The organism is Kaistella sp. CFF1-2 (genome assembly GCF_059509915.1).
On sequence record NZ_JCAKLF010000004.1, the window covers coordinates 1 to 57,671 of the forward strand.

The 57,671-nt window shown below is 36.2% G+C and carries 56 protein-coding genes (1 of these 56 running past the window's edge); 28 read left to right on the forward strand and 28 right to left on the reverse strand.

Translation table 11 applies throughout. The features are described from left to right. Positions 1 to 108 precede the first annotated feature (108 nt). A complete protein-coding gene (locus AC5XHR_RS11165; RefSeq protein ID WP_034979496.1) occupies positions 109 to 390 on the forward strand; it encodes a helix-turn-helix domain-containing protein in 282 nt (93 codons plus the stop codon). Positions 391 to 504: 114 nt separating this feature from the next. On the opposite strand, the gene mcrC is transcribed toward AC5XHR_RS11165, so the two are convergent. The 6 genes from mcrC to dnaK all read right to left on the reverse strand — a co-directional run bounded on the left by mcrC (position 505) and on the right by dnaK (position 8,282). Beyond that, entirely contained in the window at positions 505 to 1,542 is a 1,038-nt protein-coding gene (gene mcrC, locus AC5XHR_RS11170) for a 5-methylcytosine-specific restriction endonuclease system specificity protein McrC (protein WP_219241758.1), read from the reverse strand. A 3-nt stretch (positions 1,543 to 1,545) separates the two neighbouring features. Continuing rightward, the gene (locus tag AC5XHR_RS11175; RefSeq protein ID WP_495950876.1) at positions 1,546 to 3,438 is read right to left on the reverse strand and encodes an AAA family ATPase; all 1,893 of its coding nucleotides are present in this window, start codon (positions 3,436 to 3,438) and stop codon (positions 1,546 to 1,548) included. Positions 3,439 to 3,614: 176 nt separating this feature from the next. After that, the gene (locus tag AC5XHR_RS11180) at positions 3,615 to 4,865 is read right to left on the reverse strand and encodes a site-specific integrase (RefSeq protein WP_219241760.1); all 1,251 of its coding nucleotides are present in this window, start codon (positions 4,863 to 4,865) and stop codon (positions 3,615 to 3,617) included. Between the two features lie 294 nt (positions 4,866 to 5,159). After that, positions 5,160 to 5,606, reverse strand: a complete 447-nt coding sequence (locus tag AC5XHR_RS11185) for a KTSC domain-containing protein (protein ID WP_495950877.1) — start codon at positions 5,604 to 5,606, stop codon at positions 5,160 to 5,162. Positions 5,607 to 5,720: 114 nt separating this feature from the next. Next, complete coding sequence (locus AC5XHR_RS11190) at positions 5,721 to 6,287, reverse strand: hypothetical protein (RefSeq protein ID WP_495950878.1); 567 nt, start codon at positions 6,285 to 6,287, stop codon at positions 5,721 to 5,723. A gap of 99 nt (positions 6,288 to 6,386) precedes the next feature. After that, on the reverse strand, positions 6,387 to 8,282 hold the full coding sequence (gene dnaK, locus AC5XHR_RS11195; RefSeq protein WP_495950879.1) for a molecular chaperone DnaK: 1,896 nt from the start codon (positions 8,280 to 8,282) through the stop codon (positions 6,387 to 6,389). A gap of 253 nt (positions 8,283 to 8,535) precedes the next feature. Here dnaK and ppk1 point away from each other — a divergent pair, with 253 nt between their 5' ends. The 3 genes from ppk1 (at position 8,536) to AC5XHR_RS11210 (ending at position 13,170) form a co-directional block, all read left to right on the forward strand. Next, complete coding sequence (ppk1, locus tag AC5XHR_RS11200; RefSeq protein WP_495950880.1) at positions 8,536 to 10,596, forward strand: polyphosphate kinase 1; 2,061 nt, start codon at positions 8,536 to 8,538, stop codon at positions 10,594 to 10,596. A 121-nt stretch (positions 10,597 to 10,717) separates the two neighbouring features. Beyond that, positions 10,718 to 11,611 (forward strand): Ppx/GppA phosphatase family protein, encoded by an 894-nt coding sequence (locus AC5XHR_RS11205; RefSeq protein ID WP_495950881.1) that lies wholly within the window; start codon positions 10,718 to 10,720, stop codon positions 11,609 to 11,611. Between the two features lie 50 nt (positions 11,612 to 11,661). Next, the gene (locus AC5XHR_RS11210; protein ID WP_495950882.1) at positions 11,662 to 13,170 is read left to right on the forward strand and encodes a nitrilase-related carbon-nitrogen hydrolase; all 1,509 of its coding nucleotides are present in this window, start codon (positions 11,662 to 11,664) and stop codon (positions 13,168 to 13,170) included. Positions 13,171 to 13,519: 349 nt separating this feature from the next. On the opposite strand, the gene AC5XHR_RS11215 is transcribed toward AC5XHR_RS11210, so the two are convergent. Together AC5XHR_RS11215 and AC5XHR_RS11220 are read right to left on the reverse strand one after the other, a co-directional pair. Further along, positions 13,520 to 13,771: a NifU family protein gene (locus AC5XHR_RS11215; RefSeq protein WP_495950883.1), complete on the reverse strand. Its 252-nt coding sequence runs from the start codon at positions 13,769 to 13,771 to the stop codon at positions 13,520 to 13,522. Between the two features lie 17 nt (positions 13,772 to 13,788). Continuing rightward, complete coding sequence (locus AC5XHR_RS11220; RefSeq protein ID WP_495950884.1) at positions 13,789 to 14,892, reverse strand: Mrp/NBP35 family ATP-binding protein; 1,104 nt, start codon at positions 14,890 to 14,892, stop codon at positions 13,789 to 13,791. 155 nt (positions 14,893 to 15,047) lie between these two features. Between AC5XHR_RS11220 and AC5XHR_RS11225 the strand changes: the two genes are divergently transcribed. Beyond that, positions 15,048 to 17,828: a GH92 family glycosyl hydrolase gene (locus tag AC5XHR_RS11225; protein ID WP_495950885.1), complete on the forward strand. Its 2,781-nt coding sequence runs from the start codon at positions 15,048 to 15,050 to the stop codon at positions 17,826 to 17,828. 72 nt (positions 17,829 to 17,900) lie between these two features. Here AC5XHR_RS11225 and AC5XHR_RS11230 read toward each other — a convergent pair whose 3' ends face one another. The 3 genes from AC5XHR_RS11230 to AC5XHR_RS11240 all read right to left on the reverse strand — a co-directional run bounded on the left by AC5XHR_RS11230 (position 17,901) and on the right by AC5XHR_RS11240 (position 20,469). After that, a complete protein-coding gene (locus AC5XHR_RS11230; RefSeq protein WP_495950886.1) occupies positions 17,901 to 19,442 on the reverse strand; it encodes a dicarboxylate/amino acid:cation symporter in 1,542 nt (513 codons plus the stop codon). 118 nt (positions 19,443 to 19,560) lie between these two features. Further along, positions 19,561 to 19,980, reverse strand: a complete 420-nt coding sequence (locus AC5XHR_RS11235; protein WP_495950887.1) for an SH3 domain-containing protein — start codon at positions 19,978 to 19,980, stop codon at positions 19,561 to 19,563. Positions 19,981 to 19,986: 6 nt separating this feature from the next. Further along, complete coding sequence (locus tag AC5XHR_RS11240) at positions 19,987 to 20,469, reverse strand: BON domain-containing protein (protein ID WP_495950888.1); 483 nt, start codon at positions 20,467 to 20,469, stop codon at positions 19,987 to 19,989. Between the two features lie 216 nt (positions 20,470 to 20,685). Between AC5XHR_RS11240 and AC5XHR_RS11245 the strand changes: the two genes are divergently transcribed. After that, positions 20,686 to 21,468: a HipA family kinase gene (locus AC5XHR_RS11245; protein ID WP_495951030.1), complete on the forward strand. Its 783-nt coding sequence runs from the start codon at positions 20,686 to 20,688 to the stop codon at positions 21,466 to 21,468. Continuing rightward, positions 21,455 to 21,838, forward strand: a complete 384-nt coding sequence (locus AC5XHR_RS11250) for a DUF3037 domain-containing protein (protein WP_495950889.1) — start codon at positions 21,455 to 21,457, stop codon at positions 21,836 to 21,838. Before AC5XHR_RS11245 ends, AC5XHR_RS11250 begins: the two co-directional genes overlap by 14 nt. 61 nt (positions 21,839 to 21,899) lie before the next feature. Here AC5XHR_RS11250 and AC5XHR_RS11255 read toward each other — a convergent pair whose 3' ends face one another. The 4 genes from AC5XHR_RS11255 to AC5XHR_RS11270 form a co-directional block, all read right to left on the reverse strand. Further along, the gene (locus AC5XHR_RS11255; RefSeq protein ID WP_495950890.1) at positions 21,900 to 22,535 is read right to left on the reverse strand and encodes a Crp/Fnr family transcriptional regulator; all 636 of its coding nucleotides are present in this window, start codon (positions 22,533 to 22,535) and stop codon (positions 21,900 to 21,902) included. Positions 22,536 to 22,541: 6 nt separating this feature from the next. Continuing rightward, on the reverse strand, positions 22,542 to 22,955 hold the full coding sequence (locus AC5XHR_RS11260) for a DUF6691 family protein (protein ID WP_495950891.1): 414 nt from the start codon (positions 22,953 to 22,955) through the stop codon (positions 22,542 to 22,544). A gap of 11 nt (positions 22,956 to 22,966) precedes the next feature. Then, positions 22,967 to 23,524 carry a YeeE/YedE family protein gene (locus tag AC5XHR_RS11265; RefSeq protein WP_495950892.1) on the reverse strand — a complete coding sequence of 186 codons (558 nt, stop codon included), beginning with the start codon at positions 23,522 to 23,524 and terminating at the stop codon, positions 22,967 to 22,969. 115 nt (positions 23,525 to 23,639) lie between these two features. Continuing rightward, positions 23,640 to 25,979 carry an ATP-dependent helicase gene (locus AC5XHR_RS11270; protein WP_495950893.1) on the reverse strand — a complete coding sequence of 780 codons (2,340 nt, stop codon included), beginning with the start codon at positions 25,977 to 25,979 and terminating at the stop codon, positions 23,640 to 23,642. Positions 25,980 to 26,142: 163 nt separating this feature from the next. On the opposite strand from AC5XHR_RS11270, the gene AC5XHR_RS11275 reads away from it, so the two are divergent. The 3 genes from AC5XHR_RS11275 to secG all read left to right on the forward strand — a co-directional run bounded on the left by AC5XHR_RS11275 (position 26,143) and on the right by secG (position 29,963). Next, a complete protein-coding gene (locus AC5XHR_RS11275; protein WP_495950894.1) occupies positions 26,143 to 27,456 on the forward strand; it encodes a M16 family metallopeptidase in 1,314 nt (437 codons plus the stop codon). 6 nt (positions 27,457 to 27,462) lie between these two features. Continuing rightward, on the forward strand, positions 27,463 to 29,496 hold the full coding sequence (locus AC5XHR_RS11280; RefSeq protein WP_495950895.1) for a M16 family metallopeptidase: 2,034 nt from the start codon (positions 27,463 to 27,465) through the stop codon (positions 29,494 to 29,496). 125 nt (positions 29,497 to 29,621) lie between these two features. Next, entirely contained in the window at positions 29,622 to 29,963 is a 342-nt protein-coding gene (secG, locus tag AC5XHR_RS11285; protein ID WP_495950896.1) for a preprotein translocase subunit SecG, read from the forward strand. 64 nt (positions 29,964 to 30,027) lie between these two features. Here secG and AC5XHR_RS11290 read toward each other — a convergent pair whose 3' ends face one another. Together AC5XHR_RS11290 and recR are read right to left on the reverse strand one after the other, a co-directional pair. Continuing rightward, positions 30,028 to 30,858, reverse strand: a complete 831-nt coding sequence (locus AC5XHR_RS11290) for a glycosyltransferase family 2 protein (protein ID WP_495950897.1) — start codon at positions 30,856 to 30,858, stop codon at positions 30,028 to 30,030. A 5-nt stretch (positions 30,859 to 30,863) separates the two neighbouring features. After that, complete coding sequence (recR, locus tag AC5XHR_RS11295) at positions 30,864 to 31,475, reverse strand: recombination mediator RecR (RefSeq protein ID WP_495950898.1); 612 nt, start codon at positions 31,473 to 31,475, stop codon at positions 30,864 to 30,866. Between the two features lie 145 nt (positions 31,476 to 31,620). Between recR and AC5XHR_RS11300 the strand changes: the two genes are divergently transcribed. Both AC5XHR_RS11300 and AC5XHR_RS11305 read left to right on the forward strand, forming a co-directional pair. Beyond that, positions 31,621 to 32,226: an LURP-one-related/scramblase family protein gene (locus AC5XHR_RS11300; protein WP_495950899.1), complete on the forward strand. Its 606-nt coding sequence runs from the start codon at positions 31,621 to 31,623 to the stop codon at positions 32,224 to 32,226. 95 nt (positions 32,227 to 32,321) lie between these two features. Continuing rightward, the gene (locus tag AC5XHR_RS11305; protein WP_495950900.1) at positions 32,322 to 33,767 is read left to right on the forward strand and encodes an aminoacyl-histidine dipeptidase; all 1,446 of its coding nucleotides are present in this window, start codon (positions 32,322 to 32,324) and stop codon (positions 33,765 to 33,767) included. A 35-nt stretch (positions 33,768 to 33,802) separates the two neighbouring features. Here AC5XHR_RS11305 and AC5XHR_RS11310 read toward each other — a convergent pair whose 3' ends face one another. Both AC5XHR_RS11310 and dinB read right to left on the reverse strand, forming a co-directional pair. After that, positions 33,803 to 36,736, reverse strand: coding sequence for a DNA polymerase III subunit alpha (locus tag AC5XHR_RS11310; protein WP_495950901.1), 2,934 nt, complete (start codon positions 36,734 to 36,736; stop codon positions 33,803 to 33,805). A gap of 10 nt (positions 36,737 to 36,746) precedes the next feature. Next, complete coding sequence (gene dinB / locus AC5XHR_RS11315; protein WP_495950902.1) at positions 36,747 to 37,886, reverse strand: DNA polymerase IV; 1,140 nt, start codon at positions 37,884 to 37,886, stop codon at positions 36,747 to 36,749. Between the two features lie 79 nt (positions 37,887 to 37,965). Here dinB and AC5XHR_RS11320 point away from each other — a divergent pair, with 79 nt between their 5' ends. The 10 genes from AC5XHR_RS11320 (at position 37,966) to AC5XHR_RS11365 (ending at position 45,127) form a co-directional block, all read left to right on the forward strand. Continuing rightward, positions 37,966 to 38,748, forward strand: coding sequence for an XRE family transcriptional regulator (locus AC5XHR_RS11320; RefSeq protein WP_495950903.1), 783 nt, complete (start codon positions 37,966 to 37,968; stop codon positions 38,746 to 38,748). Between the two features lie 18 nt (positions 38,749 to 38,766). Beyond that, on the forward strand, positions 38,767 to 39,177 hold the full coding sequence (locus AC5XHR_RS11325; RefSeq protein ID WP_495950904.1) for a hypothetical protein: 411 nt from the start codon (positions 38,767 to 38,769) through the stop codon (positions 39,175 to 39,177). Positions 39,178 to 39,298: 121 nt separating this feature from the next. Beyond that, positions 39,299 to 39,493, forward strand: coding sequence for a hypothetical protein (locus AC5XHR_RS11330; RefSeq protein WP_495950905.1), 195 nt, complete (start codon positions 39,299 to 39,301; stop codon positions 39,491 to 39,493). Positions 39,494 to 39,496: 3 nt separating this feature from the next. After that, positions 39,497 to 39,859 (forward strand): VOC family protein, encoded by a 363-nt coding sequence (locus AC5XHR_RS11335; protein ID WP_495950906.1) that lies wholly within the window; start codon positions 39,497 to 39,499, stop codon positions 39,857 to 39,859. Between the two features lie 93 nt (positions 39,860 to 39,952). Next, complete coding sequence (locus tag AC5XHR_RS11340) at positions 39,953 to 40,198, forward strand: redox-active disulfide protein 2 (protein ID WP_495950907.1); 246 nt, start codon at positions 39,953 to 39,955, stop codon at positions 40,196 to 40,198. 20 nt (positions 40,199 to 40,218) lie between these two features. Beyond that, on the forward strand, positions 40,219 to 40,956 hold the full coding sequence (locus tag AC5XHR_RS11345) for a YqjF family protein (RefSeq protein WP_495950908.1): 738 nt from the start codon (positions 40,219 to 40,221) through the stop codon (positions 40,954 to 40,956). Continuing rightward, positions 40,953 to 41,525 carry a hypothetical protein gene (locus AC5XHR_RS11350; protein WP_495950909.1) on the forward strand — a complete coding sequence of 191 codons (573 nt, stop codon included), beginning with the start codon at positions 40,953 to 40,955 and terminating at the stop codon, positions 41,523 to 41,525. Before AC5XHR_RS11345 ends, AC5XHR_RS11350 begins: the two co-directional genes overlap by 4 nt. A gap of 146 nt (positions 41,526 to 41,671) precedes the next feature. Further along, positions 41,672 to 43,732, forward strand: coding sequence for a TonB-dependent receptor plug domain-containing protein (locus AC5XHR_RS11355; protein WP_495950910.1), 2,061 nt, complete (start codon positions 41,672 to 41,674; stop codon positions 43,730 to 43,732). Position 43,733: 1 nt separating this feature from the next. After that, positions 43,734 to 44,219 (forward strand): thioredoxin family protein, encoded by a 486-nt coding sequence (locus AC5XHR_RS11360; RefSeq protein WP_495950911.1) that lies wholly within the window; start codon positions 43,734 to 43,736, stop codon positions 44,217 to 44,219. Positions 44,220 to 44,293: 74 nt separating this feature from the next. Beyond that, the gene (locus AC5XHR_RS11365) at positions 44,294 to 45,127 is read left to right on the forward strand and encodes a dienelactone hydrolase family protein (RefSeq protein ID WP_495950912.1); all 834 of its coding nucleotides are present in this window, start codon (positions 44,294 to 44,296) and stop codon (positions 45,125 to 45,127) included. A 55-nt stretch (positions 45,128 to 45,182) separates the two neighbouring features. On the opposite strand, the gene AC5XHR_RS11370 is transcribed toward AC5XHR_RS11365, so the two are convergent. Next, a complete protein-coding gene (locus tag AC5XHR_RS11370) occupies positions 45,183 to 45,872 on the reverse strand; it encodes a hypothetical protein (RefSeq protein WP_495950913.1) in 690 nt (229 codons plus the stop codon). Between the two features lie 18 nt (positions 45,873 to 45,890). Continuing rightward, positions 45,891 to 46,547 (reverse strand): hypothetical protein, encoded by a 657-nt coding sequence (locus AC5XHR_RS11375; protein ID WP_495950914.1) that lies wholly within the window; start codon positions 46,545 to 46,547, stop codon positions 45,891 to 45,893. 266 nt (positions 46,548 to 46,813) lie between these two features. On the opposite strand from AC5XHR_RS11375, the gene AC5XHR_RS11380 reads away from it, so the two are divergent. The 6 genes from AC5XHR_RS11380 (at position 46,814) to AC5XHR_RS11405 (ending at position 51,226) form a co-directional block, all read left to right on the forward strand. After that, the gene (locus AC5XHR_RS11380) at positions 46,814 to 47,383 is read left to right on the forward strand and encodes a hypothetical protein (RefSeq protein WP_495950915.1); all 570 of its coding nucleotides are present in this window, start codon (positions 46,814 to 46,816) and stop codon (positions 47,381 to 47,383) included. A 75-nt stretch (positions 47,384 to 47,458) separates the two neighbouring features. Continuing rightward, positions 47,459 to 48,304, forward strand: a complete 846-nt coding sequence (locus AC5XHR_RS11385) for a helix-turn-helix domain-containing protein (protein ID WP_495950916.1) — start codon at positions 47,459 to 47,461, stop codon at positions 48,302 to 48,304. A 72-nt stretch (positions 48,305 to 48,376) separates the two neighbouring features. Beyond that, the gene (locus tag AC5XHR_RS11390; RefSeq protein WP_495950917.1) at positions 48,377 to 49,540 is read left to right on the forward strand and encodes a hypothetical protein; all 1,164 of its coding nucleotides are present in this window, start codon (positions 48,377 to 48,379) and stop codon (positions 49,538 to 49,540) included. Next, complete coding sequence (locus AC5XHR_RS11395; RefSeq protein ID WP_495950918.1) at positions 49,530 to 50,357, forward strand: GLPGLI family protein; 828 nt, start codon at positions 49,530 to 49,532, stop codon at positions 50,355 to 50,357. The genes AC5XHR_RS11390 and AC5XHR_RS11395 overlap by 11 nt, the downstream gene beginning before the upstream one ends. Positions 50,358 to 50,429: 72 nt before the next feature. Next, positions 50,430 to 50,789, forward strand: a complete 360-nt coding sequence (locus tag AC5XHR_RS11400; protein ID WP_495950919.1) for a DUF2200 domain-containing protein — start codon at positions 50,430 to 50,432, stop codon at positions 50,787 to 50,789. 53 nt (positions 50,790 to 50,842) lie between these two features. Beyond that, entirely contained in the window at positions 50,843 to 51,226 is a 384-nt protein-coding gene (locus AC5XHR_RS11405) for a VOC family protein (RefSeq protein WP_495950920.1), read from the forward strand. Between the two features lie 84 nt (positions 51,227 to 51,310). Here the strand turns inward: AC5XHR_RS11405 and AC5XHR_RS11410 are convergent, their stop codons facing one another. The 7 genes from AC5XHR_RS11410 to AC5XHR_RS11440 all read right to left on the reverse strand — a co-directional run. Then, positions 51,311 to 51,955: an NAD-dependent epimerase/dehydratase family protein gene (locus AC5XHR_RS11410; protein ID WP_495950921.1), complete on the reverse strand. Its 645-nt coding sequence runs from the start codon at positions 51,953 to 51,955 to the stop codon at positions 51,311 to 51,313. A 46-nt stretch (positions 51,956 to 52,001) separates the two neighbouring features. Then, complete coding sequence (locus tag AC5XHR_RS11415) at positions 52,002 to 53,594, reverse strand: Na+/H+ antiporter (RefSeq protein WP_495950922.1); 1,593 nt, start codon at positions 53,592 to 53,594, stop codon at positions 52,002 to 52,004. Positions 53,595 to 53,837: 243 nt separating this feature from the next. Then, complete coding sequence (locus AC5XHR_RS11420; protein WP_495950923.1) at positions 53,838 to 55,436, reverse strand: glycoside hydrolase family 31 protein; 1,599 nt, start codon at positions 55,434 to 55,436, stop codon at positions 53,838 to 53,840. Between the two features lie 143 nt (positions 55,437 to 55,579). Then, complete coding sequence (locus AC5XHR_RS11425; protein ID WP_495950924.1) at positions 55,580 to 55,942, reverse strand: response regulator; 363 nt, start codon at positions 55,940 to 55,942, stop codon at positions 55,580 to 55,582. A 157-nt stretch (positions 55,943 to 56,099) separates the two neighbouring features. Beyond that, a complete protein-coding gene (locus tag AC5XHR_RS11430; RefSeq protein WP_495950925.1) occupies positions 56,100 to 56,672 on the reverse strand; it encodes a chemotaxis protein CheB in 573 nt (190 codons plus the stop codon). Positions 56,673 to 56,781: 109 nt separating this feature from the next. Then, complete coding sequence (locus AC5XHR_RS11435; protein ID WP_495950926.1) at positions 56,782 to 57,612, reverse strand: CheR family methyltransferase; 831 nt, start codon at positions 57,610 to 57,612, stop codon at positions 56,782 to 56,784. Next, on the reverse strand, positions 57,612 to 57,671 hold the end of the coding sequence (locus AC5XHR_RS11440; protein WP_495950927.1) for a response regulator. Its footprint extends 306 nt past the window's final position; only the last 60 of its 366 coding nucleotides appear in the window; its start codon lies off the right edge, out of view; it ends in the stop codon at positions 57,612 to 57,614. The genes AC5XHR_RS11435 and AC5XHR_RS11440 overlap by 1 nt, the downstream gene beginning before the upstream one ends.

Genomic DNA, 57,671 nt, shown 5'->3' on the forward strand with positions numbered 1-57,671 from the left:
GGCAAAAGGTATTCTTGGAGCAACGCAAATTAATCGGAAAACGTATTTCAGATTATCCGAAGTGGAGTTACTTATGCAGGGAGAGCGACCATTAAAAAAGCAAAAGAAATGAAACAGATTGGAAATTCAAACGAAGATATGCTTGCCTTGCTCGAAGCTGTGGTAGGCATCAAAAACGAACTGCTGTATATCAGGGAATATTTCCACCCATTGTTAAAAGGGGAAATATACCTGTCAGGCGAACAGGTTTGTGAGATGCTACATATCAGCAAGCGGACGTTGCAACAATACAGAGATGACGGACTGATACCCTTTATTAAACTCGAACGGAAAATCCTTTTCCGAGAAAGTGATATTATCAAGGTATTGGAAGACAATTATCAGCGTTAGCCGATTAAATGAATGCTTTGAAACTGTAACTCGTATCGGTCAATTAAAGAAACAGCCCACTGCTTAAAGCGGTGGGCTGTTTTACATTATATAACTTACTTTATTAATGTTAAATCAAACGTTTATTATTTCTTTAAGCCTTGTCGATATATTTTTCCAATTTGTGTCAAGATTAACAGTCCGTATCTGAATTTTATGATTGTCATATTTAAAATCTAAATCATAATCTCTCTCAATAGTTGGGTACAAAAGTATTCCAGTTGCCATTTTAGTTTTTTCACTACCATCTTGCTGATTTAATAAATAACTAAATAGCTGATATAGGTTAGATGACCTAATTCGCTCTTTGTCGTAATTGACAGTCATTGTCTCTTTATAATATTTAGCATCAATAATTATCTTTTTTTCTTCATTTTCCAATGAAATATCAGTTTCCATTTGAGGTAGATACTGATGACTTTCAATATCATCTTCTTGAAATTGCCATTTAATTATTTCTTTTTTAACAGTATTAAATTTTCTCTGCTCAATACGATAAAAATTTCTAATAAACGCTTCAAACAACTGATTCATTTTCTTTTCATCCCTTGTAAAGTCAGAAAATTTGTATTTTCCTTTTTCTTCTGATGGTAATGTACTTTGAAAAATAAGATGACATACATTCATCACAAAACCATAAAAACGATTATTTCTGTTTAACTTGACTTGTTTAAAGTGACTTCCTTTGATTTCAATTAAGTCAACTCCGAGTAACATTTTTTGCAATTTTGCCAATTCCATTTTTAGGATAGGGTCAATGCCTTTTGTTCTTGTGAGCCTATAAATTGTTGAAACCAAAATTTGATTTGTGATTATATTGGCAGAGAAATCATCATAAGTACAAACAGTTTTTTGTTTGAAAGGTAAATTTCTCTTGAGAGTCTGACTGATTTCAATTTTGCCTTTAATCCCTGAAATTTCTTCTTGGTGGTCAATATAGCTTTTATCGATTCCTCTTTTGAGTAAAAGCTTTGAAGATGTAATTAGTACCTTAGCAAATAAATCGAGTAATTCTGTTTTGTCATCTATAGAAACATCAACACGCTCTTTTTCGTCTAACTTATTCCAAGCATAGCAAAGCAAAAAGTATATATTTTCAATTGGGATTGCCATTTTTTATCTCGAAAGCTGTTTTAGTATATCAGAAACTTTTGAAAGATCGTCAAACCAAATCTCTTCCAGCAACGGCTTTAGTTCATAATTTAATATGTCCGACCACCATATATTTTCAATTCCAGCATTTGAGTATGTACAAAAATAGCTATGTCCAATTTGAAAGCCTTCTCCAAGGTTAACATCTTCTCTTATTTTGATATTTAATTTTGAAATTGAAGTGCATATGTGTTCAATAATTCCCTCTGATAAACCTTTGTCACTTAAAAACGAGCGAAAGTTTAGACCATATTCAGGCTGTAATGAAACAAAAGCAAATCTTCTTCTCAAAGCATAATCTACTATTGCAAGAGAACGGTCAGCCGTATTCATTGTGCCAATTATATACAGATTTTCTGGAACATAAAATCGGTCTTCTTCATCTTCTGAATATGTAAGTTTTAATGCAAATTTTTCATCTCTTTTATCAGCTTCAATTAACATCAATAACTCGCCAAATATTTTACTTAGGTTACCTCTATTGATTTCGTCAATTATGAAAAAGAAAGGACGGTCAGGATGAGCCAACGCTCTTTGACAAAATGAGTAAAAAATCCCATCTCGTAAATCAAAACCTCCTTTTTGGGTAGGGCGTAGACCTTGTATAAAATCCTCATAACTATAAGATTGATGAAATTGAACCATTTCAATATTAGTATCTTTTATCTCTTGCATAATTTCATAAGCAAGTTTTCTAGCGATAAAAGTCTTTCCTACACCTGGAGGACCTTGTAGAATTATATTTTTCTTCCGCTTTAATAGAGAAACGGTATTCAAGAAATCTTCTTCACTGATAAATGGTTTGTCTGCATCTTCAGAAAATTTGTAACTCTTGATGTTTTCAGACTGAAGGAGTTTTTCTGTGATAATATTTTTATTATCAATGATCTCTCTTATAATTTCATATTCTTCCTCTGTCAACTTGAATAAACTTCCTTGGTTATTTATAAAAACTTCACATTCTTGAAGCGAGGGATTGTTTTTCAAATCATTCCAATGAATAGGAATTTCTAATTTTTCAATCAGTTCAAACTCAATTTCTTCTCCTTTGACTGTATTATGAATTCCTTGTGTAATTTCATAAATAGCTTTTATTTGCTTAGTAGGGGTACTTTCATACCCAATCATTAAATCACCTCTTTTGGTAGCTTCGAAATGTTTGTAGATTCTTCTTTTGTTTCCTTTTTCATTATGGGTGGTATAGGTCTGTTTCTCCCCAACATTATGTTTACTAATTGACCAAATTTTTGGATTTGCATTTAACCACCAATAATTTATGTCGTCATCTGGTTCGTGAGTAGTATCTTGTGGTAATTCAATATCTCTATTCTCTTTAACTTGCAATGTTCTGTTCAATAAACTCTGAAACTTGTCTTCGGGTATGATTAATTCTTCTGTAAGATTAAATTTTTCAAAAGTCTCTATAAATATTTTCCACTCGTTTGAATAGAAAGAGTTAATTATTTTTATGAAATCTGTTTCAGGATAATGCTTATAATAATTGCCTTTGCCCTTTTTTTCGAATCCTCCTATTTTCTCAATTATTTCTTCATAAGCTTGTATAATTTGTATATCTTTTTCTGATTGAAATGCTAACTCAAGATAGGCATTGGGATTTTCAATATCCCAAAAATTAAATACCAAACCTGCTTGTCTAGTTTTGTTTTTCCAATCACCTTTATTTACCAAACCGAGAAAAATGTAATGACTTCCTTGAAACCAATATCCTTTTCTAAGTCTTTCACTATCTTTTTTTCTAAGCCAAAAAGTTAGGTCAGTATATTTTTCTTCTTTGAGTTTCAGTAAATGTTGAAGGATTTTATCGCTCCAATTTATTATCAGTTCTTCTTGTGTCATACTTTCTTTTTTACTCCTGATTTCGGTATTTTCTTTGCTGTTTGTATAACCCCGAAACTGGTCAATATTTATACTATTTTAACTTTTCGTAGATATTATTTTTATCAATGCCTAAAGTACAAAAAAAGCCAAAGCGGTTAGCATTGACTTTAGTACTTATAATTTATAATGATTTTTCAGAGGTTAGAAACAAAAGACTGCTCCATACCTTTAAATTTGTGCGATACCTTCTGCATATCTTTTCCGACTTTCTCGTTTAGAATTTTTGCATAAATCTGTGTCGTGGCAATGTTTTTATGCCCTAACATTTTGCTTAAACTTTCCAAGGGAACTCCCTCGCTCAAAAACAAGGTGGCAAACGTATGACGAGCCAAATGAAAGGTCACTTTCTTTTCCTTAAGGCAATCAATCAGTTGGGACATTCTCTTTAGGCTGTCATTACATACTGTATTTGATGGTACAGGAAATACCTTTCCATCCTTTGGAAATCCTGCATATTTCTCAATAATCATTTTTGGAATATCCAAGAGCATCACGTTTGACGATGTAGCCGTTTTCTTTCTGCGTACAATAATCCACTGGTTACCATCAAAGAAATCCTGAATATTACTGTTTTTTAGTCCTTTCATATCCGAATAGGAAAGCCCCGTAAAACAACTGAAAACAAACATGTCTTTAACTAATTCGTCTTTCTTTTTCTCGCAGTTGAACGTTACGAGCTGTTCCAGTTCATTACGCAACAGATAACCACGGTCTTTATCCTTTTTGGTATTCTTGTACTCGCTGAACGGATTAAAAGCAAGATGCTTTCTGCTCATTGCCAATCGGCAAAGTGTAGTAAATCCAATCATATACAGCCAAATGGTGTTGTGTGTTAAACTTTGGTCGTCACGCAGGTAGTAATCAAAGTCCTGCACAAAATCAGGTGTAAGGTCGTTAAAGGGCACATCTGAATAGCCGTATTTTGTAAGTGCAAAATTTCGAAGATGTTTCAAAAGTATTTTGTATTTACTGCGTGTGCCATTCACACGAAGTCCGCTATTAACCTTTTTCTCATAGTCGGACAGGAACTGTTCATAGAATTTGAAAAAGGTCAGTTCTCCACTTTCCATCCCAAGAACGGCATTTTTAAGTTTAGCACTGTTTACAGCCCCCTCGTTCTTCAGGATTTTGGAATAGCATTCCTCAATACCCGAACGAATTTTGTCAAGTTTGCTGTTTGTGTCTTGGGCTTCTCGGCTTTTACCTAAAACCCTGCCGTACTTCAAATCCCAATTTGTTGCGGAAATATCCAGCTTTGTACTGAATGCAGACTGTTTGCCGTTTACGGTAATTCTGCACATAACCGTAACTTTTCCGTTTTTCTTTGGGGCGTTCTTTTTAAGGTAGAACAATACCTTAAACGTTGATTTTTTTGTCGTTTCCATACTCACAATTCTTAATGATAAAATATAAACCTATGTGAGCTAAGGAACAATATGAAAAACTATGCAGAAAGCTGAAATACAGTATTTTAAAACGATTGTTTCTAATATTTAAAAGTAACGTTTTAGTAACCTTACTTTTGCCAAACCTCGCTTTTTACTGCTTTTTACCTCATTACCAAAAAATCATAAAACGGTTGTAAAGTCTTTATTTACAACTGTTTTGCCTGTTATTAATCTTTGATGTATTTTTACTGAAACTTTATTTTAAAAATCTAATTCTGCGAAAAAATTGAATTAATCAACCATCGCTTCACCAGATTTACGGTAAATGAAATTTCCGTAGATATGTCTTCTTGCAAAACGACTTGGCGAATCTGCGTTCACCATTTTGATAAATGTATTTCTTGGAACACCGATGTACTCGTACATTTTACCATTTAAGTGTTGAATTTTCAAGATTGATTTTTCGTAATCAAAATCTTCAATATTGCTTTTAGAAATGGTTTCCGTGTATTCTTCCTTATATTTTTCTTGCGTTTCTTTGTTGATGCTCACCAAAAAATGATAGGCTTCAATAACCGTTTTACTTTTTTCTTCCGCTTCTAATTTTCCAGCTTCATCATTGACGAATTTATCAGGATGTGAATCCTTCATCGTATTTCTGTAAATGGTTTTTAACTCTTTAAGAGTTACATCTTTATCTACTCCAAGAAGTTTTCTGTGCTCGCCAATTCTTTTCATTTTCCTAAATTTTATATAAATTCAGATTTAATTACGTTCTGAATTTCGGAGTGCAAAAGTACAGATTTTATTTGAAATTTAAATGGTAAAAAATTGATTATCTGATATTTGAATTTAATACAAACCATTGAAAAAATCCAAAAATTTAGCTTTCACCGCTTCTGGAAGCTTCTGAAACTCTTCATCCGTAGATGTTTTTTGGAAATTATCATCTGCTGTTTTCCAAAGCTTATAGGTTTTATTATTGAAAACAACCAATCCCCAAGCTTTTTCTAGTGGACTTTCTACCCCATTTTCATTCTGTTCTATATTAAAAAGGAAGTCGCCATTTCCATCCTTGTCAATATCACTATACATCATGCGATTATTCACAAAAGAAAGCGATTTATTGATGGGGTGTGTGAAACGTTCGGTAACCACTTTAGTGAAACTTCCATCGTCGTTTTTTCTAAATTTATCAACATAAAGAACGTCATTTTCGGCCCCCGCTTTATTCTTAGAAACCACCAAATAATTTGTAGAAGTTCTATCATTAAGTCCCGTTGCATATAGTTTTCTATCACCCGAAAAATCTAAATCAGACTTTGTTAAGTTCGTTGAAAAACCATCGGTAACTTGAGTAATTTGTGAAAAATAAAATGTGGACATCATTAACCCACCAACTACAATCATTTTTTTCATAAACATGTGTTTTTTATAGCGTTAAAAATAAACAATTATTTCAACAAAAAAATCCCCTCACTTTCGTGAAGGGATTAAATATTGCCTAACTCGCTGAGTTTATTTTACTTCTTCGAAGTCAGCATCCTGAACATCGTCTGCACCGCCGTTAGCAGCACCTCCTTGTTGTTGTCCAGCATCTGGTCCCGCTTGTTGACCTTGAGCGTACATTTCTTCTGAAGCAGCCATCCATGCAGCATCTAAAGCTTCAGTTTTTGCTTTTGTAGCGTCAAAATCTTTAGCATCGAAAGCTACTTTCAATTCTGCTGCGGCAGTTTCTACAGCAGCTTTTTTATCAGCTGAAAGTTTGTCACCAAATTCTTTCAATTGCTTTTCAGTTTGGAAGATTAATCCATCTGCTTTGTTGTAAACTTCAACTTCTTCCTTCTTCTTAGCATCAGCAGAAGCATTTTCTTCAGCTTCACGCTTCATTCTTTCGATTTCGTCGTCAGAAAGACCTGAAGATGCTTGAATTTTGATAGATTGCTCTTTACCAGTTCCTTTATCTTTTGCAGAAACGCTCAAGATACCGTTTGCGTCGATATCGAAAGTCACTTCGATTTGAGGAACTCCTCTTGGCGCTGGTGGAATATCTTGTAAGTCGAATTTTCCGATTTCTTTGTTATCGTTGAACATTGGTCTTTCTCCTTGTCCAACTCTGATGCTTACTGCAGGCTGATTGTCAGACGCTGTAGAGAAAACTTCAGATTTTTTAGTTGGGATTGTAGTATTCGCATCAATTAATTTAGTGAACACAGAACCCATTGTTTCGATACCTAAAGAAAGTGGCGTAACGTCTAATAAAAGTACGTCTTTAACATCACCTGTTAAAACTCCACCTTGGATTGCAGCACCAATTGCTACAACTTCGTCTGGATTAACTCCTTTTGAAGGCTTTTTACCGAAGAATTTTTCAACTTCTTCTTGGATAATTGGGATTCTTGTAGAACCACCAACCAAGATAACTTCGTCGATATCAGATGTTGATAAACCAGCATCAGATAAGGCTTTTTTACAAGGTTCCATTGATCTTCTTACCAAATCAGCAGATAATTGCTCGAACTTCGCTCTTGTTAAAGATTTAACTAAGTGTTTTGGTCCAGAAGCAGTTGCTGTAATGTATGGCAAGTTGATTTCTGTTTGAGTTGAAGAAGATAATTCAACTTTTGCTTTTTCAGCAGCTTCTTTCAATCTTTGTAATGCGATTGGATCCGCTTTTAAATCAACGCCTTCCTCAGTTTTAAACTCGTCAGCCAACCAGTTGATGATCACATCATCGAAGTCGTCACCACCAAGGTGCGTATCTCCGTTTGTTGATAATACTTCGAATACACCGTCTCCTAAATCAAGGATTGAGATATCGAAAGTACCACCACCAAGGTCATAAACTGCGATTTTTTGATCTTTATGTGCTTTATCAAGACCGTAAGCTAACGCTGCAGCTGTTGGTTCGTTGATAATTCTTTCTACTTTAAGACCTGCGATTTCTCCAGCTTCTTTAGTAGCTTGTCTTTGTGCATCGTTAAAGTAAGCAGGAACCGTAATTACCGCTCTAGTAACTTCTTGACCTAAATAATCTTCAGCTGTTTTCTTCATTTTTTGAAGAATCATAGCAGAGATTTCTTGAGGTGTATATTCTCTATCGTCGATTTTTACTTTTACCGTATCGTTTGGTCCAGCAACTACTTTGTAAGGTACTCTTGTGATTTCTGAAGCGTCATCTTTAAAGTGCGTTCCGATAAATCTTTTGATAGAGTAAACTGTTTTTGTAGGGTTAGTTACCGCTTGTCTTTTTGCAGGATCACCTACTTTTCTTTCGCCATCTTCAGTAAATGCTACGATAGATGGTGTTGTTCTTTTCCCTTCTGCGTTAGGGATAACTACAGGATCTTTACCTTCCATTACAGCTACGCAAGAGTTGGTTGTTCCTAAGTCAATTCCGATTATTTTGCTCATAATATATATGTATTTTTATTTTAATTAATTATTGAATTTGGTTTCTATTGCTCAAGATTTATACCACGAGCCAAAACAAGCAAAAAAGTGACAAATTGACACTTTCCCTTTAAGATTAATTTAAAATGTAGAGACAATTGTCAGAATTAGGATTTACGAATATGACATTCTTTCAAATTTTCATATTGTTAATATTAGAACCTTCCAATTACGCCTAGAAATCTCTATTTTTGAGAAAAACATACGTACCCGAATGGCACAAGAATTTAATGCGCGTGATATCACCTGGCTAGCCTTTAATGCACGAGTGATGCAGGAAGCCAAAGACAAAACCGTTCCACTGAACTTAAAAATCCGCTTTTTAGGAATTTTTTCCAATAATTTGGATGAATTTTTCCGAGTTCGTGTGGCTGGTTTGAAGCGTGCCATGGATTTTAAAGAAAAAATCATTTCGGAATCCTTCTTTCAACCACCGTCCAAAATCCTACAGCAGATTAACGAAATTGTTATTGACCAGCAGCGGGATTTCGACAAAGCATGGAAAGAAATCCAGGAGGAGATGGAAAAAGAGCACGTTTTTATTAAAACTGCGAATAACCTCAACGCTAAACAAAAGGAGTTTGTAAAAAAATATTTTGATGAAGTGGTGGAATCTAATGTGATCCCTATTCTGCTTCACGAAAACAAACCAATGCCGTATTTACGCGACAAAAGTTTGTATCTAGGAATTGCGATGCGTAAAAAAGACTGGCTGTACCAAAGCAGTTTCGCAATTATTGAAATCCCATCACGTTTTGTTGGGAGATTCGTTTTGCTACCTTCCGAAAATGGCGAAAAAAATGTCATGCTTTTGGAAGACGTAATCACCTTTATGCTTCCAGAAATCTTCCATTTCTTCGGGTTTGATGATTTTCAAGCGCACGCATTCAAAGTAACCAAAGATGCAGAATTTGATCTAGATAATGACATCCGAACCAACCTCGCTCAAAAAATTGAAAAAGGTATTAAGAGCCGTCGTAAAGGGAAACCAACACGTTTTGTATTCGACAGGAATATTGATAAAGCTTTATTGGAATTCTTGATTCGAAAACTTAATTTAACAAAAAAAGACAGCATAATTCCAGGTGGAAAGATTCATAATTTCAAACATTTTATGGACTTTCCAGACGTTTTCAAAGGAATACAAGCACCGGTTGAGCGAACCCCATTCAATCATCCCAAGTTTCCCAACGACAGTCGAATCACAGAAACCATTTTAAAGGAAGACGTATTATTAACCTTTCCGTACCACAACTATCGTCCGGTAATTGATTTATTGCGTGAAAGCGCGATGGATCCTGATGTAAAATCGATTCAGCTCACTGCTTATCGAATGGCGAGTAATTCAAAAATCATCAATGCATTAATCAACGCAGCTCGTAATGGAAAAGAAGTAGCTGTTATGGTTGAACTTCGTGCTCGTTTTGACGAAGAAGCCAATTTAGTTTGGAAAGAGCGTTTGGAAGAAGAAGGCATTACCGTTTTAACAGGCTTACCAAATAAAAAAGTGCATGCTAAGCTTTGCGTCATCAAGAAACGGGTAAATAATAAAACGATGCAATATGGATTTGTAAGCACCGGAAATTTTAACGAGAAAACAGCAAAAATATACGGTGACTCACTTCTTTTCACGTCTGATAGAACCATCATGGCGGATATTAATAAAGTGTTTAACGTTCTTAGAAAACCAAAAGAAGATCCGTTACCGATCCTGAAAACGTGTAAAAAGCTATTTGTTTGTCCTCAATTTATGCGTGAAAAAATCATGCATCATATAGATAAGGAAATTGAAGAAGCCAAAGCTGGCAAAAAAGCTGAAATGATTGTTAAAGTGAACTCATTGAGTGATCGTGAACTTATCAAAAAACTCTACGAAGCCGCAACCGCAGGCGTAACGATTAAGTTGATCGTTCGAGGAATTTACTGTGCCGTAAATCAAAAAACATTCAAGAAAAAGATTCAAGCGATTTCTATTGTTGATGAATATTTGGAGCACGCAAGAATTATGTATTTCTACAACAAAGGAAACGAAGATATTTATATTTCTTCAGCGGATTGGATGACCCGAAATTTGGATTATCGAATTGAAGCCGCAGCAAAAATCACCCAAAAAGATTTAAAGAAAGAAATTCTACATATTTTAGACATTCAACTAAAAGATAATGTGAAAGCTCGAATTTTGGATACCAAACTTCAAAATAAATACGTAAAAAACAACGAAAAAGAAATTCGTTCCCAAATTGAAACCTATCACTATTTGAAAAATAAAGCATAAACAATTCCCAGAAATTTCTGGGAATTGTTATTTTGTGAATATTATAACATCCGTAGCTAAAGCTGTAACAAAATAAATTACGAACTTTGCAAATTAGTTTTTTAGAAAAAATAAGTTCGTTATGATATTAGCTGCAATAGATATTGGAAGTAATGCTGCTCGATTGCTGATTAATGAGGTTCAAGAAACTTCCCGAAAGAAACCTGAATACACCAAACTAAACCTCCTTCGCATTCCATTGCGATTAGGAATGGATGTTTTTAAAAATGGTGAAATCGGGACAGAACGTGAAAAAATGATCATCGATTCGATGAAGGTTTTTAGCGATTTGATGAAGATTTACAAAGTAGAACACTATAGAGCTTGTGCTACAAGTGCAATGCGTGATGCGAGCAATGGCCAATCGATCATTGAGCAAGTCAAAGAAACTTCTGGAATAAAAATCGAAATTATAAGTGGTGATGAAGAAGCACAACTTGTCTTCGACAATCACGTTGCAGAAGCATTAGATAAAAATTTTAGCTATTTGTACATCGATGTTGGTGGTGGTTCAACAGAATTAACATTTTTTGAAAACAATAAAATGAAGTTCAAAAAATCATTTAATATAGGAACCATTCGCTTACTTCAGGATTTGGTGACTGACAATTCGTGGAACGAAATGCGAGACGAAATCAAAGCGCATATCGTGTCGAAAAAGCCAATAGTGGCCATTGGTTCTGGAGGAAACATCAACAAAGTTTTTTCCATGAGCAAAACCAAAGAAGGAAAACCCATCAGCTATACGTATCTGAAGAAATTCATTAAAGAAGCTGGCGACCTTTCTGTTGAAGAGCGTATGATTAAGTATCATATTCGTGAAGACCGTGCTGATGTGATGGTTCCCGCTATTAAAATTTTTGCTAATGTTTTATCTTGGGGAAATATCAGTCAAATTTTTGTTCCAAAAATCTCGGTGGCCGATGGATTAATTCACAATCTTTACGAAAGCCAGAAAGCAAAATCAAAAAAATAAAAATAAAAATAAAAATAAGCTTGAAAAAGCAACCAAATAAATAATAGAAAATGCAAATCGATATACGAAAATTGACCCTTGATGATTACGATGAATTGGTAACTTCCATGCAGGAAGCTTATCCAGACATTGAAGACAACACCTGGTCGAAACGGAATATTCAAAAATTAACGTCCATATTTCCTGACGGACAATTATGTATTACGGTGGACGGAAAATTGGCCGCTGCTGCCCTATCCATCATCGTTCAGTACGAATTGTTCGGAGATCAGCATACCTATGACGAAATCACAGGTGGAGAATCCTTCAACACGCATTCTAATATCGGAAATGTATTGTATGGAATTGAAGTTTTTGTCCATCCCGAATTCCGTTCTTTACGTCTCGGAAGACGTTTGTACGATGCTCGAAAAGAATTGTGCGAAATTTTAAATTTAAAATCAATTGTCATTGGTGGACGTATCCCGAATTACCATTTATATAGTGACGAATTAAGTCCAAGACAATACATTCAAAAAGTACGAAAAAAAGAGATTTTCGACCCTGTTTTAACATTTCAAATTTCTAACAGTTTTTCACCAATAAAAATCCTTAAAGGTTATTTGAAAGGCGATCAAGAATCGCAAGAATACGCCGTTCTTTTACAATGGAACAATATCTATTATACGCAAAAGAAAAACACCATGCAAGACAGCGTCATTCGTCTTGGGTTGGTACAATGGCAAATGCGTCAGTTTAAGGACGTTGATGCGTTTTTCCAGCAAGTTGAGTTTTTTGTTGATGCCATTTCTGGTTATGAAGCCGATTTCTGTCTGTTCCCAGAACTTTTCAACACACCGCTTTTGGCGGAATTCAACCATTTGCACGAACGTGAAGCCATGGAAGAACTTTCCAAAAAGACGGAAGAAATTGTAGATAAAATCAGTGAATACGCTGTAAGTTATAATGTGAACATTATTTCTGGAAGTATGCCTGTTTTGGAAGATGGAAATTTATTTAATATCAGCTACTTATTGCATCGCGACGGAAAGCGTGATGAATATCGAAAAATCCACATCACACCTAACGAACGTAAATATTACGGCATGAAAGGTGGAAGCGAAGTGAAAGTTTTCGACACCGATTGCGGAAAAGTTGGAATTTTAATTTGCTATGATGTTGAATTCCCAGAACTTCCAAGAATCTTGGCTGATCAAGGTATGAAACTTCTTTTGGTGCCGTATTTAACGGATACTCAGAACGCCTATATGAGAGTTCGTGCTTGTGCTGCGGCACGAGCCATCGAAAACGAATGTTACGTTGCTATTGCGGGTTGTGTCGGAAACTTACCCGGTGTCAATAATATGGACATCCAATTTGGTCAGGCTGCGGTTTTCACACCTTCAGATTTCGCGTTTCCATCTAATGCTATCAAAGGTGAAGCGACTCCAAATACAGAAATGACTTTGATCGTGGATGTAGATTTGAACCTCCTTAAAGAACTTCACTTTAACGGCGCTGTACAAATTTTAAAAGATCGTAGAACCGATTTATATGAAGTTAATCTAAAATCAAACTAATCGATTTTTTTTCAATTATTAAAATCTGCTTTTTCGAGCAGATTTTTTTTGTTTTAAAGTAAAAATTATATAATTCGCTAAAAATCAGCAAAAACAGAATCGATATGCTAACCATAAATGTTTACAAGTACTGCATGCATAATTAAAGTATCTTTGCACACCAAATTTTGAGAATTTAAAAACCTAACAGAGTGTATTTTAACTTTTGAAAATCAAGTTAAAAAAGAAAAGAAGATTCCAAAACACAAACATTAGTATCAAAAAAAGAAAAAAATATCTACAAACTCTGGATTAGGAAAATAAAAAAGCTGCCCAAGGGCAGCTTTTTAGTATTTTAGGTAATGGAAGACTATTCTTCTACCCCATGTACTTCTGTGATTTCAGGAGCATATTGCTTGATCGTATTTTCCACACCCAATTTCATTGTTGAAAAACTCATGTGACAACCCGAGCAATTTCCTAGTAATTTTACATATACTTTATCGTCAACCACATCAACAAGTTCGATATCACCACCATCTTTGTTCAAAAAAGGGCGAATGCTATCCAAAGCTTGCATTACCTTGGTTACGGTATTTTCGTGTTGTGTATTTGTACTCATCTCCTGTATTTTATTTTTTATTTTTTGGGTGAACACCCAGCCATCGTTGTAATTTTTACTGCTTCCGTTGGTGGCAAACTTGTATTACGTTCTACCAAACTTTCCACCATATTTTGAGCCGTTTCTGTATAGATTTTTGCAATCAACGAATCTTCTTGCAAAGCAGCAGGACGACCCACGTCACCCGCTTCTCTAATACTCTGAATAATTGGAATTTCTCCTAGAACAGGAATCCCCAAATCTTCAGCCATATACTGCGCTCCTTGTTTTCCAAAGATATAATATTTATTCTCAGGAAGTTCTTCTGGAGTAAAATACGCCATATTTTCAATTAAACCTAATACTGGAATATTGATACTTTCCATTTGGAACATAGCAATTCCTTTTTTCACATCGGCAAGAGCAACGTGTTGAGGCGTACTCACAATCACCGCTCCAGTTACTGGAACCTCTTGAATAATCGACAAATGAATATCTCCTGTTCCTGGAGGAAGGTCAATTAGTAAGAAATCCAATTCTCCCCAATGCGCATCTCTCAACATTTGACTCAACGCTTTAGAAGCCATTGGTCCTCTCCAAACCACTGCTTGATTCGCTCCCGAAAAATATCCAATAGATAGCATTTTCACACCATAATTTTCAATAGGCTCCATTAAGTTTCTTCCATCAACCTCAACGGAAAGAGGCTTCGCTCCTTCTGTATCTAACATTGTAGGAACCGAAGGTCCATAAATATCGGCATCTAGCAACCCCACTTTGAAACCCATTTTTGCTAACGTAACCGCCATATTCGCTGCTACGGTAGATTTCCCAACACCTCCTTTTCCAGAAGCAATGGCAATAATATTGGTAATTCCAGGGATTTGTTTTCCTTTAATTTGATTTTGTTGTACTTCAGTTGGCTCCGGAGAAGCTACTTTTAATTTCAACTGCACGTTTTCACCAAATTTCGAAGCGAATGCTTGTTTCATCGCAACTTCCAATTTTTTCTTCTCGTGCATCGCTGGAGAATGAGCTGTCATATCGATATAAACATCATCTCCCATTACGTGTAGATTGTTTACTAAATCATCTACTTCTATCTCTTTCAGGAAATCCTGAATTTCGTTTTTAGTAAGCATTATAAAACTTTAATGTTCAGGCAAAAATACGGATAATTTTTGGCATTTCTTGGGTGCATACTTTATGCTTTTACCTATAATGAAAATTCATAAAAAGTATGTTCACAAAAAGTTTATATTTGTTTTAGAACATAAAAAAAAGCAAAACCCTTTCTATGAAGAAAATTTCACTTTTTATATCCCTACTATTTGCCGTGTATGGATATTCCCAAAATTATGCGCAGTACATCAATCCATTCATTGGTACAGGCGGTCATGGACACACCTTTCCTGGCGCAACGGTACCGTCTGGAATGGTTCAACTTTCTCCTGATACGAGAATTGATGGAAGTTGGGATGGATGTAGCGGATATCATTATTCGGACTCCACGATTTATGGATTTTCACACACGCATTTAAACGGAACAGGCGTATCCGATTATGGCGATATTATGCTGATGCCAACCATGGGGCAAGCCTTCTTGGAGCCCGCAAAATACAGCTCCAAATTTTCGCATGACAAAGAAAAAGCAAGTGCGGGATATTATTATGTGAACCTTCTTAAAGACAATATCGATGTTGAATTAACAACCACCCAAAGAACAGGTTTTCATAAATATACCTTTAACAAAAGTGGAACGGCTAATATTATTTTAGATTTAAATCATCGTGACGAGCTTCTAGATGGGGAAATCCGAATCATTGATGCAAAAACAATTGAGGTTTTTAGAAGAAGTTCAGCTTGGGCGGTTGACCAACATTTGTATTCCCGAATTGAATTTTCTAAACCTATGAAAATTTCAAAAACGAATTCGAAAAATGGAATTAATGCCAAAAATTTTAAAGGTCAAACACTCGCTATCGCCCTTTCAGCAGATGTCAAAGCAAAAGAGCAAATCTTAATCAAAGTTTCTCTTTCAGCTGTTTCGTTTGATGGAGCTGCAAAAAATATGAATGCGGAAGCTAAAGGAAAAACTTTTGATCAAGTAAAAACTGCAGCTTTTGATTCTTGGAATAAAGAAATTTCTAGGATTGAAGTAAAATCCGATGATAAAGACAAATTAGCGATTTTCTATACGGCGATGTATCATTTATACACGCAACCTAACGTTTATTTTGATGTTGACGGAAAATATCGTGGTCGAGATAACAAAATCCACACGACAGATCATGATTACTACACCGTTTTTTCGTTGTGGGATACGTTTCGTGGCGCACATCCTTTGTTAACGCTTATCGACAAAAAAAGAACAGCAGATTTCGTCAACACATTTATAAAGCAATACGAACAAGGCGGCCGAATCCCAGTTTGGGAACTCTCTGCAAACGAAACCGAATGTATGATTGGCTACCACGGGGTTTCCGTCATTGCAGATGCCATGATGAAAGGCATTAAAGGATTTAATTACGAAAAAGCTTACGAAGCGGCTAAAAACTCTGCAATGCAGGATATTTTTGGTTTGGATGCATACAAGAAAAATTATTTCATTAGCATTGATGATGAGCATGAAAGTGTTTCAAAAACCGTAGAATATGCTTATGACGATTGGTGTATCGCCCAAATGGCTAAACTTCTAAACAAAAAAGAAGATTATCAATACTTTATGAAACGCTCCCAAAGTTGGAAAAACTTGTACAATCCGGAAAATGGATTTTTCCAACCACGTAAAAACGGAAGCTGGCTTACGCCTTTCGATCCTCGTGAAGTGAATAACAATTATACCGAAGGAAATTCTTGGCATTACTCGTTTTTTGTTCCTCAAAACATTCAAGATTTAATTGAAATTCATGGCGGAAAGAAGAAGTTTGAAAACTTTATTGATGCTTTATTTTCCGCTCCAGAACAAACAACAGGTCGTGATCAGGTTGATATTACGGGTTTAATTGGGCAATATGCGCAAGGAAATGAACCAAGTCATCACATGGCATATTTGTATAATTTCGTTGGAAAACCTGAAAAAACGGATGAAAAAATCAAATTCATTCTTGATAATTTCTACAAAAACACGCCCGATGGTTTAATTGGAAACGAAGATTGCGGCCAAATGAGTGCGTGGTATATTCTATCAACTATGGGAATTTATTCTGTAACTCCAGGAAAACCTGAATGGGAAGCGACGATTCCTTATTTTGACGAAGTAACAATCCATTTGGAAGACGGAACAAAACGAGTTATCACGAAAAACACGCCGAAAGCAGAATTAAGAAAATTAGGCTTCGAAAATGTAAAGACCTTACCTGAATTGAAATACGAAGAACTTATAGCTGCTCCTGTTTCTAAAGGTGATTATCTTTTTGAAAAGAACACTAAAATTGAGTTGATTCCATTAAATAAAAAGGATAAGATCTTTTACTCGATTGGAGAATCTGATTTCATTAGATATCGTAAACCAATCACGGTAAACCAGTCAACGGATATTTATTATTATGCAGAACGTGATGGTAAAAAAAGTAGCACGATTAGCAGCACATTCCACCGCAAACCCAATGACTGGAATTTGACATTGATTTCAAAATACAATCCGCAATACCATGGTGGTGGCGATCAAGCGTTAAATGACGGAATTTATGGATCTACAAACTGGAGAAAAGGTGATTGGCAAGGCTATTGGGGACAAAATTTTGAAGCGGTTATTGATTTCAAAATGACTCAAACTGTAACAAGTATTTCATCTAATTATCTACAAGATTCGCGAGCCTGGATTATGTTCCCGAAAAAAGTAGAATACTACGCATCTGGAAACAATAAAGATTGGATTCTCTTAGACACGAAAACAATCGAAACGAATCCTTTTGATTACGAAGTACAAACGAAATTAGTGAAATCCACATTCCTGCCTACGCAAGCTCGTTTTATCAAAGTGAAAGCGTACTATTACGGCAAATTTCCTGAAAAACATCAAGGTGTTGGTGGCGATGCGTACATCTTTATCGATGAAATTAAAGTGAATGAATAGTCAATTAAAATTATCAACAAATAAAAAAAGCTGCATAAATGCAGCTTTTTTTATTTTATATAGAATTCAAAATTAACTTTGAACTTCAACTTCTTCTTGAGCGCCTTCTAATTGACCTTCCCATTTCGAAACTGCTGTTGTTGCAAGCGCGTTTCCTAAAACATTGGTCATACTTCTCCCCATATCACAGAAATGATCAATTGGCAATATTAGTGCGATACCTTCTGGCGGAATTCCAAACATGGAACAGGTCGCTACAATAATTACTAATGATGCTCTTGGCACCCCAGCAATTCCTTTGGAAGTTAACATCAAAACCAATAGCATAACAATCTGCTGCGTAACGCTCATTTCGATTCCGTAAATTTGCGCAATAAAGATCGATGCAAACGTCATGTACATCATGGAACCATCCAAATTAAAGGAATAACCAAGCGGTAAAATGAAAGAAACAATTCTTTTGTTACATCCAAAACGCTCCAATTCTTCCACTAATTTTGGGAAAACAGCCTCTGAACTTGTCGTTGAAAAAGCAATTAAAAGTGGAGATTTAATACGTCTCAGAAGTGCAAATAGACGTTTACCAATAATTAAATATCCTACAACAAGCAATACCACCCATAAAATTCCGAGCGCGAAAAAGAAGTCTCGTAAATAAATGGCATATACTTTAAAAATCTCGAATCCATTGGTGGCTACTACCGCTGCAATCGCACCCAAAACTCCTAGTGGCGCGACCCACATTATATAACCCACCATTTTCAAAATAGCGTGCGCACAAACATCTAACGCTTTAATAACAGGCTTTGTATACTCCTCTCCCATCGCAGAAAGAGCAATGCCGAACATCACAGCGAAAATAACAATCTGCAAAACTTCATTGGTTGCAAAGGCTTCAAAAACACTTTTTGGAACCACGTGTGAAACAAATTTTTCTAAAGAAAGACCTTCATCAGCAGACTTTACGAGTTCACCTGCCGCATCGGCAACAGGTTTTTCGAGATGCATTGCTTTCCCAGGTTCCATCCAGTTCACCAATACCAAACCGATCAATAACGAAACTAAAGAAGCGGTTAAAAACCAAGCCATCGCTTTTGTTCCTACTCGACCAATCATTTTGATATCGCTCATTTTAGCGATTCCTACCACCAATGTTGTAAATACAAGCGGAGCAATAATCATCTGTACCAAACGAATGAAGATGGTTCCTAAAAGCTTAATCATCTCTGAGAAAGACGTAATATCATCAATAACAGTCGCCCTTCCATTGGTTGATTTTTCAACTTTCTGAATCTGAACATCCTTGCCTTTAATTGAATTAGGCTCAAAAACCGTTTTACTTCCTTTCCCAATAACAACGATATCTTGACCTTTAAAAGCCTGTGTTAATGAATCTTTTTGTTTATCGTTAGCCGCGATATAAATTTTCTGAGATAATTTTTTACCATCACTCGTTTCAAACTTCACTTCATCCGTCGGAAGGTGTTTCGCATCGACCAGTTCAGAATTAATTCTAATTTCGGTACCTCGTTCAAACTTATTGACAACTCCTCCTAAGATCACCCCAATGATAAGCGCAACAATAATTGCGATAAACAGTTTATTTTGTTTCATAAATACGTATTCTCAATGCTTACAAATATAGTTTTTTTTTGAAAACCGCCACCATCAGTACAAAGCATAAAAAAACCGCCCACAGGGGCGGCTCCAAAATTATTAAGAAATGAAGCTTTTAAGCTCTCAAATATCTTGAATAAGCATAACCTTCTTCACCATCGGCAGTTTTAATTTTCCACCACTCAGCAGAAGTTTGCTCCACTAAAGTTACTGCTTCACCTTTTGCAGCTTTACCAACAACAGCAGCTTCTGTAGAAGGCTCTTGTCTAATGTTTAGGTTAGATGATTCTGTAGCAACAGTAAGGCTAGCTCCAGCTGCCAAACCTGAAACTTTAACATCGATGTTGATGTCAGAAGCTGAATACGAAGCATCGATCGCTCCTAGTGCATCCCAAACCGCATCTTTTGCAGAAGAGTTTGCAGCATCTCCAGAAACGTAAAGAATACCATCTTGTTCTTGAACTGTTAAATTATTTACTCCAGCATTTTGTGCAGCCGAAATTACGCTTGAATATTTATCTTGTAGTACGCTCATTTTCTATTATTTTACTGTGTAATTATAGTTTACTTTTCCAACTTTCAAAGCATCAACTGATTCTTTGATTTTTCTAGCTTGTGTAGAAGAAACGCTTCCTGTTAAAGTAAGCTCTCCATTAACCACCTCTACTTTTACAGATGGGAAATCTTTAACTGCATCAGTCACTTTTTGCTGAACTGCAGGATCTACCGCTGCAACAGTTTCAACTGGTGCTGGTGGAGCTGCTACTGTAGCCATATCGTGCACATCTTTTACTCCTTGAATCGCTTTCAAAGAAGCAATAGCTGCATCTTTTTCCGCAGGTGTAGCGAAAGTTCCGCTAAGGTGTGCAACACCATCTTTAACTTCTACTGAAGCTGTTGGATACGAAGTTACCGCTGTTGTTGCCGAAGTTTGAAGTTCTGCATCAGAAACTTTTTTCTTACAAGAAATAGCAGTGAAAGACACCATAAGAGCCATAGCTGCCATTGCAATTGTTTTTTTCATAGTTGAATTTTTAAATTAAAGTTTGTTTAGTATAATAACCAAATTTAGTAAATAAAAACTGTACCGAATTATTAAAAAATGATAAAATTTAGTTTCTTTTCCATTCTATTTTGGTTTTTATTGAAGTAGAAGACTAAACCTCAGCAAAATACTTGTTAAAATTATTTTCAAATTGAAATGAAAAAACCATCAAAACAAAATCGTATTTTTGAAGCAATGCAAAATAAGTGGACTTTACGAACGGTTACCGTCATGCGCTACATCCTTCCTTTACGTGAAGGAGGCTCTTTGCCGGCTTTGGCAGAAGCGGATGATGATTTTAAATATGTGCTGAAATTTCGAGGCGCCGGTCATGGTGTCAAAATGTTGATTTCTGAACTCTTGGGTGGAAAAATCACCGAAGCATTAGGGTTAAAAATCCCAGAATTGGTTTTAGTGAATCTTGATGTTGATTTCGGAAGAACCGAAGCCGATGAAGAAATTCAGGATTTATTGAAGTTTTCCGAAGGTTTGAATCTCGGATTGCATTATTTATCAGGAGCTATTGCGTACGAACCAAGTATCAAAATTGATCCGCTTTTGGCATCAAAAATTGTTTGGTTGGATGCATTTATCACCAATATCGACCGAACTTTTAAAAACACCAATCTCCTTTGGTGGCATAAAGAATTGTGGGTTATTGATAACGGAGCTTCGTTCTACTTCCATCATTCTTGGCAGAATTTCGATCAAGCGGCAAAAACGCCTTTCAAATATGTGAAAGACCACGTTTTATTGCCCCAAGCGACAATGTTGGATGAAGCAGACCGCTGGGGACATGAAATGCTCAACGATGAAATCTTCCGAGATTTGGTGAATTTAATTCCCGAAGATTGGTTGCAATGGCAAGATGCGGACGAAAGTCCTGAAGAAATTAGAGAAATCTATTTCCAATTTCTAAAAACTCGACTTGAAAACTCTCAACTATTCTTAAACGAAGCGAAAAATGCAAGAGGATAAATTATACGAATATGCGGTGATCCGCCTAGTTCCGAAGGTTGAAAGAGAAGAATTTTTCAACATTGGCTTGGTGCTTTTTTCGAAAAAAGAAAAATACATTCGAGTTGATTTTCATTTGTGCTCGGACAAATTTCTATTAATGCACAGCAAATTGGATTACGATGAAGTGCAAAAAAACTTGGAAAACTTCCAAAAAATAGCGCACGGAAGCCCTGATGGAGGTCCAATTGCAAAATTGGAAATCCCCGAACGTTTTCGTTGGTTAACGGCCGTTCGAAGTTCGGTGATACAAACATCGCGACCTCATCCTGGAAAAACAAAAGATTTAGACAAAACCTTCGATCGACTTTTTGAAGAATTGGTAAAATAAAATCGGCAACCTTAGGTTGCCGATTTCCGCTTCAAGAGTCGTATTACAAATACGATTTATTTTAAGTAAGAATTTCGATACTGTTTCGATTCAGTTTAATTCGACCTTCATTTTCCAAAGCTTTCAACAATCTTGAAATCACTACGCGAGAACTATTCAGCTCATTAGCGATTTCTTGATGGGTTTTATTAATAATCAATGAACCTGTTATTTTCTGAATTTCAAATAAATAATTCAACAAACGCTCATCCATATGCATGAACGCGATGGAATCAATGGCATTGAGCATTTCATTAAATCGACTATTATACGATTCTAAAACATACGAACGCCACGATTTATATTTCCCCATCCATTCTTCCATTTTCGCAACCGGAATCATGGCAATAACGCCATCATTTTCGGCAACAGCGCGTATTTCACTTTTCTTATCGCCAACACAACAAGCCATCGTCATTGCACACGTATCGCCTTTTTCGATAAAATACAAAAGCAACTCACCCGCATCAAAATCTTCCCTCAAAATCTTGATCGCACCTTCCAAAAGCAAAGGCATTGTCTTGATGTATTTCCCAATTTCGATAAGGACTTCGCCTTCTTTAAAGGAAACAATTTGGGCAACTTCGGCTATTTCATTAATAAGTTCTTCTTCAAAAATAGCTTGATACGATTCTTTGATACGCTCTTTTGTTGTCATAAAATTTTAGTGCGGCAGCTTTTTCTTCAGCAACCCATACAGCCAGGTTCCCAAAACGGCTCCGAAAATCACCACTAAAATAGGAAAATATCCTGCTCCCGTCAAAACAAACATCGGTCCAGGACAAGCGCCTGCCAAAGCCCAACCAAGCCCAAAGATAATCCCACCATAAAGATACCGTTTGATGCTTTTATCTTTATCTTCAATAACAATAGGTTCACCATCGATGCTTTTCATTTTACGTCTTTTGATGAGTTGAACCAACGCAATCCCAACAACCAAAGCACTTCCCATCAAACCATACATGTGAAACGATTGAAAATTGAACATTTCGTAAATCCTAAACCACGATGCAGCTTCGGATTTGTACATTAAAACTCCAAAAAAAGTTCCTATTACTAGATATATTATATTTTTCATGTGAATTCAAATTAAAAAATGAAAGGAAATAAAAGATGAACCATGAGTAAACCACCGATGAAAAATCCAATGGTAGCAATCAATGACGGAAGTTGTAAGTTGCTAATACCCGAAATTGAATGTCCTGATGTACATCCACCCGCATATCGCGCTCCAAAACCAACCAATAATCCACCAATTAATAAAATAGCCAAAACTTTAGGCTCCGAAAACGCTTCATTACCGAATAATTCTGTCGGAACATATGCTTTTCCCGCACTTTCGAATCCTATTCCTTTAAGTTGTTCTATCGTTTTGGGATTCAAATCCGGCGCTTGATTTTCAGAAAGATAATTCGCTCCTAAATAACCACCAAAAATTGCCCCAAGCATCACTAAAAGGTTCCAACGTTGGGATTTCCAATCAAAACAAAAGAAATCACAGGTTTTTCCAGCACCACAAAGTGTGCATAAAGTTCGCAAGTTAGACGACATCCCAAAACGCTTTCCTACAAGCAATAAAACAAACATCGTCAAGGCAATCAGCGGTCCGGAAACGTACCACGGCCAAGGCTCCATAATCCAATTCATAGCAAAATGTATTTTACAATTTCAAACGTTGCAAAATTGGCGCTTTTCCCAAGAACAGAATGTTACTTAGGTTACATTAGATGAAAAAATGAAATTTTTCTTTTAGAAACGAGCTTTAAAGCTTGGTCAACTTTGCGAATTTGAGAATCAGATTTTTCTCGCCTTCGTTTTTAAATAAGACTTTTGCTTTGATGTTTTCCGAATCTGTTCCATCCAAAAACACGACTTCACCCACTCCAAAACGATCATGACGAACCAAATCTCCAACTTCAATATCTTGAGACGAATTCCCACTTGGATTGGTGATTCTTGCCGAGGCGATTGGTTTTAATTTCTTGGCTTCTGTTGGTTGCGAACCTTCAGCAGATCGAGAAATCGACTTTTTTGGTTCTACTTTTTTAAAGGATTTCGGAATGGATGGCGCTTCATCAAACAAACTCGATGACAGTCCAGATCGATTAATGGCCTTTCTATCGGCAACTGGATTGATAAATTCAACAAATCGACTATCGACTTCACTTAAAAATCGAGAAGGTTCGGCGTCTGTAATTTTCCCCCATTGAAATCGAGAAACTGCATACGAAAACACCGCTTGCTTTTCGGCTCTTGTCAGGGCAACGTAGAATAATCTTCGTTCTTCTTCCAACTCTTCACGAGTCGATGAACTCATAAAACTTGGGAACAAATTCTCTTCAAGTCCCACCAAATGCACCACTGGAAACTCCAAACCTTTGGAAAGGTGAATGGTCATCAACGAAACTTGATCTTCCGTCCCGTCGGTTTTTTTATCTTGATCGGTTGTTAACGCAATATTTCCCAAGAAGTTAGAAAGTGAAGCATCACCATCTTCCAATTGCTGCTGTTCTTCGATAAAACCTTGCATGGAATTCATCAATTCCTGAACGTTTTCGACCCTTGAAATTCCTTCCGGTGTTTGATCGTCTTTCAAAAATTTAATCAAACCACTTCGCTTTGCAACTTCCATCGCAACGGTGTAGGCGTTTTCGGTTTTCAACAATACTTGAAACGCTTTAATCATCGACCAAAAATCTGATAATTTTGTAATCACGCCGTTATTAAAACCTAATTGCGGCGCGTAAAATCCAATATTGCCAAGCACTTGAGCCAAAGCCAAACCTTGCGCATCTGCGAAAACAATAAGCTTATTTTGCGTTGTTTCTCCAATTCCACGAGTTGGATAATTGATGACACGCAACAACGCTTCGGAATCATTTTCATTCACCAAAAGACGAAGATAAGCCACCAAATCTTTCACTTCTTTCCTTTGATAGAATGACAAACCGCCATACACACGATACGGAATATTCTTTTTTCTCAATGAATCTTCAAAGGCTCGAGTTTGCGAATTGGTACGATATAAAATGGCAAAATCATTGAATTTCTTCTGCTCCGTATTGTGTAATTCCCAAATATTAGACGCAACGAAACTCGCCTCATCGGCATCAGAAAGCGCACGATAGACTTTAATTTTTTCTCCAACTTCATTATCACTAAACACGTTCTTTTTGAACTGTTGTGTATTTCGTGAAATCACCACATTTGCCGCATCAACGATGGTTTGTGTCGAACGATAATTCTGTTCTAACGAAACGGTGATTGCATCCGGATAGTCTTTTTTGAAATTCAGAATGTTGTAAATATTGGCTCCACGAAACGAGTAAATAGATTGCGCATCATCTCCTACCACACAAATATTTTCAAATTTTGAAGCCAATGCTTTCACAATTAAGTACTGCGAATGGTTGGTATCTTGGTACTCATCCACCAAAATATAACGGAAACGATCTTGATATTTCGCCAAAACTTCAGGAAAACGAGTAAGAAGTTCGTTGGTTTTCAACAATAAATCATCAAAGTCCATCGCTCCGTTTTTAAAACAAGCTTCAACGTATTTTTGATAAATCGTCCCCATGTGCTTCATATTCGCACGTTCATCTGCTTCTAACAATTCAGGATTATTGTAATACGCTTTTACCGTAATCAAATTGTTTTTATAGGTTGAAATCCGAGAAAGTACTTTTTTAGGTTTGTAAATATCTTGATCGACATTCAGTTCCTTCATCACTTTTCGCAAAACATTCAATGCATCTTGCGTATCATAGATGGTAAAATTGGAGGGATACCCCAAATAATGGCCTTCACTTCGCAATATTCTTGCAAAAACGGAGTGAAACGTTCCCATCCAAAGGCTTCTTGCATTAGTATCTCCCACCACTTTCGCAATACGGTCTTTCATTTCGCGTGCCGCTTTGTTGGTAAAGGTTAACGCAAGGATATTAAAAGGATCAACCCCATTGGTAATTAAATGGGCAATACGCATCGTAAGCACTCTGGTTTTCCCAGAACCCGCTCCAGCAAGCACCATTAAAGGCCCTTGCAAGGTTGTTACTGCTTCGTATTGAGATTCGTTTAGTCCTTTCAAATAATCCATCATGCCTCGAAAAATTTTAGAACTACAAAAGTACATCTTTCACTAGAGAATTCAAATTCTTGGGAAACGCACATGTAGGGATATCAAATACAGAAAAAAACATGGAAATTGTGTAACATTTGCAATTCTAAAGCAACTAATTGCATAGAAAAATAGTTTAACTAATATGAAAAAAAGATTTCTTAGCGTTGCTGCAGCGGCCTTTTTCGGACTGACGCTTCAAGCACAAAAAATTGATTTTGAAGAATACACGCTAGACAATGGTCTGCATGTTATTTTGCATCAAGACAACTCGGCACCCGTGGTTACTACTGGGGTAATGTACCATGTGGGAGCGAAAGACGAGCTTGTAGGAAGAACAGGATTTGCGCATTTCTTTGAGCATTTGCTTTTCGAAGGAACAAAAAATATCAAACGAGGAGAATGGTTTAAAATCGTTTCTTCTAATGGAGGTTCCAACAACGCCAATACAACAAACGACCGTACATACTATTACGAAACTTTCCCATCAAACAACGAACAGTTGGGACTTTGGATGGAATCGGAACGAATGAAATCTGGAGATATCAACCAAATTGGTGTGGATACCCAAAGAGAAGTTGTTAAAGAAGAAAAAAGACTTCGTATGGACAACCAACCGTACGGAAATCTATTCACCGAAGTACAGAAGAACTTGTTCACAAAACACCCATACAACTGGTCTACGATTGGCTCTATGGATGATTTAAATGCAGCTCAACTTCAGGAATTCCGTGATTTTTATAAGAAATTCTATGTTCCAAACAACGCTGTTTTAGTCGTTGCGGGTGACATTAAAAAAGATCAAACAAAAAAGTGGATTAAAGAGTATTATGGAAGCATTCCTAAAGGAACTGTTACTCCAAAAAACTTCCCTAAAGACGAACCGATCACAAAAACAAAAGAAGTTACGGCTTACGATAAAAACATCCAACTTCCTGCGTATGTATTCGCTTACAGAACGCCAGGAGCAAAAGAAAAAGACGCCTATACTTTGGATATGATTTCTACGTATTTAAGCGGTGGAAAATCATCAGTATTGTACAAAAAATTAGTAGATAAAGAGAAAAAAGCTTTGGAAGTTGCGGCTTTCAATCAAGGTTTAGAAGATTATGGAATTTTCGCAACGTTCGCTATCCCGATGGGAACAACGACGAAAGAAGTTTTAGAAAAAGATATCGACGCAGAAATCGCAAAACTTCAGACGACTTTAATTTCAGAAGAAGATTATCAAAAATTGTTGAATCAGTTTGAGAATAATTTCGTGAACTCCAATTCATCAATTCAGGGAATTGCGCATTCATTAGCACATAATTATATGTTGATGGGTGATACCAATTTAATTAACAAGGAATTAGAAATTTACCGCTCAATCACCAGACAAGATTTGATGAACGCGGCTAAAAAATACCTAAACCCGAACCAAAGAGTAGAATTGAACTATTTACCTGAAAAAAAATAAAGCTTTATGAAATACCAATTTAAATATATCGCAGCGGCATTCTTATTTTCAGGAATGGTTACTGCACAAAGCATTAATGTAGACCAAATGCCTAAACCTGGGCCTACGCCGACAATTAATATCGCCAAACCAAAAACATTTACGTTAAAAAATGGTCTTACGGTAATGGTTGTAGAAAACTCAAAACTTCCAAGAGTAAGCACCACACTTACGATGGATAGACAGCCTATTTTCGAAGGAACAAAAGCGGGTGTTAGTCAAATTATGGCGGGACAATTAGGAGAAGGAACGACCAAAGTTTCCAAAGATGATTTCAACAAAAGAATCGACTTCTTAGGAGCTGGATTAGATTTTTCATCAGGAGGCGCTTCGGCGAATTCGTTGTCTAAATACTATCCCGAAGTTTTATCTATGATGGCTGATGCGATCATCAATCCAAGATTTGATGTTGAAGAGATCAACAAGTCGAAGGACAGAATGATTGAAGGCCTTAAAGCGGATGAGAAAAACGCAAGCAGCATCGCCAGTAAAGTAAACAGAGCGGTGATGTACGGAAAAAATACATCTCGTGGAGAATTCAACACAGCAGAAACGATTAAAAACGTTCAACTTGCGGATGTTCAAGATTTCTACAAAAAATATTACGCACCAAACAACGCGTATTTAGTTATTGTTGGTGATGTTAAATTTGAAGATGTAAAAAAACAAGTAGAGCGTGACTTTTCAGCTTGGAAAAAATCGGATGTAAAATTCGGAAACCTAGAGCCTGTTGCAACTCTTGCAGCAACAGAAATTGATGTTGTTGACGTTCCAAACGCCGTACAATCTGTGGTAAACGTTGGAAACACAACTGATCTTAAAATGAATAGCAAGCAATATTTCCCTGCGGTTATCGCAAACTACATTCTTGGTGGTGGTGGTGAAGCAAGACTATTCATGAATCTTCGTGAGAAAAACGGATTTACGTACGGAGCCTATTCTTCTTTAAATACGGGAAAATACGGACCAACATTCGCTGCAAACGCAAGTGTTCGTAACGAAGTTACGGATAAAGCGGTGGTAGAATTCATGAACGAATTGAAAGCCATTAACACCGTAAAACCAGAAGAATTAACGAGTGCTAAAGCGAAGTTGAAAGGAGACTTCATCCGTTCATTAGAAAGTCCAGCAACGATTGCACGTTTTGCATTAAGTCAAAAAACGCAGGATTTACCTGAGAATTTCTATACAGATTATTTGAAGTCTATTGATGCGGTTACTGCTGGAGATATTTCAAATGCTGTAAAATCATTCATCAAGCCAAATCAATCTAGAATTTTTGTTGCGGGTAAAGCAGCAGAAATTGCTGATGGTTTAGAAAAATTAGGATATCCTGTAAAATACTACGATACCAATGCAAACCCAACAACAAAACCAGAGGCTCAAAAAGTTGACGCATCGGTTTCTGTAGCGAGTGTTATGGACAAATACATCGCTGCAATTGGAGGAAAAGCAGCTTTGGAAAAAATTACATCAGTAACAACCAAAGCAACGGGAACTGTTCAAGGGATGCAATTGGATCTTAAAACAATTGAAGCCAACGGTGGAAAGAATTTATCTGAAGTTTCTATGGGTGGAAATGTAGTGCAAAAGATTTTCTTCGACGGTAAAAACGGTGGAATGTCAATGCAAGGACAGTCTATACCTCTTCCAGAAGAAACGAAAGCGGAGTTTTTGAATTCAACAACAGCAATTCCAGAATTGGGGTATGCAAAAAATCCAAATGCAAAAATTTCGGGTAGCGAAACCTTCAACAATGAAGATTGTTACGTTGTAAAAGTGGGCGCAACAAGCTATTTTTACAGCAAAAAAACAGGTCTTAAAGTTGGAAAGCAAATGACTGCTCAAGGACAAACGGTAAACGTGAAATTCGCAGATTACAAAGACGTTTCTGGAGTAAAATTTCCACAAAGCATTACGCAAGCTATTGGACCTATGGAAATGGTTTTCAACGTTAGCTCGATTGAACTGAATAAAGCAACCGATGCTGATTTTAAATAATCAGAAAAGGTAGTAATCCTATAAACAGCAACTTCGGTTGCTGTTTTTTTATTGAAATATCATTTGGCTATTTGTAATTTCATCAAAAAACATTACATTTGCCCTTCAAAATTTAGAATAAAACGATGAGTGCTATATTTACAATTTTAATGGTGGTAGTAATGATCCTTTGTATCTTACTAATTATCGTCATTATGGCTCAAAACCCAAAAGGTGGAGGTCTTTCTTCAACATTCGGTGGTGCATCTTCTGCACAATTCGGTGTACAAAGAACCAACGACTTTATGGAAAAAGCAACTTGGACTCTTGGAGTTTCGGTTGTTGTAGTAATTATTTTAAGCGTAGTTCTTACGGCAAGCCCAGTACAATCTTTACCGAAAGTACAAGCGCCTAAGAAAACGGAAGCTCCTGCAAGTGCACCAACAAACACACCTGCAACAGCGCCCACTTCTACTCCAGCGAAATAAGCATTACAATCGTACAAAATATAAAGAGAACCTATTTGGTTCTCTTTTTTTTATGCTTTTATTTTTAGTTGAGTTTTCGTTTTTCTAGAAAATGTTTCACTCGCAATCCAAATGATAATACAACATGTTGAAATTTCTTTTGCTGATAGTATTTGTCAATAAAAATCTGCATCGCACCATAAAATCGCTCAAGATAAACCTCATCTTTTTGGGTACTTTCTCCTTTAAGATGTAAAATAGAAAAAGCGCCGTAATACCAGTTTTGATAGCCTTTATTTAAAAAAGAATTACACAAATCAATATCTTCACCGTACATAAAATACGCTTCGTCTAAACCACCTACTTCCCAGTAGCGATCTCGTTTACAAATCAAAAATGCACCCGTCACAATATCCACAGGCGCAATATCGGTTTCTTGTAAATCATCACGATAATAGGATTTGGACTTTGTCATTCCAAATGTGAAAAACAACTTCCCAAACGAGTTGATAATTCCTGGAACCGAGCGTTTACTTTCCGGAAGAAAAGCCCCAGAAGCATCGTGCATGCGAACACCTAAACATCCAAAGTTGGCTTTAGATTTAGCGAAATCAAGAACTCTTTTCAAATCATCAGATTCGAGTTCCGTATCTGGGTTGAGAAGTAAAAGATACTCGCCTTTTGCTTTTTTTATTCCAACATTATTTCCTTTTGCAAAACCTGCATTTTCAGCATTTGAAATGAATTGAACGTTTGGAAACTCGTGGATTAAAACCTTCCAAGAATCATCTGGAGACGCATTGTCCACAACCAAAACTTCGTACGAAATGTCTTTCACAAAACGATCGATCGATTGCAAACATTTTCGCAAAACATCCGAAACTTGATAATGAAGAATAACAATGCTGAGTTCCATAGAATCTAGCTTTTTTCAGAATACGGCGATCTGTTGATAATCGAGCGTCCCAAAGAAATTTCATCTGCATATTCCAACTCATCTCCTACCGAAATTCCACGCGCAATACTCGAAAACTGAACCGAAAAATGTTTCAATTTTTTATACATATAATACGCCGTTGTATCGCCTTCCATGGTTGCACTCAGAGCAAAAATCACTTCTTTCACTTCGCCCGACTCGAGTTTGGATTCTACTGCCGAAATTTTTAGTTGTCCTGGACCAATTCCTTCCATCGGCGAAATTTTTCCACCCAAAACCACATATTTCCCTTGAAATTTCCCTGTATTTTCAATGGCCATCACGTCGCGAACATCTTCAACAACGCAAAGCAATTCTGAACTTCGATTCGAACTAGCACAAATATCACAAATCTCCGAATCCGAAAAATTATGACATTCTTTACAATACTGAATTTCACGAACCAATTTCTCAAGAGAATCGGCAAGAGCAAGGGCTTGACTTTCGGGTTGACGAAGAAGATATAGAGCCAATCGCAGTGCCGATTTTTTCCCTATCCCTGGCAATCCAGAGATTTCTTCAACCGCTTTGGATAAAACTTTACTTGGGTAATCCATAACGACAAAGATAAAGCTAATTCTTTATTTTTTCTACTTCCAATATTGGAGAAATCAGATTAAAAAGCCATATGAATTTGATTTTAAATTTAACAAATGCCTATCGGGAATTCCGAAAAAAGACTATCTTTAAACAAAAAACCTTATGCACTTAAAGAATCTCAACTATCCGCTAGACTTCAAATTTAGGATTACGACTCTTTCCAGCGACTTCACGATCACGGATGCCAACGGAAAAGAAATCGCTTATGTACGCCAGAAAATGTTCCGTTTGAAGGAGGATGTCATTATCTATTCGGATCATTCGAGAACACAACAATTATTTCAAATCAAAGCCAATCAGTGGTTGGATTTTAATGCATCTTACAGCCTAGTTGATTTAGTGAATATGAAAAGCTACGGTCGGGTTTCACGCAAAGGAATGCGCTCTTTCTGGAAAGCGACGTACGATATCATGGATGAAAACAACATCACCAAATTCACCATTACCGAGGACAATGGTTTTAAAAAAATCTGGGACAGCATGGTAGGTGAAATCCCCATTGTTGGGATGTTTACTGGCTATTTCCTAAACCCTTCATATAGTGTGAAAGATGCCGCTGGACGCAGTTATTTTCAACTAAAGAAAATGCCTTCGTTAATCGGAAGACGTTTCCAACTGAACCGAATGGTGGATATTGATGAGGAAGATGAAACATTGGTAATTTTATCACTTCTGATGATGGTTTTACTAGAACGTGCACGAGGTTAATCCCGAATAAAAAACAGCTAAAAAAGCACTAAATATGCGGCCAAAGGAATTCTTTAGCCGCTTTTTATTTTGTAAATTTGGACAAATAAATTTTTATGAGCTTACAAAATATAGAGCCTCAAATTATTTGGAAGAATTTTTCTGCATTAAACGCAGTTCCGAGACCTTCCAAAAAAGAGGAAAAAGTAATTGAATTCATCAAAAATTTTGGTGAATCATTGAATCTTGAAACCATCGTAGACGAAGTAGGTAACGTGATTATTCGCAAACCAGCAACTTCAGGAATGGAAAATCGTACACCGATCGTTTTGCAATCGCATTTGGATATGGTTTGTCAAAAAAACAACGACGTTGATTTTGATTTTGACACGCAAGGAATTCAAATGATTGTCGATGGTGATTGGGTGAAGGCAAAAGGGACAACTCTTGGTGCTGATAATGGTTTGGGTGTTGCATCCATCATGTCAATTTTAGAATCTTCTGACATCCCACATCCTGCTCTAGAAGCGCTTTTCACAATCGATGAAGAAACGGGAATGACAGGAGCTTTAAACCTACAACCAGGTCTTTTGAAGGGTGAAATTTTGCTAAATCTTGATACCGAGGAAGATGACGAAATTGATATCGGTTGCGCCGGTGGTGTTGATGTAACGGCTTCTCAGAAGTACGCTTTAGAAGCAACACAAGGTGAAATTCTTTCGATTTATGTTAAAGGTTTGCAAGGTGGACATTCAGGAATGGACATTCATAAAGGTTTTGGAAACGCCAATGTGTTGATTGGAAGATTGCTTTTTGCAGGAAACCAAACACAAGATATTCAGTTAATTTCAATAGATAGTGGAGGTTTGAGAAATGCTATTCCAAGAGAAGGAAAAGCAATTTTCACCGTCGCAAACGCTGATGAATTTTTGAAAGTAGCGAATGCTTTAAAAGAAGAAATTCTAGTTGAATTCGCTTCTGTTGAAAAAGACTTAAGTATCAGCATTGAAAAAGCTGAAGCTGCTAATCAAGGGCTTTCGGCTGCAGATTCTAAAAAAATAATTTATGCATTGAAAGCAGCTCACAACGGAGTTTACCGCATGTCTCCTGATGTGGCTGATTTGGTAGAAGCGTCTAACAACGTTGCTCGTGTTGAATTGAAAGAAGGTGCTTTGAAGATTTTAAATCTTTCTCGTTCTTCGGTAGATTCGTCTAAAGACGATGTTGCAGGACAGTTACGTGCTGTTTTCGAATTAGCAGGAATGCAAGTAGAATTTAGCGGAGCATATCCAGGTTGGAAACCACTTCCAGGTTCGGAAATCGTTACGATTATGGATAAATTGTACACGGAAAAATTTGGTTCTAAACCTCACGTTGTGGCTTGCCACGCTGGTTTGGAATGCGGAATTATCGGTTCACATTATCCAGAAATGGAAATGGTTAGTTTCGGGCCAACGATTCGTGGTGCGCACTCGCCAGACGAACGTGCGAGCATTTCATCAACCCAGAAATTCTGGAGTTTCTTGAAAGACATTCTAACTCAGATTCCTGAGAAAAAATAACAAAAAACCTTCCACCATTTGGTGGAAGTTTTTTTTTAAACGCTTCTTGGATCGGGTTTCAATGGCATCATTGCACATCGATGAACTTCAATTGCCGGACAGTCAAAATCCAAGCTTACTTTTCCTTCAATTAAATACAAACCGCGACCTCGCAACGGCGATGTTTTCAAGCTTTGCGGAAAATGAACCGTATCTACAAAATCTCCGTGCTCATCTAAAAACGTCCCAAACTTCATTAAAGTTCCTGTTTTGGTTCGTACCGTTTTAGAAGCTACTAAATGTGCTACAATTCGTACAATTTCCCCTTCAAAAGACGTCAACGTTTTTCCCGTAACAGTGCCTCTGTAGGAGGATTTAGCAAAATCAAAACTTGATCCCGAAACGGGAAACCCCATCAATTCAAGCTCATCATAAAGATCTTCTAACTTCTCTGTTGTTAATTTGGGTAAAGTCAATTTTTCGGTTTCTCCATAAAACAAATACCCTGAAGCATTCGTTTTTTCTTTTGACTTTTTTAAAATCAAATGCGCCTCCCACAATAATTCTTTTTTACCCATTCCTAAAAAGCGAAAAGCCCCACAACGAATAAGAATCAAAACCTGTTCAAGTCCAGCCCCAGTACGCAAACAAAAATCTGATAAACCTCGATACAAACCATTTTGAACTCTTTCTTCGGGAATCCGAATTGCTAAATCCGTTTCTAAATTCAGTAAACAATCAAAACCCAAATAAATATGTTTACCGTGAATCGATGTATTAAAAATACTTTTGTTCACACAAGGCAAACAGATGATTCCACCTGCTTTTTTGGCTTCATTTACATAAACTTCTCGAGAATAAAACCCTCCATAATTATTCAAAACACTCACCATAAACTCTCGTGGATAATAGGTTTTCAGGAAAAGACTTTGATAACTTTCTACCGCAAAAGACGCCGAATGCGCCTTATTAAAACTATAGCCTGCAAAACTTTCCATCTGGCGCCATACTTCTCTAGAGACCTCATCTGGATAGCCTCGTTCTTTACAGTTTTGATAGTATTTGTCTTCAATTTCTGCTAAATGATTTTTGTTACGGTATTTTCCGCTCATCATTCTTCGCAAAACATCGGCTTCAGCCAAGTCCAATCCTCCAAAATGATGCCCTATTTTCATCACATCTTCCTGATATACCATCACACCGTAGGTATCCTCTAGCTGTTCTTTAAAAGCGGGGTGTATATATTCAACTTTTTCTGGCGCCAAATGCCGCTCTATATATGCATGCATCATCCCTGAAGACGCCACACCAGGTCGGATAATAGAACTAGCTGCTACTAACGTGAGATAATCATCACAATTCAATTTTAAAATAAGCTGACGCATTGCAGGACTTTCAATATAAAAACAACCAATGGTATTCGCTTTTCGTAATTGCTCTGCAATAAGAGGATCTGTAAAAAACCGTTTCGGATTGGTGGTTTCCACCTGATTCCCCGTGTTCAAACGAATAATCTCTCGACAATCTTTAATATGCCCAATCCCACGTTGCGAAAGAATATCAAATTTCTCAAAACCCAAATCTTCGGCAACATACATATCGTATTGCGTTGTCGGAATTCCTTTGGGAGGATAATCTAACGCCGAATAACATGTTAAAGGCTCTTCCGAAATCAGAACTCCAGAGGCGTGAATCGTTCGCTGATTAGGAAAATCTTCCATCTGATTATGTACATCCAAAATCATTTTTGTGACTTCATTCTCATTCAACATATGCGTAGGATCTTTAATTAGTCTATCGATTTCACTTTTCGGCAAACCATAAATCTTCCCCAGTTCACGGATAATAGATCGGTCTTTAAATGTTCCCATAGCACCCATTAACGCAACATTTTCGTAGCGTCCAAAAAGATATTTATACATTTCATCTCGATCTTTCCAAGAAAAATCAACATCAAAATCGGGCGGAACTTTACGTTTAGGATTTAAAAATCGTTCAAAATATAAATTGAGTTCAATTGGGCAAACATCTGTAATCCCAAGACAATATGCCACAATGCTATTCGCACCACTTCCCCGACCCACATAATGAAAATTGCGAGATCTAGCATATCGACACAAATCATCCGTAATTAAAAAATAGCTAGAGAAGTTAAGAGTATCAATAATTTCCAATTCTTTCAACACTCGAGATCTAGCGACTTCGTCCGTTACTTCGTATCGATTTTCAAACCCTTCAAATGCATATCGATACAAAAGAGCTTTGTCTTCTGAATACGATCCTGTAAAGGTTTTTTTGTATTTAGAACCACCAAATTCAAAATAAAAACGACATCTGGAAAGTAGTCGTTCCGTATTTTCAATAAGTTTCGGCACCAATTCATACCGTTTTTTGAGCCGGTCTTGCGGGACGAAAATTTCGTCTTCTCGACCGATTTGTTCAGGCGGCGTTTGGGAAATCAACAAATTAGAGTCAATTGCTCGAAGTTGCTTATGAAGTTGATATTTTTCGGGCTGAAATGATACTGGGGCCAAAATCACGTAACGTTCCCAATGTTTTTTAGGAAACGTCAGAAATTTAGCAACTTCATGTGGACGAATTCCAATAAATTCATTTTCTCGTAAATCTCGTTCTTCTCTCGCCCCAAAAGGATAAACAACAAAAACATTTTCAAATTCAGGAGCTACTTTCGGTAAAAGAGATTTTTGTTTATTCGTAATCGTCATCAACTCATTCAATTCTCGAAAGCCAGATTCATTTTTAGCAATTCCTACAAAAAGCAATTGGTGATTATTGCGAAATTCCATTCCCGCTAAACCGTTGATTCCCGCTTCACGACAGAGTCTAATAAATTTCAGAACAGCAGAAGAATTATTAATATCAGTAAGCACAGCCGTATCGTATCCATAATTGCGAATACCTTCTACGAGCTTTTCCAAACTTAACGTTCCGTATCGTAAGCTGTAATAACTATGTAAATTGAGTAGCATAAGAAAATCTTTAAAAAATACATCCTCGCATCACGGCTTGATGTCCGTAACGCATCCGAATACGATCCATCGCTTGGGCAAGATTGAGTTCTTCGAAGGTTTGACTAAACAAATCAGGTTGATAATTTCCAGCTACGAGATTGCTCAACTTCACTCCTATCAATCGAATGAGCATCCGCCGGCTATATAACTTGGTAAAAAGCTGAAGAACTCTTTCAAAAATTACTTTTTCTGACGAAGTGAACGAGAGTTTGGCTTGCATGGTATGTGTATCAAAATTGCTATATCTAATTTTAACTGTCACACAAGTCGTTAGTTTTTCTTCTTTTCGAAGATCAAAAGCCAACTCATCCACCATTTTAAATAGGATTTTCTTCAGAAGTTCCATATCAATCGTATCTTTTGCAAACGTTGTTTCTTTACTCATACTTTTCTGCTTATGAAAAGGCACCACAGCGCTAGAATCTATTCCATTGGCTTTGTTCCAAATCGTCACACCATTTTCACCCAAAACACGCTTCATTGTAAATACCTCCATCTGCTGCAAGGTAGCAATCTGAGAAATCCCCATGTTTCGTAACAAAGGATAGGTTTTACCGCCAATCCCTGGAATTTTCCGAATAGATAATGGTGCTAGAAAAGGCTTCTCAAAACCGATATCTATTTTCCTCTCGCCGCAAGGTTTGGCTTCACCGGTCGCAATTTTACTTACTGTTTTATTACAAGACAGACCAAAAGAAATGGGCAATCCTGTTTCCTTCATAATCCGTTGTCGAAGTTCTTGGGTGAGTTTCCACGTTCCAAAAAAGCGATCCATTCCCGTCATATCCAAATAATGTTCATCTATAGACGCTTTTTCTACAATGGGAATTTGCTCTTCAATAATTTCGGTAACGATATTAGAATATTTACTGTACATATCATGATCACCATGAACTACATGAGCGTCTGGACAAAGTAGTTTCGCCATTCGCATAGGCATAGCGGAATGTATTCCAAATTTTCGTGCTTCATAACTGCAAGAAGCCACCACACCACGTCCTTCTTCTCTACCAATCAAAACTGGTTTACCTACTAAATCTGTATTAATAAGCCGCTCTACCGAAACAAAAAAGGTATCTAAATCACAATGTACAATCGTACGTTCCATATTCAAGTTGAAAATTGAACTTCAAAATTAGTATGAATTATCGCAAATAATTTTATATTTGTTGATATAAATTATAGCAATGTTATATTTGTCTGAAAACATGCGCTATCTGAGAAATCAGATTGGCTTTTCGCAACAACGGGTTGCCGATAACATCTCGATTACTAGAGGACGTTATGCGAAATATGAAGATGGAGCTTCGGAACCACCTTTAGAAATTTTATTGAAAATTTCGAAGTATTTTAAAATTAGTATTGATCTTTTGGTGTCTGTTGATATCCGAAAATATCCTTTGGAAGAAATGCTCAACCTTCCTGACAATCGTATTTTGATACCGATTATCGTGGATTCTCACGGAAATAATCAAATCGAAATTATCCCGCAAAAAGCGTCGATGGGTTATCTTAATGGCTATTCTGATCCCGACTATATTGAAAGTTTGCAAACCATTTCGCTTCCATTTTTGAGGAACGGAAAGTTTCGGGCTTTTCCTGCGGATGGCGATTCGATGCCGCCGTATAAAGATGGAACGTACATTGTCGGTAAATATGTAGAAAATTTAGCCGACTTAAAACCCGATAAAACCTATGTTTTTATCACAGTAAACGACGGAATTATCTACAAACGTTTTCAGTTCAATGAAGCGAATTTCATATGTGTAAAATCGGATAATAGTTTTTATGAACCTTTAAAAATTCCGTTAACTGAAGTGCGAGAAATTTGGGAATTTGCATGCAGCATCGCAACCAAAGAATATACAGAATCCGACTTGCAGTTGGACAATTTCGCTATTATTCGTAAGTTGGATGAACTAAAAAGAGAAGTAAACGATTTGAAAAGAGACGCATCAAATCCAATATAATTCCATTCAAATTTCATAATGAAAAATTTTTTCTACACGATACTTATACTTTCTGGACTCATTCCAGCAACGTATTTATTGATTATTGCAGGACTTTTTCTCTCAGAAATCATCCCAAGCTTACGAGAAGATTCTTCCCAAACAAAAACGTTATTCAGCCTTTTGATGGGAATTTGCGGCTACATCGGTTTGGTCATCGCATTGATTCCAAAATTCTATCCGAAACACCTTGTAAAAATACTATTCTGTTTGATTGGAGTTTTAGGATTTGCTTTATTTATGACCATTGAAGGCAACGGAATCACATGGAATTGGTTTACAAAAATGGAAGAACCTGATGCTTGGCTAATTTTCATGTGGCCCAATATTGTTTGTATAATCCTAATAATTCTGAATTTAATTCAATGGACAAAGTCTTCTAAATCATAGAAAAGGTTGTTTTTTTCCTATATTCGACTAAGAAATTAGGTATTATTCTAAACAAAAAAACATGAAATCTAAAACGACTTTTATCTTTATCTTTCTCTTTTTATTAGCGTCAACTCTGGTATTGGCACAAACTGGAGCTGTTACAGAAAGCACGCCGCAAAGCGTCACCAAAGTTATCACCAAAAACGGAATTGGTTTCGGGGCAGTTCTCGCCATTGTACTTTCATGGGACCGCAACAAATCCATCCTATTAGCAATATTGCATGGAATTTTCAGTTGGCTGTATGTTATTTATTATGCCATTACACGAAAGTAAATTATGATTTTCAAATCGCTAACGCCCATTATCACCACCGAAAAGTTAGAAGAAACACTTTCCTTCTATACCCAAATTTTGAAATTTCATATTGAAGATCAAAATACCGATTGGGGTTGGGCACGACTCGCCAAAGACGGGATTGAAATGATGATCAGCCAGCCAAATGCTCATTTGGAACATCAAAAAAGTACGTTTACAGGAAGTTTTTACTTTGAAATAGACGATGTAGAAAGCCTTTGGCAAGAACTTCGAGATCGTGTAAACATTTGCTACGAGCTCGAAACATTTCCTTGGAACATGTGTGAATTCGCTATTTTTGATCCCAACGGCTACATTCTTCAATTCGGACAAAATATAGAATAATTTCATTTCCTAAAAAAAAGGCTTTCGTATCTCTTTTCTACGCGAAAAGTTTTAATTTAAGAGTTTGAAAATTTTCTTAATTTCAAACATTTTATGGCACAAAAATCCTTTGAAGACATGAGCACAGAAGAGCTCGAAAAATCAAGAAAAATACTAAGCGTCATCCTTGGTTTTATACTTGGAGCTTCGTTGATCATTCTTGTTTTGGGAATATACATCACGATAAACAAAGGCTTTACCCCTGTTTTAATCATCCCAATTACGATGCTTCCTATTTGGATTATGAACTACAACAACCTCAACAAAATCAAAGAAGAACTTAAAAAAAGAGTTTCTTAACTAAAGTTGATTTTCAGTTTATGGCCAAAATTTCTGATTTACTTTTAGACCATACACATCGACCTTGGAGCATGCCTAAGGGAAAATGGCAGTTTTACCAAGAATGGAATGATGCCCTTTTTCTGCACTTTGAAGTCAATTATGATACTTTGAGAGCACTAGTTCCCGAGGAATTGGAGTTGGACGATTTTCAAGGAAGTTATTTTGTTTCCATCGTGGCTTTCCAAATGGAAAAAATTAGACCACGAAACCTTCCTTATTGGCATTTCGTTTCTACTTTTCGGGAAATCAATGTGCGAACGTACATTAAAAATAACAATAAGCAAGGGGTTTATTTCCTAAGTATTGAAGCCGAAAAACCTTTTTCTACATGGGTTTCTAAAACAATTTCTGGACTTCCCTACGAACTTTCGAAAATCGTTCGGAAATTAGATTCGTACACTAATGTAAACTTGAAAAAGAGTTTCAAACTGGATGCTCACTTCAGAGTCGGAGAAAAAATTCAGCATAAAAATGAATTAGAACTTTGGATTACAGAACGTTATTGCTTATACATAAAAAAGAAAACCGAATTTCATCGCTATGAAATTCATCATCCAGAATGGATCTTACACAAAGTTGATGGATTTCAATTGGAACTTAATTATCGAATTGGAGGTCTCTATTTAAATCAAACCAACTTACACTCTGCACAGTATTCACCAGGCGTACAAGTTGTTTCTTGGCCGTCACAAAATATAAAAAACAGCACACTATGAACATGCATCAAAAAATTTTAGGAATCGTATTACTTGGAGCAACGAGTCTCGCGTCTGCCCAAACAACCAGTAACGAAACTCAAACAGAAAATTTAGGAAAAATGACGCTTGGACTTCACGGTCCTGAAGTGAATTTCGAATGGGCACTTTCTAATCAATTCGTTTGGGAAAACAGCTTTGGCGTCGGGATGGGAATGGCAACTGATGGTAGCGAAATTAGTTACGATTGGGATTTAGGGGCACCAACGCCGTATTTAAAATCAGAGCTTAAATTCCTTTATAACTTTGACAAGCGTGTTTCCAAAGGAAAAAATACCGCAAATAATTCTGCAAATTATATCGGTTTGCAAACCAAATATAGTTTTGGAGATGGAAGAAGATTCTCGATTCTGAACCCAAGTTTACTTACCGATATTCATTGGGGATTACAGCGAGATTTAGGAAGTAAATTTTTAATCAACTCGCATATCGGAGTTGGTATTTTGCATGATTTCGATTATCAAAAAACGTCCGTTTCACCAACCTTCAAAGTAGCTTTCAGCTATATCCTGTTTAAAACTCCGAAATAAATCTAAAGTAAAAAACACGTATTCATAAGTATTCTCATCCTTTCCTAGATGGGATTTTTTTTATGGAGGAATTATTTCAATTTCAAAATAAAATTTATTAGTTTTGCCTAACATTTTTTATTTCATTTTAATAATTTAAATTTTTTATGCGAGTAATATTCTTATCCAATTGGTTAATTCTCGGATTTCTAGTATTTTCAACTTTCGTTTTTTCTCAGCAAAACCCAGATAGCCTGTCCAAGGATTCGGGTATTGAAGAAGTTGTGATTAGCGGCACATTAAAAGCCGTAACCAAACTGAAAAGTCCAGTTCCTGTGGAGGTTTATTCGCCTACATACTTTAAAAAGAATCCATCACCTACCATTTTTGATGCTTTACAGAATATCAACGGCGTACGTCCACAACTCAATTGCAACATTTGCAATACGGGCGACATTCACATTAATGGATTAGAAGGCCCCTACACAATGATTTTGATAGATGGAATGCCCATTATAAGCTCGCTTGGAAGTGTTTATGGTTTATCTGGAATTCCTAATTCTTTGGTGGAACGTATCGAAATTGTAAAAGGTCCAGCCTCTTCACTCTACGGAAGCGAAGCCGTTGGTGGCTTGGTTAATATCATCACGAAAAAACCACAAAGCGCACCCAAAATTTCTGCGGATGTATTTTCAACAACGTGGGCGGAGTTGAATGTAGATTTAGGTTACAAATTTAATTTAGGAAAAAAAGCGGATGTTTTAACAGGTGTAAATTATTTTGTAAATCAAAATCGAGACGATCTTAATAACGATCAATTCACGGATGTGACTTTACAAAACCGAATTTCCATCTTCCAAAAATGGAATATACAACGCGAAAATTCAAGAGTCTTTAGTCTTGCAGGACGCTATTTGTATGAAGATCGTTGGGGTGGCGATATCCGATGGAATAAGACTTTTCGTGGTGGTGACGAAATTTATGGCGAAAGCATTTACACCAACCGAGCAGAACTTTTAGGAACGTATCAACTTCCCGTAAAAGAACCTATTCATTTTTCATTTTCACTCGTAAACCACGATCAAGATAGCCGTTATGGAACGACATCGTATATTGCTAATCAGAAAATTGCGTTTGGACAACTGACTTGGGACAAAAAAATAGCGAATCATGATTTTCTATTGGGAACAGCGTTACGCTACACATATTACAACGATAATACGCCAGCCACAGAGAAGCAAACCGAAAAAAACTGGCTTCCAGGAATCTTTTTGCAAGATGAAATCGCCATCCAAGACCAACACACATTACTTTTAGGAGCTCGTTACGACCATCATTCGGTTCATGGTGGAATTTTAACACCACGAATTGCCTATAAATGGAATCCAAATCCCACTTCAGTTTTTCGAATCAATGCTGGAACTGGATTTCGAGTTGTCAACCTCTTCACTGAAGACCATGCAGCTTTAACAGGAGCTCGAGATGTTATTATCCAAAACGACCTTAAGCCCGAGAAATCGTACAACATCAACCTGAATTACATCAAAAAATTCTATACCGATTCGGGTTCTATATTTGGTTTAGACTTTTCTACATTTTACACCTATTTCACCAATAAGATTGTTCCCGATTACGAAACAGACACTAATTCTATTCTTTATGATAATTTGGATGGACATGCGGTGAGTAAAGGAATTAGTTTAAATACCGACGTTTCACTTTCGAATGGACTGAAGTTTTTGGTGGGCGCCACAGCCATGGAAAACACTATTACAGAAAATGGAAAAAAAGAACAACAAATGCTCACCGAAAAATTTACGGCAACTTGGGCTATATCGTACACCATCCAACCTTGGAATTTACTTATTGATTACACGGGAAATTTATACAGTCCGATGCGCTTACCACTTCTAGGAGAACTTGATCCGCGACCGGCAATGTCACCTTGGTGGAGCATACAGAACATTCAAATGACGTATTCTGGCTTCAAAAAATTCGAAATCTATGCTGGGGTAAAAAACCTCCTCAACTGGACGCCCAATAAAAGTACCCCATTCCTACTCGCACGATCACACGATCCATTTGATAAAAATGTAGAATACGACGCTCAAGGAAAGGTTCTCGCAACTCCCGAAAACCCATACGCATTAACTTTTGATCCATCGTATATGTATGCACCAAACCAAGGAATTCGAGGCTTTTTAGGAATACGAATGAAAATCAATTAATATGAAAACGTGGCTAATTTTCAGCATACTATTTGGGGTTTGCTTTACGACAAATTCTTTTGCTCAACTTCAAACTACTTCGTTTGAAGTTTTGGAAAAACAGCAGAAAGACGAACCTAAAAACACATTGATATTCATCCAAACGAATTGGTGTTCCTATTGTCACGCTATGAAGAGAACGACTTTCAAAAATAAAAAAATTGAAAATCTCATCAACGAAAAATATTATTTCATCAATTTCGATGCTGAAGAAAAGCGTACTATAACTTACTTAGGAAAGGCATTTCACTACATTCCGCACGGGACTAAAACAGGAATTCATGAACTTGCGTTGCACATTAGCCAAGAAAATAATCTTGCAAGTTATCCACTTATTTTAGTTATCAGTCCGCAAAACCAAATCTTATTTAAATATTCTGGCTTTCTAAATGCACAAGAGTTACACGAAATACTACAGTATTTTAACCTTGAAAAAGTTCAATCCTAAAAAATTGAGTAAGAAAGAGTTTCCTGTATTTTAAAATTATTTTCTTAGTTTTATTTGAATAAAAAGACTGAAAAATGAGAAAATCCTTTGTGAAAATTATTTCTTGCGCTGTAATCCTAAGTTTTGGAATTTCGTGCACTCAGAAAGAGCAAAAAACTGCTCCAACTGAAATTCAAGAATCAAAAATGCTTACGGAGAAAACCTTAAACTATACTTTGAATGGAAAAGAATACGCTTCATTTGCAGCTTTCCAAGGAGATGAAACGGAAAAAAGGCCTGTTGTTTTTGTGATTCCGGAATGGTGGGGATTAAATGATTATGCCAAAAGTAGAGCCAAACAGCTTGCCGAACTAGGCTACCTTGCTGTTGCTGTTGATTATTACGGCGAAGGAAAAGTTGTTGATAATCCTGAAGCAGCTAATAAAGAAGCTAGCGGATTTTATACGGATTCGGAACTTGCTAAACGTGTTTTTGATGCTGCGAAACAAAAAGCGCTGGAACTTCCTAATGCCGACGCTAGTAAAATGGCTGTTTTAGGTTATTGTTTTGGTGGCGCCATGGCACTCAATATGGGAAGACAAGAAGCGGATCTTAAAGGAGTTGCTAGTTTTCATGGAAACTTAATGACTGGTGTAAAACCAACAAATTCTACAGTAAAAGTGCTTGTTTTAAATGGGGCTGCGGATAGTTTTATTTCACCTGAAGAAATCACCGCTTTCAAAAAAGAAATGGATTTGGCTAAAATTAACTATAAATTTGAAAGTTATCCTAATGCCGTTCACGCATTCACCAACCCCGATGCAACGGAAATTGGAAAAAAATTCGACTTAAAAATTGCGTACAATAAAGAAGCTGATGAAAAGTCTTGGCAGGAGCTGAAAACGTTTTTGCAAGACATTTTTAAATAAGAAGAAATCACATAAAAAAAGAAGGAAAAATTTCCTTCTTTTTTGTTTTTTTTAATTACCAATTATACAATTCATTTCGTTCTTCTGATGCTACGTTGGACTTTCTGATGAACAAGACATCTACATAATCCGATTTTTCCTGCATCCCGTTAATGTCTCCCCAAATTTTCCATACACCATCTTTACGAATCAACTGCCAAGAATGTAAATGCTTTTGATTAAAAACATTTTTAACTTCATCTGCTTTGGTGAACCCAAAGCCAACATTAGAAAGAATAGCATCCCATTTCGCCGTTGACATTGTTGATCCTTCGACAAGAACAAGTTTTGTTGGATCTGTTGTGTTTGGAACATATACTCCTAAAGCTGTTCCTACATTCCCACTAGCACTTGGCCAGTCTCCTATTTTAAATCGTCTAATAACAAACATAGCCGTTGAGTTATCTGATGTATTAAAATCAGATGTTGTATTATTCGGAACCAAATCTGCCTTGGTCGTTCTTCCAACAACATTATAATTATCCGAAACTACAACAGGCGAAACCGCAGTATAGGTTTTACTTGTACCAGTACCATCAACATAAGTAGCTTTGTTGTTAGGGATTGTGCGCACTCGCATGGTCTCATTCACATCCAAAATCTCAGTTGGTGTTTTCGTATTGATACCCACTTTATCTTTAGGTGTGCTTTGAGCGTAAAAAAAAGTACTCAAAAAACAAAACACGAAAAAAATTGTATTTTTCATTTCAATTTTATTTTTGGTTTATTTGCTGCGATCTTCCGCCGCAACAATACTCGCTTTAATAAATAGAATATCTACGAACGCGGTTTCCTTCATGTTAGGAAGATCTCCTATAATTTTCCAATTCCCAGTGGGCCCACCCTGCAATCTATAATTAAAAGGTTGATTAATATCAAAAGCAGCATTAGGGTTATTTGTTTGAGAAGTAAGCTTAAAACTAATATTTGAAATAATCCCTTGCCAATTTGCAACACTCATCCCTGTATCCATACCCGATGTAGAATACCTTCCTGCCGAAGTATCTGGGAGTGTATTATCTTCCAAGGTAAAACGTTTAATAACAAACATGGCGTTTGAATCATCTTTAGTTTTATTTGCTTGACTATCAAATAGATTAGCATTAGGTACCAAACTTCCATAGGTTGTAGTTCCCATAACTCCATCAGCATCAACCATCAATGGCGTGCTTGCCTTAAAAGTTTGTGTAGCTGTATTTCCAGAATTGGTATTTTGCCCGGTTGTATAAATCCCTACTTCACCATCATTAGGCAGTTTACGAACTCTAAGTGTTCCGTCTACATCTAATTTTTCCGTTGGTGTCGTAGTACCTACCCCTACTTGTGCATTAAACGACAAACTTGCCATTACAAATCCAAGAAAATAAACTTTATTTTTCATACAATTGAATTTTTTAAACTAGGTGGCAAAGGTAATTAAAAAATCAATTTTTTACAATTTATTTGAAAACACACTATCAATAAATCAATAATAATCAGAACATTAACTACAGGAAAGAAAAATAAACCGAAAAATCACAAAATAAATGAAAATAAAAATTTAAAAAACTCTTTATTGTAAAATAATCATTACTTCTGATACGAGACATTAAAAAAGTAAACCACTCCTTTTCAAATTATTTTCTTACCTTTTTTAAAAATTACACAATGAGAAAATTACTTTCCATATCCGTCACTCTTTTATTGCTACTGCAATGTCAAAAAAGAGAAGGTATTACTAAAGAAACGGCACAAAATCATGAAAAAGTAGATTCTATAAAAGTAAAGGACACCAACGAGCCTCCTGATGAAGAGCATATCCAATGGATCAAAAAGCAATATGCGATCATCAACGCTAAAAAAATAAAACCACAAAGCTTTACGTTCACCTGTGACGTAGAAAATACGATTAACTATTATTTTGAAAATGGAAAAATCATCAAAATAAGCATTCAATGGGGATATTTAGGTGATGGAGAATCCTACACCGAGTATTATTATGATCGAGGCAACGTATTTTTTATTTATGAACGCTATATCGGTGGACCAGCAGGTTTGGAGCCTGAAACCTATGAAGAGCGCTACTACATCAAAAACAAACATGTTATTCGATTTATGAAAAATCAAGAGATTGTTCCTTGTGAAGAAAATTGCATACTTGACGAAAACTCGCAGCCAACACAAGCATTGCAAGCCTTTACTGACAAACAATTCCCTAAACGTCTCTGCGATTTATAAACTGAATTTCTTAAAAATTCAAGGAAATATTTAACGATATGACGAGATAATTTAGCAATTTCTTACCATAAAAGTATGTCGATAAAAAGTATTTTTAGCCCGAAATACGAAACATCTATGGTAGATTTTTACATTCCGAAAACTGAACTTCTTCAAAATTATTTAGAAGGCTTTTATTTTTTGAAAAAGGAAGGCAATTTCCCTTATGAATACTATACTTTTCCCAACAATTATTGCATTTTAACTTTAGTTCGAAATGCCGTCTTGGAAGTTAGAGATAATGAGGTTTTCATTCGAAAATCGTCGCAACCAAATTATATTTCAAGCTTAACATATCATTATACCAAACCTCTAAAAGTTCACTATTTAGAGGCTGTTGACGAAATTACGATCTATTTTAAACCGTTCGGAATGAATTTCTTCTTTCCTGAGATGGAACTTTTTTATCAACCAAAATCAATGGAAAACTTTCAGCCCGAACGAGATTTCACACAAAAAATAGCTACTATTTTTGACTTACCAAATCGAGAAAATCAAATTCAGTATTTGGAGAACTTTTTTACGGAGAGATTTCAAAATCGCAAAGATTCCTTAATCAACAAACTGCTACTTGCATTAGAAACCGACGATAAAATAGAGCAAATTGCCCAAAACAATACCATTTCAAGGCAATACCTAAATCAGTATTTCAAATTAAAAATTGGAAAATCCCCTTCCGATTACCGACGGATTTTACGTTTTAGGAAATCTTTAACGATGCTAAAAAATCCAAAAGCCGCATTAACCGAGGTTTCTTTAGAAAATCTATTCTTTGACCAAGCGCATTTTAACCGTGATTTTAAAGCCATCACGCATTGTACACCTAAAGCTTTTACTTCAAAAACAGATTTAGAGAAACAAAACATCTGGTTGATTATTTAACACATTTTAGTTTCCATTTTTACAATTTTTACTGCCTTCGGGTTTCTACATTTGCTTTACAAAACCCTATCTATGAAAGGAACATTTATTTTTGCACTCTTGGTTTGTAGTTTTATTCAGGCGCAAACATTCAAAATTAAAATCATCGATTCTGAGGATCAGAAAAACATTTCTGGAGCCCGAATTATTTCGAACAATCAAGTGTACTACACCAATGAAGATGGTATTGCATTACTCCCATCCGATGCTAAAAATCTGAACATTACCGCTTCTGGATATGTCGATTTGGACAAAACTCCATTAAAAGAAAGTATTTCTCTGAAACCTCAATACCGAAATATCGACGAAGTAAAAATTGTGTCTATTGACCTTACCAAATTTTTGCAGAATATTCTGAAACGTTATCATAAGGTCTATTATATGAAACCCGCTGTTTATGACATCACTTATTGGCAGCGATCTTATGAGAACAATCAACTAAAAAATTTAATTGTTGCGGATGGCAAATTTTGGAGTCGTGACGGAGAATATAATTACAAGGAAAGTTACCAAAACAAACATAATCAGTTTGTCCAGCTTCAACCAGAAAACCTACGTTTCAATAAGTTTGAACCCTTTGAAAGTAAATTAAAAGTAAAAAAAGAAAATCAAAGTAATGACTATATCGGGGATCTTTTTTTCAATTATGAATTGAATCGACTTATTAGATTTTCAAAATCAAAAAATGCGAAAGTTTCTGGTAAAATCGTTTATGAAGATGCTGAAAAACAAGAAATTTTCTACTCCATAAAAACCGAACGCAACCTTATTTACACCGGAACAATTCTGTTTGATAAAAAAGATCAAGTGATAACCTATTTGCATCTTGATTTCAAGCAAGATGGAGCCAAACCATATCAGTTAGAAGACGAAAATGGTATTAAATACGAACATCAATTGGGAAATGGACGTATTCTTTTTGAGTTTTACAAAAATGGAAACTTATACGTTCCTTCTAAAGTGGCGCAAAATGGAAGTGGTTTTAAATTTATAACTGAAAATAACGAATATGAATACCGTTCAGCGCGTGAAATTGTATTCAAAAATTTCAAAGAGGGAACCCCAAAAGGACTTGAAAAACCAGTAAACCTTTTCTCACCTTTTTGGAACGACTTTAAGGTTAATGCCGACAAAGGATTAATCAATCTAACAAAAGAAGAACAAGAATTTATTAATGAACAAGATCATGAAAACTAAAATAGCACTTTTATTAATCCTAGTAAGCATCTTTGCTTCGGCACAAAACCAACGTTTTATTTATGAATTGAATTATAAAAAAGATTCAACTTCAAGCTTAGTAACCAAGGAAAATTATCATCTCGACATTCAAGATAATGTCGTCAAATATTACATTCGCGATTATTTTGTTGCTGATTCTTTAATGATTAACAATATTCCATTTCCCGTGAATATGAAGTTAAATACTTCTACAATTACGTCTCATGATCTTGGAAAATCGACGTTTAATGAACTAGATTTACTAGAAAACACCGTTTTAAAAGTTCCATCTCAAGATTCGCAAGATTGGAAATTGGTTGATGAGAAGAAAAAACTGGGAAATCTTACCGTGCAAAAAGCAACAACCAACTGGGGCGGACGAAATTGGACCGCATGGTTTGCTCCCGAAGTCCCAATTCATGAAGGCCCATACAAATTCCGTGGCCTACCAGGACTTATTATTGAACTAAGCGATTCGGGAAACAACTACTATTGGCTTCTTGCGAAATCACATAAATTAGAAGGAAAACAGAAAAATTCGTTCTTGGATATGGCAGAAAAAATTGCTGTACCAACGACTCGTGAAAAATACGTTAGCACCAAATTGAAGTTTTACGAATCTCCCGTCAATTTCATCCAAAATAGTGTAGGATCAAGTAACTCGTCTAGTTTTTATTTGAATGACGGAACCGTCGTAAACAAAGACAACAAAAGAGAAATCAACGAGCAATTACGCTCTACCCTAAAAAAATACAACAATCCGATTGATTTAAAATCAGCAATTCCGTATCCATAATTTTTTTTCGATTTTTTCAAGCATAAAACTCAAAAAGGTGTAATTTAGTTCTAGAAAAAATCTTTGATTTTCATGAATACCAAAAACAACGAACGCGTTTTTAAAATGTCTTTTGCTGGAGTTTATCCGCATTATGTAACGAAAGTTGAAAAAAAAGGTCGTACGGTTGACGAGTTACACCAAGTTATCTTTTGGTTAACGGGATACAATGACGCCGATTTGAAACGCATTCTCGAAGACAAAACCAATTTTGAAGATTTCTTTAAAAATGCGCCTCAACTTAACCCCAATGTTTCCAAAATTACAGGCGTGATTTGTGGCTACCGAGTTGAAGATATTGAAGATCCCTTAATGCAGAAAATTCGGTATTTGGACAAACTTATCGATGAATTAGCTAAAGGAAAAGCCATGGAAAAGATATTAAGAAGTTAAAAAAGTTTAAAGTTCAACATTGGATTCAAAACTCAAAATAAAATAAAAAGTATATGAAAAGAGTAACAGGAATTGGAGGTGTATTTTTCAAATCTCAAGATGCAGAACGATTAAAAGAGTGGTACGCCAAACATTTGGGGTTGTCCATAAACCAATGGGGTTGCAGTTTTGAATACGATCCGCAAGCTGAAGATGCTAAAAAATCATCTGTACAATGGAGCCCATTTAAAGCCGACACCCAGTATTTTGAACCTTCCGAAAAACCCTTTATGATTAATTATACCGTGGATGATTTGGAAGCTTTAGTTGAAGAATTAAAGAAGGAAGGTGTAGAAGTTTTGGGTGAAATTTCAGTATACGAATACGGAAAATTTGCACATATTATGGATTGCGACGGCAATAAAATTGAACTTTGGGAACCTACAGGTTCTTTCTAAAATGAAAAATATTTTTGTCGAATTATAAAAAGTTTCGGGCGCCTGCGGCGCCCGAAACTTTTTAATCAACTATTTTCTTTAAACCTATTTCGCTAATTCCTTGATATCCGAAATCTCTAAAATCGATTTTACATTATCACGTTCTACGGAATGAATCATGGCTTGACCCAATTCGCTAAGTGGAATAATTTTTTTAGGAATTACAAATTTCAAAACTTTGGCAATCACGTTATACAATTTTTTAGAGTAAACTTGTCCCGGAAAAGGCAACATCGCTCCAGGTCGGTAATTCACCACGCGACGAAACGGTAATTTCAATAAATCATTTTCAGTTTTCCCTTTAACACGTGCCCACATCACGCTTCCTTTCTCCGTACTATCCGTACTAGCGCCACTCACATAGGTGAAAACCATATTCGGATTGACTCCGACTAGCGTTTTTGCAACCGCTAGGGTTGTATCGTAGGTGATTTCACGATATTGTTCCTCCTTCATCCCAACAGATGAAATTCCGGCGCAGAAAAAACAAGCATCATAACCCAAAAGTTGGTTTTTATATTCTTCAATTTTCGTAAAATCAGGAAGTAAAAGCTCTTTTAATTTGGGATGCGTGATTCCGTTTGTTTTTCTAGAAATGCTCAATATTTCTGTTACTTTTGGATCTTTAAGACATTCTAAAAGGACGCCTTCGCCCACCATTCCTGTCGTGCCTGTGATTATTATTTTCATTAATTGTATATTATTTTTTAAGAAGACGATTCAGAATCCATTTTACTTAAACATATCGAATTCTTTCCTCCTCCAAATCGATTTGATAAACTTGTTGGCGGATAATTTCTTCATCAATTTTCGGATCTTTATTTAATTCGTGAAGATAATCCCTTTGCAAATCAAACATCTCGAGAAGAACAGCTTTAATGTCATCATCAATCCATCGAATATCCTGCGTATTGGCTTGATTTTCCCAATGTTTTAAAACCTTTTCCATCCCAGCATGACCTTGCCAACGTTCTTCACTTTCAAATTTATTTTTGATATGATCGTAAACATGCTGTTTCAAGCCTTTTTTAATATGTTGACGCGTTTCTTGTTCATCATGTTCCATATTGGCTAGCCCAGAAAAAGGTCTAAATTTTGAAATCACCCAGGGTAAAGTCAACCCTTGCACGACCAAGGTTAATAAAATAGCTTCAAAAGTGATAAACAAAATTAAATTACGATGCGGAAAAGGCTCACCATTCAATTGCAAAGGAATTGAAAGTGCTGCTGCCAACGAAACCACACCTCGCATGCCTGTCCAACCCATTGCTAAAGGCGCCCACCAACTTCTGCCCTGTTGTTGCATATTATGAGCCACTTTAGGACGAAAAATAATCGTAGCAAAAATCGCAATATATGAACTCACCATTCTCGCCAAAATTAAAACAAGCGTGACGATAGCACCGTAAAAAATTGCCGTTTCTAGAGGAATTCCGTTAGCTTTAATGCCATCAACAATTTCGGGAAGTTCAAGCCCAATGATGAGAAATACGATTCCATTTAAAATAAAAACAAAACTTTGCCACACACTGAATCCAGTTATTCTACTGCTGCTACTTAAAAAACTTAATCGTTGAGAGGACAGAAACAATCCACCACTTACAACCGCCAAAACTCCCGAGCAATGCGCCTGTTCTGCCAGCCAATACATAAAATATGGTGCAATTAGCGTTAACGCCGTATCGGAAACACGATCTGTAGACCATTTTTTATGAATTCTCATAAAAATGAAACCGACAATCAAACCGGTTCCAACGCCACCAACTAACATCCACAAAAAATCTGTTATCGCCGTCTGCCAGATAAATTGTCCCGTTCCCACGGCAACCAAAGCAAAGCGAAAAACAATTAACGAAGACGCATCATTCAACAAACTTTCCCCTTCTAGAATCGCAGATGTCGATTTCGGAATTTTCACAAACTTGGTGATAGCACCCGTACTCACAGCATCGGGAGGCGATACAATTCCACCCAAAACAAAACCCAATGCAATACTAAATCCTGGAATAAAATGATTGGCTGTAATAGCTACCAAAAAAGCAGTAAAAAACACCACTAGAAAAGCAAAACTTCCAATAATGCGCCACCATTTTTTCATTTCCTTAAAAGAAACGGTCCATGAGGCTTCATACAAAAGTGGTGGTAAAAAAATAAAAAATATCATATCGGGATCGATACGAATTACGGGTAAGCCTGGAATAAAACTGATACCTAATCCTGCTAAAACCAGCAAAATGGGATAAGCTATTTTGAGTTTTGTCGCCCAAATATTGAGCAGCACAATGATGAAAACCATGATTAAACCAAATGGTAAAAGCTCGTGCAACATAAAAATAATCGTTGTAAAAAAAGGGTTGAATTGTAAAGAAATAATCACTCGATTTTGAAAATCAAAACCTTGAAATCTTTAATCAAAATGCTGATGATGAATGTCTAGCAATATGGTTTGCAGACGAAAATAGAAAATCATGTGTTGTGTTTTATGCAGCAAATATAAATCAATTTTAACCAAAATGAAAAAACCTTGCAATCAAAATAATCGCAAGGTTTTCTATAATTTAAATACAAAATACTAGTATTTTCCTAATCTTTCGTAATACGGCAATCGACTTAGCGGAACATCAATTTCGATAGTTTTCCCACCTTGAATTACGTTTCCTAAATCATCTTTCCATTTTCCTTTCGGAAGTTTCACCGTTCGTTTATCTTCTGTTGTCACAATTGGCGCAACCATATATTTGTCACCTAGCATAAATTGATCCTTTGTTAAATCAAATCCTTGATTCGGGAACACATAATCCATGTGACGAACAATTGGCTCCCCATTTTTAGATGAAGATTGAGCATATTTCAAAATATAAGGACCGAATTTCTCATGTAACCTAGCAGCGTTCTTTGCAATCTCAAGATTCTGAGCGCTTAAAATTCTCCAAGGCGCAACAGAAAACTGCATCATCGGCATCAACGCATGAACTTGAGCTGATCGAATGATTAATTTTTGATCAAAATCTCCTTCTTTTAGATTTAAAAATGCTGCGAAAGAGCCACCACCAATCATATCTGGACAAGTGTAGGCATAACCTAAAAGTCCAGCTGCAATCATATCTGGAATCAACATTTGAACGGCCTTCCAGGAATAGGCTTTGTCGCCAAGTCTCTGAACCAACGGTTGCCCGCCCATTTGCCATCCCGCACGGTATTCATTAAACGGAAACTCCAAACCAATTTCGCTCCAAGCTTTGGTGTGATCTACAGAAATCGCATCTTTCTTGTAGCTATCAATGTATTTCGGATTGTAAAATTGATTATCTCCCGCATCAAATTTGAATCCATCAATCCCATATTCCGTTTGCATCTTTTTTAATTGAGCCACGAAATAGGCTTTCGCTTCTGGATTTGTTAAGTCGAAACAAGCACTTTTCCCATTCCACCACGAAATAATTGCTGGCGATTTTTTCCCTTTTTCTTTAATTAAATAGCCTTTTTCTTCCAACATTCTGTACTCTGGACTATCTGGACTCACAAAAGGGCAAACCCATAACATCACTTTAAATCCCATCGAATGGAGTTTTTGAACCATTTGTTTGGGGTCAGGAAACTTTTCAGCTTTAAATTCAAAATTTCCGTAGTATTTCTGCCAGTTATCATCAATCATCAAAACGCCTTTCGGAAAGTTATTATCCACAATTCCTTGGGCATACTTTAAAATATCATGCTGATTTTGATTGTAAATCAACTCAATCCATGTATTGTATTGCGGCATCGAGAAAAATAAAGGATCTGGAAGCGTTCCCATTGCTGGAAAATATTTTTTACTAGCTTCAATATAAGCAGATTTTAACGTAGAACCCGATTGTTGAATTTTGATTTCTTCAAAATCGGATTTAATTTGTATCGCTTTATCTTGAACCTCAAATTTGAAAGGCTTTTCGCTCCAGATAAAACGTCCTTTATTCGAAAAAAACAAAGGAACCACCTGATTATAATAGTTCTGAGTCGCTAGATTAAACTCCTTCATAGGTTTTACATAAGGCATCTGAGAACCCAAGGCAACCGCACCACCCCACCATTGTTCATTTTCTAAAAATTTAACCTCTGTAGTATGCTCAGTCTGAGCAAAAATCGAATTGGTACAAACCAAAATCAAAAAAAAAGAAAATAACAATCTCATTTGTATTAATTTTAAAAATAATAGAACATTTTTTTCAAAAATATAGATAAATTATCTTTTACCAAACATATTTCTAAATAAAAAAAGCTTAGAAAACGCTTTTCATTTTCTAAGCTTTTTTTCCTTAAATAGGTTAATTTATTTTACGGAAGATATTCCGCAACTTTTTCCTCAAGAACGATTAAATCAAATGGTTTTGCAACATAATCATCCGCTTGTGCTTCTTTGGCTAGCGCAGAAATGTCGTTGTTGGCGGTGACGTAAATAACGGGAATCGATTTAAATTCGTCATGGGATTTCAAAAGTTTGGTTGCTTCTACACCACCGATATTCGGGATCCAGTTGTCCATAAGGATGACGTTGGGTTGAAATTCCGCTACTTTTTCGATGATATCGTGTGAGGTTTCTGAGATTTTCACCTCGTAACCTGCATCTTCAAAAATGATGCTCACCACCTCCAAAATAATGGCATCATCGTCAAAAATTAGTATTTTTTTCTTACTCATTTTCTTTATTTTCAATAATATTTCTTGTTGTACAATGCGTCAATTCGAGTAAAATTCTGAACAAAATTTGTATCGTGAATTTATTTTTCACATCAAATTTCTCGATACATTTTTCTTCGCTTCGCTCCAAAATCACTCGAAAGGACGTTCTTTGTTTTTAGTTCTTCAACCTATTAATTTTTACAGCCAAGTCTTTCGGATCAAAAACATAATCATAATCCACTTGCGCCATCGCATGTTTCGGCATATAATCTACTTCTGCAGTCTCTGGATTCTGAATCCAAACTTCACCGCCGTTTCGCTTAATATATTCTAAACCTTCGACACCATCGGCATTCGCACCAGAAAGTAAAATCGCGACTGCATTTTTCCCAAATTGTTCTGCAACCGATTTAAAAGTTACATCAATCGACGGACGCGAATAATTCACCTTTTCTGAGGCATCCAAAGATACTCTATTTTTAGATTCAAAAAGCATGTGATAATCGCCCGGAACAACGTACATTTTATTAATTTCGATTTCCGTTTTATCTTCAATTTCTAGGACTTCCATTTCTAAAAATTGTTGCAACAAATACGGCAAAACGTTGGTTGCTTGTGCTTTTCGATGAACAACAATGATAATCGGAAATCCAAGATCAGAATCCAAAGATTTAATCATGTCGAGAATGACCTGCAAACTTCCTGCAGAGCCACCTATAACTACGATTTCTGTCTTTTTGTTGTTCATTTTTTATTTTCATGTTGTCATTTCGACGAAGGAGAAATCTCAGAATAAGAGATTTTTCATTTCACTTCGTTTCATTCAAAATGACAGACTTTTATATAAGTTTAAAAACTTAATGATGTTCCACTTTTTTCCAGATCTTTTGATCATCCACTTGGTGGTAGTTTTTATCCAAATTAGAAAACCTTAAAGTTTCTTTGGAACCCAACGCCAAATAGCCCAAATTCTCCAAACTTTCATCAAATAATTTGAAAACGCGCTCCTGCAAAGTCTTATCAAAATAAATCAAAACATTGCGACAAATAATCAATTGAAAGCTATTAAAAGACGAATCTGAAACCAAATTATGTGTCGATAAAATCAGTTTTTCCTTTAAACTTGAATCAAATCGTACGCTGTCGTAATTCGCCGTGTAATAATCGGAAAACTCTTTTTTTCCACCTGAAAGGATATAATTTTCGGTGTACAATTTCATTTGCTGAATGGGGAAAACGCCAGCTCTGGCTTTTTCCAAAACCGATGGATTGATGTCGGTTCCGTAAATCAAACATTTATGATACAAACCTGCTTCCTTCAACAAAATAGCGATGGAATAGGCTTCTTCGCCAGTTGAACAACCTGCAACCCAAATCCGAATCAGCGGATACGTTCCTAATTGCGGCAAAATATCTTCACGCAAAGCCTTGAAAAAACTGGGATCACGAAACATTTCGGTGACATTTACGGTGATTTCTTCCACAAAACGTTTCAAATATTCGGGATCATTCATCACCGTGTAACGCAATTCGGCGTAACTCGTAAACCGATCGATTAAACAAATGCGATTAATACGACGTTTGAACGAGGCACGACTGTACTGCGAAAAGTCGTAACCATACAATTCGTGGACATCTTTTATCAGATATTCAACCTCTTCATCTTTTACAATACTCGGTTCTAACATCAAAATAGTTTTTCCATGGCGTTCATCAAAACATCAACATTTATCGGCTTCGACACGTA

Bases quoted from the DNA above. Each gene is read 5' to 3' on its own strand.
- AC5XHR_RS11235 (WP_495950887.1), bottom strand. From the start codon at position 19,980: ATGAGCGTACTACAAGATAAATATTCAAGCGTAATTTCGGCTGCACAA.
- AC5XHR_RS11245 (WP_495951030.1), top strand. From the start codon at position 20,686: ATGCAAAATAAGTGGACTTTACGAACGGTTACCGTCATGCGCTACATC.
- AC5XHR_RS11370 (WP_495950913.1), bottom strand. From the start codon at position 45,872: ATGAAAAATACAATTTTTTTCGTGTTTTGTTTTTTGAGTACTTTTTTT.
- AC5XHR_RS11425 (WP_495950924.1), bottom strand. From the start codon at position 55,942: ATGAGTAAGAAAAAAATACTAATTTTTGACGATGATGCCATTATTTTG.
- AC5XHR_RS11175 (WP_495950876.1), bottom strand. From the start codon at position 3,438: ATGACACAAGAAGAACTGATAATAAATTGGAGCGATAAAATCCTTCAA.
- AC5XHR_RS11375 (WP_495950914.1), bottom strand. From the start codon at position 46,547: ATGAAAAATAAAGTTTATTTTCTTGGATTTGTAATGGCAAGTTTGTCG.
- AC5XHR_RS11340 (WP_495950907.1), top strand. From the start codon at position 39,953: ATGGCACAAAAATCCTTTGAAGACATGAGCACAGAAGAGCTCGAAAAA.
- AC5XHR_RS11405 (WP_495950920.1), top strand. From the start codon at position 50,843: ATGAAAAGAGTAACAGGAATTGGAGGTGTATTTTTCAAATCTCAAGAT.
- AC5XHR_RS11165 (WP_034979496.1), top strand. From the start codon at position 109: ATGAAACAGATTGGAAATTCAAACGAAGATATGCTTGCCTTGCTCGAA.
- ppk1 (WP_495950880.1), top strand. From the start codon at position 8,536: ATGGCACAAGAATTTAATGCGCGTGATATCACCTGGCTAGCCTTTAAT.
- AC5XHR_RS11275 (WP_495950894.1), top strand. From the start codon at position 26,143: ATGAAAAAAAGATTTCTTAGCGTTGCTGCAGCGGCCTTTTTCGGACTG.
- AC5XHR_RS11420 (WP_495950923.1), bottom strand. From the start codon at position 55,436: ATGAGATTGTTATTTTCTTTTTTTTTGATTTTGGTTTGTACCAATTCG.
- AC5XHR_RS11380 (WP_495950915.1), top strand. From the start codon at position 46,814: ATGAGAAAATTACTTTCCATATCCGTCACTCTTTTATTGCTACTGCAA.
- AC5XHR_RS11215 (WP_495950883.1), bottom strand. From the start codon at position 13,771: ATGAGTACAAATACACAACACGAAAATACCGTAACCAAGGTAATGCAA.
- AC5XHR_RS11385 (WP_495950916.1), top strand. From the start codon at position 47,459: ATGTCGATAAAAAGTATTTTTAGCCCGAAATACGAAACATCTATGGTA.
- AC5XHR_RS11230 (WP_495950886.1), bottom strand. From the start codon at position 19,442: ATGAAACAAAATAAACTGTTTATCGCAATTATTGTTGCGCTTATCATT.
- AC5XHR_RS11300 (WP_495950899.1), top strand. From the start codon at position 31,621: ATGCACTTAAAGAATCTCAACTATCCGCTAGACTTCAAATTTAGGATT.
- AC5XHR_RS11220 (WP_495950884.1), bottom strand. From the start codon at position 14,892: ATGCTTACTAAAAACGAAATTCAGGATTTCCTGAAAGAGATAGAAGTA.
- AC5XHR_RS11365 (WP_495950912.1), top strand. From the start codon at position 44,294: ATGAGAAAATCCTTTGTGAAAATTATTTCTTGCGCTGTAATCCTAAGT.
- AC5XHR_RS11270 (WP_495950893.1), bottom strand. From the start codon at position 25,979: ATGATGGATTATTTGAAAGGACTAAACGAATCTCAATACGAAGCAGTA.
- AC5XHR_RS11260 (WP_495950891.1), bottom strand. From the start codon at position 22,955: ATGAAAAATATAATATATCTAGTAATAGGAACTTTTTTTGGAGTTTTA.
- AC5XHR_RS11280 (WP_495950895.1), top strand. From the start codon at position 27,463: ATGAAATACCAATTTAAATATATCGCAGCGGCATTCTTATTTTCAGGA.
- AC5XHR_RS11205 (WP_495950881.1), top strand. From the start codon at position 10,718: ATGATATTAGCTGCAATAGATATTGGAAGTAATGCTGCTCGATTGCTG.
- AC5XHR_RS11415 (WP_495950922.1), bottom strand. From the start codon at position 53,594: ATGTTGCACGAGCTTTTACCATTTGGTTTAATCATGGTTTTCATCATT.
- AC5XHR_RS11310 (WP_495950901.1), bottom strand. From the start codon at position 36,736: ATGCTACTCAATTTACATAGTTATTACAGCTTACGATACGGAACGTTA.
- AC5XHR_RS11290 (WP_495950897.1), bottom strand. From the start codon at position 30,858: ATGGAACTCAGCATTGTTATTCTTCATTATCAAGTTTCGGATGTTTTG.
- AC5XHR_RS11345 (WP_495950908.1), top strand. From the start codon at position 40,219: ATGGCCAAAATTTCTGATTTACTTTTAGACCATACACATCGACCTTGG.
- AC5XHR_RS11325 (WP_495950904.1), top strand. From the start codon at position 38,767: ATGAAAAATTTTTTCTACACGATACTTATACTTTCTGGACTCATTCCA.
- secG (WP_495950896.1), top strand. From the start codon at position 29,622: ATGAGTGCTATATTTACAATTTTAATGGTGGTAGTAATGATCCTTTGT.
- AC5XHR_RS11180 (WP_219241760.1), bottom strand. From the start codon at position 4,865: ATGGAAACGACAAAAAAATCAACGTTTAAGGTATTGTTCTACCTTAAA.
- AC5XHR_RS11435 (WP_495950926.1), bottom strand. From the start codon at position 57,612: ATGTTAGAACCGAGTATTGTAAAAGATGAAGAGGTTGAATATCTGATA.
- dinB (WP_495950902.1), bottom strand. From the start codon at position 37,886: ATGGAACGTACGATTGTACATTGTGATTTAGATACCTTTTTTGTTTCG.
- recR (WP_495950898.1), bottom strand. From the start codon at position 31,475: ATGGATTACCCAAGTAAAGTTTTATCCAAAGCGGTTGAAGAAATCTCT.
- AC5XHR_RS11255 (WP_495950890.1), bottom strand. From the start codon at position 22,535: ATGACAACAAAAGAGCGTATCAAAGAATCGTATCAAGCTATTTTTGAA.
- AC5XHR_RS11265 (WP_495950892.1), bottom strand. From the start codon at position 23,524: ATGAATTGGATTATGGAGCCTTGGCCGTGGTACGTTTCCGGACCGCTG.
- AC5XHR_RS11430 (WP_495950925.1), bottom strand. From the start codon at position 56,672: ATGAACAACAAAAAGACAGAAATCGTAGTTATAGGTGGCTCTGCAGGA.
- AC5XHR_RS11410 (WP_495950921.1), bottom strand. From the start codon at position 51,955: ATGAAAATAATAATCACAGGCACGACAGGAATGGTGGGCGAAGGCGTC.
- AC5XHR_RS11320 (WP_495950903.1), top strand. From the start codon at position 37,966: ATGTTATATTTGTCTGAAAACATGCGCTATCTGAGAAATCAGATTGGC.
- AC5XHR_RS11350 (WP_495950909.1), top strand. From the start codon at position 40,953: ATGAACATGCATCAAAAAATTTTAGGAATCGTATTACTTGGAGCAACG.
- AC5XHR_RS11400 (WP_495950919.1), top strand. From the start codon at position 50,430: ATGAATACCAAAAACAACGAACGCGTTTTTAAAATGTCTTTTGCTGGA.
- AC5XHR_RS11240 (WP_495950888.1), bottom strand. From the start codon at position 20,469: ATGAAAAAAACAATTGCAATGGCAGCTATGGCTCTTATGGTGTCTTTC.
- AC5XHR_RS11395 (WP_495950918.1), top strand. From the start codon at position 49,530: ATGAAAACTAAAATAGCACTTTTATTAATCCTAGTAAGCATCTTTGCT.
- AC5XHR_RS11185 (WP_495950877.1), bottom strand. From the start codon at position 5,606: ATGAAAAGAATTGGCGAGCACAGAAAACTTCTTGGAGTAGATAAAGAT.
- AC5XHR_RS11305 (WP_495950900.1), top strand. From the start codon at position 32,322: ATGAGCTTACAAAATATAGAGCCTCAAATTATTTGGAAGAATTTTTCT.
- AC5XHR_RS11390 (WP_495950917.1), top strand. From the start codon at position 48,377: ATGAAAGGAACATTTATTTTTGCACTCTTGGTTTGTAGTTTTATTCAG.
- dnaK (WP_495950879.1), bottom strand. From the start codon at position 8,282: ATGAGCAAAATAATCGGAATTGACTTAGGAACAACCAACTCTTGCGTA.
- AC5XHR_RS11355 (WP_495950910.1), top strand. From the start codon at position 41,672: ATGCGAGTAATATTCTTATCCAATTGGTTAATTCTCGGATTTCTAGTA.
- mcrC (WP_219241758.1), bottom strand. From the start codon at position 1,542: ATGGCAATCCCAATTGAAAATATATACTTTTTGCTTTGCTATGCTTGG.
- AC5XHR_RS11250 (WP_495950889.1), top strand. From the start codon at position 21,455: ATGCAAGAGGATAAATTATACGAATATGCGGTGATCCGCCTAGTTCCG.
- AC5XHR_RS11190 (WP_495950878.1), bottom strand. From the start codon at position 6,287: ATGAAAAAAATGATTGTAGTTGGTGGGTTAATGATGTCCACATTTTAT.
- AC5XHR_RS11335 (WP_495950906.1), top strand. From the start codon at position 39,497: ATGATTTTCAAATCGCTAACGCCCATTATCACCACCGAAAAGTTAGAA.
- AC5XHR_RS11225 (WP_495950885.1), top strand. From the start codon at position 15,048: ATGAAGAAAATTTCACTTTTTATATCCCTACTATTTGCCGTGTATGGA.
- AC5XHR_RS11360 (WP_495950911.1), top strand. From the start codon at position 43,734: ATGAAAACGTGGCTAATTTTCAGCATACTATTTGGGGTTTGCTTTACG.
- AC5XHR_RS11210 (WP_495950882.1), top strand. From the start codon at position 11,662: ATGCAAATCGATATACGAAAATTGACCCTTGATGATTACGATGAATTG.